This window comes from Vibrio sp. Y29_XK_CS5, from assembly GCF_024181835.1.
In the GTDB taxonomy this organism is placed as follows: domain Bacteria; phylum Pseudomonadota; class Gammaproteobacteria; order Enterobacterales; family Vibrionaceae; genus Vibrio; species Vibrio harveyi.
The window spans coordinates 1-57,671 of sequence record NZ_JAMZAM010000007.1 but is presented as its reverse complement, the minus strand read 5'-3'; the positions used below and the strand labels follow the sequence as shown (position 1 = coordinate 57,671).

Annotated in this window: 50 protein-coding genes and 23 tRNA genes; 32 read left to right on the top strand and 41 right to left on the bottom strand. The window is 45.3% G+C overall.

All coding sequences use genetic code 11. The features are described from left to right. Nucleotides 1-51: 51 nt before the first annotated feature. Nucleotides 52-1,476, bottom strand: coding sequence for a tRNA (N6-isopentenyl adenosine(37)-C2)-methylthiotransferase MiaB (miaB, locus tag NL647_RS22855; protein WP_005438595.1), 1,425 nt, complete (start codon nt 1,474-1,476; stop codon nt 52-54). Nucleotides 1,477-1,734: 258 nt separating this feature from the next. On the opposite strand from miaB, the gene NL647_RS22850 reads away from it, so the two are divergent. Then, entirely contained in the window at nt 1,735-2,910 is a 1,176-nt protein-coding gene (locus tag NL647_RS22850) for a 2-octaprenyl-3-methyl-6-methoxy-1,4-benzoquinol hydroxylase (protein WP_199479900.1), read from the top strand. 160 nt (nt 2,911-3,070) lie between these two features. Here the strand turns inward: NL647_RS22850 and NL647_RS22845 are convergent. The 26 genes from NL647_RS22845 to lolB form a co-directional block, all read right to left on the bottom strand. Continuing rightward, nucleotides 3,071-3,155: transfer RNA gene (locus tag NL647_RS22845), tRNA-Leu, on the bottom strand. 54 nt (nt 3,156-3,209) lie between these two features. Further along, nucleotides 3,210-3,284, bottom strand: a tRNA-Gln gene (locus NL647_RS22840). Nucleotides 3,285-3,330: 46 nt separating this feature from the next. Beyond that, nucleotides 3,331-3,415, bottom strand: a tRNA-Leu gene (locus NL647_RS22835). A gap of 21 nt (nt 3,416-3,436) precedes the next feature. Further along, nucleotides 3,437-3,521: transfer RNA gene (locus NL647_RS22830), tRNA-Leu, on the bottom strand. Between the two features lie 18 nt (nt 3,522-3,539). After that, nucleotides 3,540-3,616, bottom strand: a tRNA-Met gene (locus tag NL647_RS22825). Between the two features lie 23 nt (nt 3,617-3,639). After that, nucleotides 3,640-3,724 (bottom strand) — tRNA-Leu (locus tag NL647_RS22820). Nucleotides 3,725-3,777: 53 nt separating this feature from the next. After that, nucleotides 3,778-3,852: transfer RNA gene (locus NL647_RS22815), tRNA-Gln, on the bottom strand. 31 nt (nt 3,853-3,883) lie between these two features. Next, a tRNA-Leu gene (locus NL647_RS22810) sits at nt 3,884-3,968 on the bottom strand. 33 nt (nt 3,969-4,001) lie between these two features. Then, nucleotides 4,002-4,076: transfer RNA gene (locus tag NL647_RS22805), tRNA-Gln, on the bottom strand. Between the two features lie 40 nt (nt 4,077-4,116). After that, nucleotides 4,117-4,201 (bottom strand) — tRNA-Leu (locus tag NL647_RS22800). Nucleotides 4,202-4,253: 52 nt separating this feature from the next. Then, nucleotides 4,254-4,330, bottom strand: a tRNA-Met gene (locus NL647_RS22795). Between the two features lie 24 nt (nt 4,331-4,354). After that, nucleotides 4,355-4,439, bottom strand: a tRNA-Leu gene (locus tag NL647_RS22790). A gap of 70 nt (nt 4,440-4,509) precedes the next feature. Beyond that, nucleotides 4,510-4,584: transfer RNA gene (locus NL647_RS22785), tRNA-Gln, on the bottom strand. Nucleotides 4,585-4,614: 30 nt separating this feature from the next. Next, nucleotides 4,615-4,699, bottom strand: a tRNA-Leu gene (locus NL647_RS22780). 33 nt (nt 4,700-4,732) lie between these two features. Beyond that, nucleotides 4,733-4,807, bottom strand: a tRNA-Gln gene (locus NL647_RS22775). Between the two features lie 31 nt (nt 4,808-4,838). After that, nucleotides 4,839-4,923 (bottom strand) — tRNA-Leu (locus tag NL647_RS22770). Between the two features lie 25 nt (nt 4,924-4,948). After that, nucleotides 4,949-5,033, bottom strand: a tRNA-Leu gene (locus NL647_RS22765). A 72-nt stretch (nt 5,034-5,105) separates the two neighbouring features. Next, nucleotides 5,106-5,182: transfer RNA gene (locus NL647_RS22760), tRNA-Met, on the bottom strand. A 79-nt stretch (nt 5,183-5,261) separates the two neighbouring features. Further along, a tRNA-Gln gene (locus NL647_RS22755) sits at nt 5,262-5,336 on the bottom strand. Nucleotides 5,337-5,367: 31 nt separating this feature from the next. Then, nucleotides 5,368-5,452: transfer RNA gene (locus NL647_RS22750), tRNA-Leu, on the bottom strand. A gap of 39 nt (nt 5,453-5,491) precedes the next feature. Continuing rightward, nucleotides 5,492-5,568: transfer RNA gene (locus tag NL647_RS22745), tRNA-Met, on the bottom strand. A 285-nt stretch (nt 5,569-5,853) separates the two neighbouring features. Beyond that, entirely contained in the window at nt 5,854-6,945 is a 1,092-nt protein-coding gene (gene ychF, locus NL647_RS22740) for a redox-regulated ATPase YchF (RefSeq protein WP_005449255.1), read from the bottom strand. A gap of 10 nt (nt 6,946-6,955) precedes the next feature. Then, nucleotides 6,956-7,546, bottom strand: a complete 591-nt coding sequence (gene pth, locus NL647_RS22735; RefSeq protein ID WP_005438598.1) for an aminoacyl-tRNA hydrolase — start codon at nt 7,544-7,546, stop codon at nt 6,956-6,958. A gap of 151 nt (nt 7,547-7,697) precedes the next feature. After that, nucleotides 7,698-8,642, bottom strand: a complete 945-nt coding sequence (locus tag NL647_RS22730; protein WP_005449254.1) for a ribose-phosphate pyrophosphokinase — start codon at nt 8,640-8,642, stop codon at nt 7,698-7,700. 27 nt (nt 8,643-8,669) lie between these two features. Beyond that, nucleotides 8,670-9,542, bottom strand: coding sequence for a 4-(cytidine 5'-diphospho)-2-C-methyl-D-erythritol kinase (ispE, locus tag NL647_RS22725; protein ID WP_253650695.1), 873 nt, complete (start codon nt 9,540-9,542; stop codon nt 8,670-8,672). Beyond that, on the bottom strand, nt 9,539-10,177 hold the full coding sequence (lolB, locus tag NL647_RS22720; RefSeq protein ID WP_005449252.1) for a lipoprotein insertase outer membrane protein LolB: 639 nt from the start codon (nt 10,175-10,177) through the stop codon (nt 9,539-9,541). The genes ispE and lolB overlap by 4 nt, the downstream gene beginning before the upstream one ends. A 134-nt stretch (nt 10,178-10,311) precedes the next feature. Here lolB and hemA point away from each other — a divergent pair, with 134 nt between their 5' ends. From hemA to ybaK, 8 genes are all read left to right on the top strand, one after another. Then, nucleotides 10,312-11,568 carry a glutamyl-tRNA reductase gene (gene hemA, locus NL647_RS22715; protein WP_005449251.1) on the top strand — a complete coding sequence of 419 codons (1,257 nt, stop codon included), beginning with the start codon at nt 10,312-10,314 and terminating at the stop codon, nt 11,566-11,568. 29 nt (nt 11,569-11,597) lie between these two features. After that, nucleotides 11,598-12,686, top strand: coding sequence for a peptide chain release factor 1 (gene prfA, locus NL647_RS22710; protein WP_005449249.1), 1,089 nt, complete (start codon nt 11,598-11,600; stop codon nt 12,684-12,686). A gap of 3 nt (nt 12,687-12,689) precedes the next feature. Then, nucleotides 12,690-13,547, top strand: a complete 858-nt coding sequence (prmC, locus tag NL647_RS22705) for a peptide chain release factor N(5)-glutamine methyltransferase (protein WP_074051127.1) — start codon at nt 12,690-12,692, stop codon at nt 13,545-13,547. Nucleotides 13,548-13,587: 40 nt separating this feature from the next. Further along, complete coding sequence (locus NL647_RS22700; protein ID WP_005449241.1) at nt 13,588-13,971, top strand: SirB2 family protein; 384 nt, start codon at nt 13,588-13,590, stop codon at nt 13,969-13,971. A gap of 5 nt (nt 13,972-13,976) precedes the next feature. Continuing rightward, complete coding sequence (locus NL647_RS22695) at nt 13,977-14,786, top strand: SirB1 family protein (protein WP_005449240.1); 810 nt, start codon at nt 13,977-13,979, stop codon at nt 14,784-14,786. Nucleotides 14,787-14,840: 54 nt separating this feature from the next. Continuing rightward, entirely contained in the window at nt 14,841-15,692 is an 852-nt protein-coding gene (kdsA, locus tag NL647_RS22690) for a 3-deoxy-8-phosphooctulonate synthase (RefSeq protein ID WP_005449239.1), read from the top strand. A 417-nt stretch (nt 15,693-16,109) separates the two neighbouring features. Beyond that, nucleotides 16,110-17,771 carry a bifunctional UDP-sugar hydrolase/5'-nucleotidase UshA gene (ushA, locus tag NL647_RS22685; protein ID WP_009696822.1) on the top strand — a complete coding sequence of 554 codons (1,662 nt, stop codon included), beginning with the start codon at nt 16,110-16,112 and terminating at the stop codon, nt 17,769-17,771. Nucleotides 17,772-17,862: 91 nt separating this feature from the next. Continuing rightward, nucleotides 17,863-18,336, top strand: a complete 474-nt coding sequence (ybaK, locus tag NL647_RS22680) for a Cys-tRNA(Pro) deacylase (RefSeq protein ID WP_005449237.1) — start codon at nt 17,863-17,865, stop codon at nt 18,334-18,336. 64 nt (nt 18,337-18,400) lie between these two features. Here ybaK and rluF read toward each other — a convergent pair whose 3' ends face one another. From rluF to NL647_RS22665, 3 genes are all read right to left on the bottom strand, one after another. Further along, the gene (rluF, locus tag NL647_RS22675) at nt 18,401-19,510 is read right to left on the bottom strand and encodes a 23S rRNA pseudouridine(2604) synthase RluF (protein ID WP_038898458.1); all 1,110 of its coding nucleotides are present in this window, start codon (nt 19,508-19,510) and stop codon (nt 18,401-18,403) included. Nucleotides 19,511-19,615: 105 nt separating this feature from the next. Beyond that, nucleotides 19,616-20,197: a DNA endonuclease SmrA gene (gene smrA, locus NL647_RS22670; protein ID WP_005449235.1), complete on the bottom strand. Its 582-nt coding sequence runs from the start codon at nt 20,195-20,197 to the stop codon at nt 19,616-19,618. A 133-nt stretch (nt 20,198-20,330) separates the two neighbouring features. After that, a complete protein-coding gene (locus NL647_RS22665) occupies nt 20,331-20,471 on the bottom strand; it encodes a DUF3149 domain-containing protein (protein WP_005382236.1) in 141 nt (46 codons plus the stop codon). A 260-nt stretch (nt 20,472-20,731) separates the two neighbouring features. On the opposite strand from NL647_RS22665, the gene NL647_RS22660 reads away from it, so the two are divergent. After that, nucleotides 20,732-20,808, top strand: a tRNA-Pro gene (locus NL647_RS22660). 428 nt (nt 20,809-21,236) lie between these two features. Here the strand turns inward: NL647_RS22660 and NL647_RS22655 are convergent. Both NL647_RS22655 and NL647_RS22650 read right to left on the bottom strand, forming a co-directional pair. After that, nucleotides 21,237-21,659, bottom strand: coding sequence for a hypothetical protein (locus NL647_RS22655; RefSeq protein ID WP_005449234.1), 423 nt, complete (start codon nt 21,657-21,659; stop codon nt 21,237-21,239). 151 nt (nt 21,660-21,810) lie between these two features. Further along, complete coding sequence (locus NL647_RS22650) at nt 21,811-22,686, bottom strand: TraB/GumN family protein (RefSeq protein ID WP_253650694.1); 876 nt, start codon at nt 22,684-22,686, stop codon at nt 21,811-21,813. 458 nt (nt 22,687-23,144) lie between these two features. Between NL647_RS22650 and NL647_RS22645 the strand changes: the two genes are divergently transcribed. After that, a complete protein-coding gene (locus NL647_RS22645) occupies nt 23,145-25,796 on the top strand; it encodes a beta-N-acetylhexosaminidase (protein WP_005449232.1) in 2,652 nt (883 codons plus the stop codon). Nucleotides 25,797-26,246: 450 nt separating this feature from the next. Beyond that, the gene (locus NL647_RS22640; protein WP_005449231.1) at nt 26,247-26,939 is read left to right on the top strand and encodes an oligogalacturonate-specific porin KdgM family protein; all 693 of its coding nucleotides are present in this window, start codon (nt 26,247-26,249) and stop codon (nt 26,937-26,939) included. Between the two features lie 67 nt (nt 26,940-27,006). Here NL647_RS22640 and NL647_RS22635 read toward each other — a convergent pair whose 3' ends face one another. Together NL647_RS22635 and NL647_RS22630 are read right to left on the bottom strand one after the other, a co-directional pair. Further along, nucleotides 27,007-27,456 carry a DUF411 domain-containing protein gene (locus NL647_RS22635; protein ID WP_005449230.1) on the bottom strand — a complete coding sequence of 150 codons (450 nt, stop codon included), beginning with the start codon at nt 27,454-27,456 and terminating at the stop codon, nt 27,007-27,009. A 24-nt stretch (nt 27,457-27,480) separates the two neighbouring features. Then, the gene (locus NL647_RS22630; protein WP_253650693.1) at nt 27,481-30,177 is read right to left on the bottom strand and encodes a heavy metal translocating P-type ATPase; all 2,697 of its coding nucleotides are present in this window, start codon (nt 30,175-30,177) and stop codon (nt 27,481-27,483) included. Nucleotides 30,178-30,651: 474 nt separating this feature from the next. Between NL647_RS22630 and chiP the strand changes: the two genes are divergently transcribed. The 4 genes from chiP (at nt 30,652) to NL647_RS22610 (ending at nt 35,725) form a co-directional block, all read left to right on the top strand. Further along, nucleotides 30,652-31,776 (top strand): chitoporin, encoded by a 1,125-nt coding sequence (chiP, locus tag NL647_RS22625; RefSeq protein WP_005449228.1) that lies wholly within the window; start codon nt 30,652-30,654, stop codon nt 31,774-31,776. A 123-nt stretch (nt 31,777-31,899) separates the two neighbouring features. Then, complete coding sequence (locus NL647_RS22620) at nt 31,900-32,496, top strand: DUF2057 domain-containing protein (protein WP_017818936.1); 597 nt, start codon at nt 31,900-31,902, stop codon at nt 32,494-32,496. 237 nt (nt 32,497-32,733) lie between these two features. Continuing rightward, nucleotides 32,734-34,161, top strand: a complete 1,428-nt coding sequence (gltX, locus tag NL647_RS22615; protein WP_005449225.1) for a glutamate--tRNA ligase — start codon at nt 32,734-32,736, stop codon at nt 34,159-34,161. A gap of 604 nt (nt 34,162-34,765) precedes the next feature. Continuing rightward, nucleotides 34,766-35,725 carry an OmpA family protein gene (locus NL647_RS22610; protein ID WP_005449221.1) on the top strand — a complete coding sequence of 320 codons (960 nt, stop codon included), beginning with the start codon at nt 34,766-34,768 and terminating at the stop codon, nt 35,723-35,725. Between the two features lie 430 nt (nt 35,726-36,155). Here NL647_RS22610 and NL647_RS22605 read toward each other — a convergent pair whose 3' ends face one another. The 4 genes from NL647_RS22605 to NL647_RS22590 all read right to left on the bottom strand — a co-directional run bounded on the left by NL647_RS22605 (nt 36,156) and on the right by NL647_RS22590 (nt 39,310). Beyond that, nucleotides 36,156-36,662, bottom strand: a complete 507-nt coding sequence (locus tag NL647_RS22605; RefSeq protein WP_005449220.1) for a hypothetical protein — start codon at nt 36,660-36,662, stop codon at nt 36,156-36,158. Between the two features lie 680 nt (nt 36,663-37,342). Continuing rightward, a complete protein-coding gene (locus NL647_RS22600; protein WP_038898465.1) occupies nt 37,343-37,573 on the bottom strand; it encodes a hypothetical protein in 231 nt (76 codons plus the stop codon). A gap of 458 nt (nt 37,574-38,031) precedes the next feature. Next, nucleotides 38,032-38,108: transfer RNA gene (locus NL647_RS22595), tRNA-Arg, on the bottom strand. 68 nt (nt 38,109-38,176) lie between these two features. Then, complete coding sequence (locus tag NL647_RS22590) at nt 38,177-39,310, bottom strand: flagellar assembly protein FlgT (protein ID WP_017188417.1); 1,134 nt, start codon at nt 39,308-39,310, stop codon at nt 38,177-38,179. 171 nt (nt 39,311-39,481) lie between these two features. Here NL647_RS22590 and NL647_RS22585 point away from each other — a divergent pair, with 171 nt between their 5' ends. Then, complete coding sequence (locus NL647_RS22585) at nt 39,482-40,120, top strand: FlgO family outer membrane protein (RefSeq protein WP_005449216.1); 639 nt, start codon at nt 39,482-39,484, stop codon at nt 40,118-40,120. A 9-nt stretch (nt 40,121-40,129) separates the two neighbouring features. Next, nucleotides 40,130-40,561, top strand: a complete 432-nt coding sequence (gene flgP / locus NL647_RS22580) for a flagellar assembly lipoprotein FlgP (protein WP_005449214.1) — start codon at nt 40,130-40,132, stop codon at nt 40,559-40,561. Nucleotides 40,562-40,714: 153 nt separating this feature from the next. Here the strand turns inward: flgP and NL647_RS22575 are convergent, their stop codons facing one another. The 3 genes from NL647_RS22575 to flgA form a co-directional block, all read right to left on the bottom strand. Continuing rightward, entirely contained in the window at nt 40,715-41,140 is a 426-nt protein-coding gene (locus tag NL647_RS22575) for a flagella synthesis protein FlgN (RefSeq protein WP_005449212.1), read from the bottom strand. Between the two features lie 26 nt (nt 41,141-41,166). Beyond that, nucleotides 41,167-41,481 carry a flagellar biosynthesis anti-sigma factor FlgM gene (gene flgM, locus NL647_RS22570; RefSeq protein ID WP_005425628.1) on the bottom strand — a complete coding sequence of 105 codons (315 nt, stop codon included), beginning with the start codon at nt 41,479-41,481 and terminating at the stop codon, nt 41,167-41,169. 115 nt (nt 41,482-41,596) lie between these two features. Continuing rightward, nucleotides 41,597-42,343, bottom strand: coding sequence for a flagellar basal body P-ring formation chaperone FlgA (gene flgA, locus NL647_RS22565; RefSeq protein WP_061065661.1), 747 nt, complete (start codon nt 42,341-42,343; stop codon nt 41,597-41,599). A gap of 76 nt (nt 42,344-42,419) precedes the next feature. On the opposite strand from flgA, the gene NL647_RS22560 reads away from it, so the two are divergent. The 14 genes from NL647_RS22560 (at nt 42,420) to NL647_RS22495 (ending at nt 57,112) form a co-directional block, all read left to right on the top strand. After that, nucleotides 42,420-43,346 (top strand): chemotaxis protein CheV, encoded by a 927-nt coding sequence (locus NL647_RS22560; protein WP_005449208.1) that lies wholly within the window; start codon nt 42,420-42,422, stop codon nt 43,344-43,346. 11 nt (nt 43,347-43,357) lie between these two features. Then, the gene (locus NL647_RS22555; RefSeq protein WP_009696835.1) at nt 43,358-44,185 is read left to right on the top strand and encodes a protein-glutamate O-methyltransferase; all 828 of its coding nucleotides are present in this window, start codon (nt 43,358-43,360) and stop codon (nt 44,183-44,185) included. 346 nt (nt 44,186-44,531) lie between these two features. Continuing rightward, the gene (gene flgB, locus NL647_RS22550; protein ID WP_005449205.1) at nt 44,532-44,927 is read left to right on the top strand and encodes a flagellar basal body rod protein FlgB; all 396 of its coding nucleotides are present in this window, start codon (nt 44,532-44,534) and stop codon (nt 44,925-44,927) included. Nucleotides 44,928-44,932: 5 nt separating this feature from the next. Further along, nucleotides 44,933-45,346 carry a flagellar basal body rod protein FlgC gene (gene flgC, locus NL647_RS22545; protein WP_005393132.1) on the top strand — a complete coding sequence of 138 codons (414 nt, stop codon included), beginning with the start codon at nt 44,933-44,935 and terminating at the stop codon, nt 45,344-45,346. A 17-nt stretch (nt 45,347-45,363) separates the two neighbouring features. Continuing rightward, on the top strand, nt 45,364-46,071 hold the full coding sequence (flgD, locus tag NL647_RS22540; protein ID WP_005449203.1) for a flagellar hook assembly protein FlgD: 708 nt from the start codon (nt 45,364-45,366) through the stop codon (nt 46,069-46,071). A gap of 31 nt (nt 46,072-46,102) precedes the next feature. Further along, nucleotides 46,103-47,416 carry a flagellar hook protein FlgE gene (flgE, locus tag NL647_RS22535; RefSeq protein WP_005449201.1) on the top strand — a complete coding sequence of 438 codons (1,314 nt, stop codon included), beginning with the start codon at nt 46,103-46,105 and terminating at the stop codon, nt 47,414-47,416. Between the two features lie 318 nt (nt 47,417-47,734). Then, entirely contained in the window at nt 47,735-48,484 is a 750-nt protein-coding gene (locus NL647_RS22530; RefSeq protein WP_005449199.1) for a flagellar basal body rod protein FlgF, read from the top strand. An 18-nt stretch (nt 48,485-48,502) separates the two neighbouring features. Continuing rightward, nucleotides 48,503-49,291, top strand: coding sequence for a flagellar basal-body rod protein FlgG (flgG, locus tag NL647_RS22525; protein ID WP_005449197.1), 789 nt, complete (start codon nt 48,503-48,505; stop codon nt 49,289-49,291). 29 nt (nt 49,292-49,320) lie between these two features. After that, complete coding sequence (gene flgH, locus NL647_RS22520; protein ID WP_005449195.1) at nt 49,321-50,100, top strand: flagellar basal body L-ring protein FlgH; 780 nt, start codon at nt 49,321-49,323, stop codon at nt 50,098-50,100. Nucleotides 50,101-50,144: 44 nt separating this feature from the next. Then, nucleotides 50,145-51,236 (top strand): flagellar basal body P-ring protein FlgI, encoded by a 1,092-nt coding sequence (locus NL647_RS22515; protein WP_253650692.1) that lies wholly within the window; start codon nt 50,145-50,147, stop codon nt 51,234-51,236. Nucleotides 51,237-51,254: 18 nt separating this feature from the next. Continuing rightward, complete coding sequence (gene flgJ, locus NL647_RS22510) at nt 51,255-52,181, top strand: flagellar assembly peptidoglycan hydrolase FlgJ (protein ID WP_187992463.1); 927 nt, start codon at nt 51,255-51,257, stop codon at nt 52,179-52,181. 167 nt (nt 52,182-52,348) lie between these two features. Further along, nucleotides 52,349-54,262: a flagellar hook-associated protein FlgK gene (flgK, locus tag NL647_RS22505; protein WP_187992462.1), complete on the top strand. Its 1,914-nt coding sequence runs from the start codon at nt 52,349-52,351 to the stop codon at nt 54,260-54,262. A gap of 13 nt (nt 54,263-54,275) precedes the next feature. After that, a complete protein-coding gene (flgL, locus tag NL647_RS22500; protein WP_005449187.1) occupies nt 54,276-55,466 on the top strand; it encodes a flagellar hook-associated protein FlgL in 1,191 nt (396 codons plus the stop codon). A 491-nt stretch (nt 55,467-55,957) separates the two neighbouring features. Next, nucleotides 55,958-57,112, top strand: a complete 1,155-nt coding sequence (locus NL647_RS22495; RefSeq protein ID WP_005449185.1) for a flagellin — start codon at nt 55,958-55,960, stop codon at nt 57,110-57,112. Nucleotides 57,113-57,671 lie beyond the last annotated feature (559 nt).

The following is a 57,671-nucleotide window of genomic DNA, read 5'->3' as shown; positions in this document are numbered from 1 at the left end:
TTTAACGAGAGCCTGATAACGACCAGGCTCTCAATGGCTATTTGTACGAGCTTATGGCGTAAAAGTAGCTACACCTAGCTCATCTTCGCGACGCGTTTTCGCCATCATTTGCGTTGGTGAAATCACGCTACGAAGGTCCATGTCTTTTTCTGTACGTACTAGCTCACCACGTAGTGAGTTAGCAAATACATCCGTAATCTTCACGTCAACGAACTGACCGATCAGGTCTGCGCTACCTTCAAAGTTTACTACACGGTTGTTTTCTGTACGAGCACGAAGCTCCATTAGGTTCTTCTTAGAAGGACCTTCAACCAGAACGCGTTGCTCAGTGCCTAGCATTAGACGAGAGTAGCGCATTGCTTGTGCGTTTACGGTTTGTTGTAGCTCGTATAGACGCTCTTTCTTCACTTGCTCTGATAGGTCACAAGGGTAGTCTGCCGCTGGCGTACCTGGACGTGGAGAGAAGATGAAGCTGAAGCTCATGTCAAAGTCTACGTCTTTGATTAGCTTCATTGTGTCTTGGAAATCTTTGTCTGTTTCACCAGGGAAACCAACGATAAAGTCTGAACTGATTTGGATATCAGGACGTGCTTTACGCAGTTTACGGATAATCGACTTGTACTCAATCCCAGTGTGAGGACGTTTCATCATAGTCAGCACTCGGTCACTACCACTTTGTACCGGTAGGTGAAGGAAGCTTACTAGCTCAGGTGTGTCTTCGTATACTGCGATGATGTCATCAGTAAACTCTAATGGGTGGCTTGTTGTAAAGCGGATACGATCAATACCATCGATAGATGCAACCAAACGAAGCAGTTCTGCAAATGAACAGATTTCGCCGTCGTGCATAGGACCACGGTATGCGTTTACGTTTTGACCCAGTAGGTTTACTTCACGTACGCCTTGATCTGCTAGCTGTGCGATTTCGAACAGTACGTCATCCATTGGACGGCTTACTTCTTCACCACGAGTGTACGGTACTACACAGTAAGTACAGTACTTAGAACAGCCTTCCATAATAGAAACGAATGCCGTTGCACCTTCAGCACGAGGCTCTGGTAGACGGTCAAACTTTTCGATTTCTGGGAATGAAATGTCCATTACTGGTGCTTCATCCGATTGAGATTGTTTAATCATCTCAGGAAGACGGTGAAGAGTTTGTGGACCAAAAATTACGTCAACGTATGGAGCACGCTGACGGATGTGATCACCTTCTTGAGTTGCTACACAACCACCTACGCCGATAACTACGCCAGGTTTTTTATCTTTTAGTGTCTTCCAACGACCAAGCTGGTGGAAAACTTTCTCTTGCGCTTTTTCACGGATCGAACAGGTGTTAAGTAGAAGTACGTCTGCTTCCTCTGGCTCTTCGGTCAGCTCATAGCCGTTTGCAGCATTAAGCAGGTCGGCCATTTTTGATGAATCGTATTCGTTCATCTGGCAGCCCCAGGTTTTAATTAGCAGTTTCTTACTCATCTCACTTTCGCTCGTTCAGTTGTACTTAAATCGGAGAGCTATTGCTCAAATTATAGCCGCCATCTCGGCGGTAAGCGGCGTATTGTACTGCTTTAAAAAGCACCTGACTAGTGATCTGACGAATTCTCTGCAAACCCTGATGAAATCTAGTTTTTTGCCCTATATACAGCAAGGTTTTTTGTTAAACAATTTTGTAAAAATAGCCATGGAACGTACAATTAAAAAACGCCAATTAATCAATATGATGAAGAGCAAAAAATGAACAAGTATGACATCGCCGTAATCGGTGGCGGCATGGTCGGGGCAGCGGTGGCTGTTGGGTTTGCCAAGCAAGGCAGAAGCGTTGTAATGGTAGAAGGCGCAGAGCCAAAGGCGTTTGAGGCTTCTCAAGCGTTGGATATTCGCGTTTCCGCGATTTCTCATCAGTCGGTGAAGCTACTTGATTCATTAGGTGCATGGTCCGCGATTGAAAGCATGCGTGTGTGCCCTTATCGTCGTTTGGAAACGTGGGAACATCCTGAGTGCCGTACTCGTTTTCACTCTGATGAACTGTCATTGGAGCAGTTAGGATACATTGTTGAAAACCGTCTAATCCAACTGGGGCTTTGGCAAACTTTCGCACAATACGACAACTTAACGGTGATGTGCCCAGAGCGATTGAAAGATATTCAATTTGCCGAAGTAAACTGTGTAACGCTAGAAAGCGGCGAGCAGTTTGAAGCTAATTGGGTGATTGGTGCCGATGGCGCGAACTCAAAAGTTCGTCAATTGGCGGGTATTGGTGTAACCGCATGGGATTACCGTCAACACTGCATGTTGATCAACGTAAAAACCGAACTCCCTCAACAAGACATCACTTGGCAGCAATTTACTCCCTCAGGTCCACGTTCGTTCTTGCCGTTATGTTCACTAACTGAGGATGGTAAAGAAGTCGGGCAGGGGTCGCTGGTGTGGTATGACTCGCCAAAACGCATTAAACAATTGTGTGCGATGACGAAACCTCAGTTAAAAGAGGAGATCCTACGTCATTTCCCTGCTGAGTTAGGCGATATTGAAGTTTTACAATTTGGCTCATTCCCACTCACTCGTCGCCATGCCCAAAGCTATTCAAACAAGAATTGCGTGTTAGTGGGGGATTCTGCCCATACAATCAACCCACTTGCTGGGCAAGGTGTGAATCTCGGCTTCAAAGATGTTGATGTTCTGCTTTCGGTTACCAATCAGCAAGAGCAACTTAATGATGCTTTGCTCGCCAAGTATGAGCGCGCCCGTCGACCAGATAACTTATTAATGCAAACGGGCATGGATGTGTTCTACAAAGGCTTTAGTAATGATTTAGGTCCATTGAAGTTCGCTCGTAATGCAGCATTGAAGCTGGCGGAAAACTCAGGACCGATCAAAGCGCAAGTATTGAAGTATGCGCTAGGTATGTAAAAGACTTCTGATCACATAGAAAGCGGTCGATAGGAAAGCAATAGATAGAAAAAAAGCGAGCCATGAGCTCGCTTTTTTAATTCGATAAATCAGAGATCTACCGAGTCCAGAATCAGAAAAAAGAAAAAACCCAGCAAACTAATGCTGGGTTTCTTAAGAATGGTGCGGAAGGAGAGACTTGAACTCTCACACCTTGCGGCGCCAGAACCTAAATCTGGTGCGTCTACCAATTCCGCCACTTCCGCAACTTATTCTGTAGTTATCAAGGTAATTGGTAAAACCTCAACAACATTGTGTAATGGCAGGGCTACCTGGATTCGAACCAGGGAATGGCGGCATCAAAAGCCGCTGCCTTACCGCTTGGCGATAGCCCTACTAGTCTTAGCCTTTCAACTAAGTGCTTTCCGATAAAGGAAAGTATGGTGCGGAAAGAGAGACTTGAACTCTCACACCTTGCGGCGCCAGAACCTAAATCTGGTGCGTCTACCAATTCCGCCATTTCCGCAAAGTATAGATTATTTTTAGATGGTGCGGAAGGAGAGACTTGAACTCTCACACCTTGCGGCGCCAGAACCTAAATCTGGTGCGTCTACCAATTCCGCCACTTCCGCATCTAAAATCTATATTAATGGTGGCTACGACGGGATTCGAACCTGTGACCCCATCATTATGAGTGATGTGCTCTAACCAGCTGAGCTACGTAGCCATTCTATATTCTTTAATCAAGTATGGTGCGGAAGGAGAGACTTGAACTCTCACACCTTGCGGCGCCAGAACCTAAATCTGGTGCGTCTACCAATTCCGCCACTTCCGCAACTTGATCTGTAGTTATTGATGTAATTGGTAAAACATCAATAGCATTGAATATGGCAGGTCTACCTGGATTCGAACCAGGGAATGGCGGCATCAAAAGCCGCTGCCTTACCGCTTGGCGATAGACCTACGGGCGATAGTCCTAAGACATATCAAATAATGGTGCGGAAGGAGAGACTTGAACTCTCACACCTTGCGGCGCCAGAACCTAAATCTGGTGCGTCTACCAATTCCGCCACTTCCGCATAATTACTGAGTAAACTCAACAATCAAAATAGTGGCAGGTCTACCTGGATTCGAACCAGGGAATGGCGGCATCAAAAGCCGCTGCCTTACCGCTTGGCGATAGACCTGCAGGCGATAGTCATAAAGACTAATCAAGTTAGAAAAGTATGGTGCGGAAGGAGAGACTTGAACTCTCACACCTTGCGGCGCCAGAACCTAAATCTGGTGCGTCTACCAATTCCGCCACTTCCGCAACTTTTCTGTCGTCATAAAGGTAATTGGTAAAACCTAAACAACGAAATAAATGGTGGCTACGACGGGATTCGAACCTGTGACCCCATCATTATGAGTGATGTGCTCTAACCAGCTGAGCTACGTAGCCAACACAATATTCTTTAAATCAAGATGGTGCGGAAGGAGAGACTTGAACTCTCACACCTTGCGGCGCCAGAACCTAAATCTGGTGCGTCTACCAATTCCGCCACTTCCGCAACTTGATTTGTCGTTACTGATATAATTGGTAAAACATCAATAACATTCCTATGTTTCAAGGAAGAATAATGGCAGGTCTACCTGGATTCGAACCAGGGAATGGCGGCATCAAAAGCCGCTGCCTTACCGCTTGGCGATAGACCTACAGCGCTCTAATAAAAGAGACTTTAATAATGGTGCGGAAGGAGAGACTTGAACTCTCACACCTTGCGGCGCCAGAACCTAAATCTGGTGCGTCTACCAATTCCGCCACTTCCGCATAATTACTGAGTAAACTCAATAATCAAAATAGTGGCAGGTCTACCTGGATTCGAACCAGGGAATGGCGGCATCAAAAGCCGCTGCCTTACCGCTTGGCGATAGACCTGCAGGCAATAGTCAAAAGACTATTCAATATATGGTGCGGAAAGAGAGACTTGAACTCTCACACCTTGCGGCGCCAGAACCTAAATCTGGTGCGTCTACCAATTCCGCCATTTCCGCATATATTGTTTATAGCATTTCAAGATGGTGCGGAAGGAGAGACTTGAACTCTCACACCTTGCGGCGCCAGAACCTAAATCTGGTGCGTCTACCAATTCCGCCACTTCCGCATCTTGAACTCTATAAGCTATCAGTTAATTGGTAAAAACTAACAACTAAATTTTGTCTTTCAAAAGAAAGAATGGTGGCTACGACGGGATTCGAACCTGTGACCCCATCATTATGAGTGATGTGCTCTAACCAGCTGAGCTACGTAGCCATCTTTTTGAGCGAGACAATATAAACCTTCACGCTCTAAGTGACAACCCTTTTTGTCAAAGGAATTCCACTTTAAATAATGGCAGGTCTACCTGGATTCGAACCAGGGAATGGCGGCATCAAAAGCCGCTGCCTTACCGCTTGGCGATAGACCTGCAGACAGTAGTCGTAAAACTACTTAAAACATGGTGCGGAAGGAGAGACTTGAACTCTCACACCTTGCGGCGCCAGAACCTAAATCTGGTGCGTCTACCAATTCCGCCACTTCCGCATCTATTCCTAATTGCTCTTAAAAAAGAACCTTTAGGAATGGTGGCTACGACGGGATTCGAACCTGTGACCCCATCATTATGAGTGATGTGCTCTAACCAGCTGAGCTACGTAGCCAAAACCATGTTTTCTCGTTCTCGTCGCTAAGTTGCCTTGTCGTCGGGAACGGCGCGCATTATGCGAAGTTGAGTGAGATCCGTCAACAGTTTTTTTCAATAAATCCTGCAAAATCCATCGTTCGCTTCCTTTTTAAACAAAGAGGCGCGTTTATGATCTAAAACTGGAAATAAAATGGCTTGCATTAAGGGACTTAATTTCTTGTTGTTTTAGAAAGGTATAAAAAAAGCCAGCGCTATGGCCGGCTTTTTATGTAAATGAAGTGTTTAGAATTCATTCACTTAATTATACGTTGAAGCGGAAGTGTACAACATCACCATCTTTAACGATGTATTCTTTACCTTCTAGACGCCATTTACCTGCGTCTTTCGCGCCGCTTTCACCGTTGAATTGGATGAAATCGTCGTAACCAACAACTTCAGCACGGATAAAGCCTTTTTCGAAGTCTGTGTGGATCTTCGCTGCCGCTTTTGGTGCCGTAGCGCCAACAGGGATAGTCCATGCACGAACTTCTTTCACGCCAGCTGTGAAGTAAGTTTGTAGGTTCAGTAGTTCGTAACCTGCGCGGATAACGCGGTTTAGACCTGGTTCTTCGATACCTAGGTCTGCTAGGAACTCTTCACGCTCGTCGTCTTCTAGTTCAGCCATTTCTGATTCGATAGCTGCACATACAGGAACAACAACGTTGTTTTCTTTCGCTGCAAACTCACGTACTGCATCTAGGTATGCGTTGTCTTCAAAACCATCTTCGTTCACGTTAGCGATGTACATTGTTGGTTTTAGCGTTAGGAAGTTTAGGTAACCAATTGCTGCTAGCTCTTCTTTTGCAAGATCAACAGTACGCGCCATGCCACCTTCTGTTAGTACAGGAAGCAGTTTTTCTAGAACCGTCAGTTCGAATTTCGCGTCCTTGTCACCGCCTTTTGCTTTCTTAGCGTTACGCTGGATAGCGCGTTCACAAGAATCAAGGTCAGCCATTGCTAGTTCAAGGTTGATAACTTCAATATCTTCGATTGGAGATACTTTACCTGCAACGTGAACGATGTTGTCGTTTTCGAAACAACGTACAACGTGGCCGATTGCGTCAGTTTCACGGATGTTCGCTAGGAATTTGTTACCTAGACCTTCACCACGAGATGCGCCCGCAACTAGACCAGCGATGTCTACGAATTCCATTGTGGTAGGTAGAACTTTCTGTGGGTTAACGATCTTTGCTAGAGCATCTAGACGTAGATCTGGCACAGGAACCACACCAGTGTTTGGTTCAATGGTACAGAACGGGAAGTTTGCTGCTTCAATACCCGCTTTAGTTAGTGCGTTAAACAGAGTTGATTTACCAACGTTAGGTAGACCAACGATGCCACATTTAAAACCCATGATAGTAACCTTATTCAGCTTTGAACGTGTGGAGGCGATTTTGTGCTTTTGATAGACCATCCTTAATTAGGATATCTAGACAGCGCACTGATTCGTCAGCTGCGGCGTCTAGTAGCTCTTGCTCTTTCGCTGGAGCTTTGCCTAGTACAAAACCCGCCACTTTATCTTTGTGTCCCGGATGGCCAATGCCGATACGAAGACGATAAAAATCTTTGTTATTGCCCAGTTTGCTAATGGTGTCACGCAGACCATTGTGACCACCGTGACCACCACCTTTCTTAAACTTAGCGACACCTGGCGGTAAGTCTAGCTCGTCATGAGCAACCATGATCTCTTCTGGCTTAATTTGGTAAAACTTCGCAAGTGCTGCGATTGCTTTGCCAGAGAGGTTCATGAAAGTGGTTGGGATTAGCAAACGGAGATCCTGGCCATTGACCATAATGCGTCCTGTTAGGCCAAAGAATTTTGGTTCATTCTTCAGGGTAACGTTGTGAACGCGTGCTAATTCTTCTACAACCCAAGCGCCCGCATTGTGGCGAGTTTTGGCGTATTCTGGTCCCGGGTTAGCAAGACCAACAAGAAGTTTGATTGGTTGAGTCAAGGTTAGGATCTCTCTGGAATCTCAAAAAGCGCAGTATGATAGCACAGAATTCTCGCAGTGGGCGACCAAGGGATTTTCTGCCTATCGATACAAATAAAAAAACACCCCAAAGAGGGGTGCTTTTGAAATCAGTTTAACTGAAATGTTCGTATTAGTTGAACATTGCAGAGATTGACTCTTCGTTGCTGATACGACGAATCGCTTCAGCTAGCATGCGAGATAGGCTTAGTGTGGTTACTTTGCCAGTTGCAGCCATCTCTTTAGATAGAGAGATAGAGTCAGTCACGATAACTTGGTCAAGAACAGAGTTCTTAATGTTGTCCGCAGCGTTACCAGAGAATACAGCGTGAGTTGCGTAAGCGAATACACGCTTAGCACCGCGCTCTTTTAGCGCTTCAGCTGCTTTACATAGAGTGCCACCTGTATCGATCATGTCATCAACGATCACACAGTCACGACCTTCAACGTCACCGATTAGGTTCATTACTTCAGAAACGTTTGCACGTGGACGACGCTTATCAACGATAGCGATGTCGATGTCGCCTAGCGCTTTTGCAGTTGCACGAGCACGAACAACGCCACCTAGATCAGGAGAAACCACTACTGGGTTTTCTAGACCACGAGATTGCATGTCTTCTAGAAGTACTGGTGTACCGAAGATGTTATCAACTGGTACATCGAAGAAGCCTTGAATTTGCTCAGCATGTAGGTCGATAGTTAGAACGCGGTCTACGCCAACGTTAGATAGGAAATCAGCAACAACTTTTGCAGTGATTGGTACACGCGCAGAACGTACACGACGGTCTTGGCGAGCGTAGCCGAAGTAAGGAATTACTGCAGTGATACGACCTGCTGAAGCGCGGCGCATTGCATCAATCATAACAACCAATTCCATTAGGTTGTCGTTAGTCGGTGCACAAGTGGATTGAATGATGAAAACATCACTACCACGAACGTTCTCATTGATTTGAACTGCAACTTCGCCATCAGAAAAGCGAGAAACAGATGCATCACCAAGAGAGATGTAAAGACGATCAGCAATACGTTGGGCTAGTTCAGGTGTTGCGTTACCAGCAAATAGCTTCATATCAGGCACGGTGGAAACCTCGGGTTTGCGTCCAGTTTAAATAGGTCGGTGTGAGGCTGATTGGTATTCAGCCAAAGTCTCTTTTAGTGGCGAAATATTTCGCCCTTGAGCGACAAATGCCGAGACTTTATCAGAGAGTTGTGCAAGGATAGTTTCTGCTTCGGATTTGCTCGAAAATTCAGCAAAAACGCAAGATCCTGTCCCCGTCAATCTTGACGGCGCGTATTGTAGCAGCCATGAAAGTTGCTTATCAACCTCTGGGTAGAGCATTCGTACAATTTTTTCGCAATCGTTTACGCTTGGCGTGTTCAAAAGCGTTTCTAAATCGCGTTTTGGCGTGTTTCGAGTCAAGTCCGGATGTCCGAATATGTCGGCGGTTGCAATAGAAACATTTGGACGAACAACTAAATACCATTTCTCATCTGGATGAGCAGGAGAAAGTTTCTCACCAACGCCTTCAGCAAATGCGGCAAAACCACGCACAAATACAGGCACATCTGCACCAAGTGCAAGACCAATTTCGGCTAATTCATCATCACTAAGATGGGTTTGCCATAGGTAATTGAGCGCAACCAAAGTAGTTGCTGCGTTGGATGAGCCGCCGCCAATGCCACCGCCCATAGGTAAGATCTTATGAAGATCGATATGTGCTCCATAAGAGTATTTCGCATAACGTTGAAGTGCGGTCGCCGCTTTCCAGATCAAATTGTCTTGCAGAGGAACACCTTCGATCTCTGGCGAAATCGTGATCTCACCTGAATCGTTCGCTTGAATGGTTAGTTCATCGCCGTGATCGACGAACTGGAATAGAGTTTGTAACTCGTGGTAACCGTTTTCGGTCCGACCATTGATATAAAGAAAGAGATTCAATTTCGCTGGTGATGGCCAACGGGTTGAAAGATCGATCATTGGGTGATGTTCCATTTTGTGATCACTAAATTAATTTTTACGTCAGACGTACTTAGTTTTAGCTTGTTTGGGAGAGGTAACGTCTGGTTATGCCACTCAATATCACCGTAACGCTGGTAAGCAATATTCCAGTCGTTCAAACCGATCTGTTTGTCCAGTGCTTGGAGAGTATTGGTCGGTGATAGTTGGAAAGAGTCGGCATCTGTTGGTAAGCCAAGTAGCCAATCAGGTAAATGGTCAACTGGCATCATTAAGCCGGTTAATCGGTAAATCAGTTGGTTAGCATCACGAGCGGAGAGTACTTGGTCATCATAGGTTTCGACGGTTGCGCCTTGTGGCGTAATAGTGAGCTTTAATGCGGTTTGACCAAGTAAGGTCGTTAAGCGTAACTGGCTTAATGACGAAGAGTGCTTCCAGAAGAAATTCAGGCTTTGTCTTTGATCGGGACCAATGTAGCCAAGTTTACCTGTGGCTTGAAAATTTTTAATGGTTTCAAGTCGCTGCTCGTGTGCCTGCCACTCTACGCTGGTGACACTTTCAGGAACAGAACTACAACCTGCGAGAACAATGCTCGACATGAGCAAGATGAGAAAGGAGCGTAAGGTCATGTTTGATGGCTTATTAATCAGTTTCATCGGTAATCGCTCACAACTATAGCATTGAAAAGCCGAGTGAAGGAAAACAAATCCGGCTTACCCTTTCAATAAATGCGTGCTTACAGTAAAATTCTGAACCTATTTTATAACCGATCTCAGAGATACCACGTTAGATGTCCTTGCTTGCTATTGGAATCAATCACAATACAGCGTCTGTTGACTTGCGAGAGAAAGTGGCGTTCGGACCCGATAAATTGGGACCAGCACTTGAGCAACTCAGAGACCATGAAGCCGTCAATGGCAGTGTGATTGTTTCTACCTGTAACCGTACCGAAGTGTACTGCGACGTGAAGCAAGGAGCGCGAAATAAGCTTATCGACTGGTTAGCCCAGTTCCATCAAGTTAGTCAAGAAGACTTGATGCCGAGCCTTTATGTCCATGAAGAGCAAGCGGCGATTAAGCACTTGATGCGTGTTTCTTGCGGCCTTGATTCACTGGTACTAGGTGAGCCTCAGATTTTGGGTCAGGTAAAACAAGCGTTTTCTGATTCCCGAGATCATCAGGCGGTGGATGCGTCGATTGATAAGTTGTTCCAAAAGACTTTCTCAGTCGCAAAACGTGTTCGAACAGAAACTGATATTGGTGGTAACGCCGTGTCGGTGGCTTATGCTGCCTGTACATTGGCGAAACACATCTTTGAATCACTGTCTGACTCAACGGTACTGTTGGTTGGTGCAGGTGAAACCATCGAATTGGTGGCAAAACACTTAGCGTCGAACGGCTGTACTAAGATGATTGTTGCAAACCGAACTCGAGAGCGAGCTCTTGGTCTAGCAGAACAATTTGGAGCAGAAGTGATCAGCTTGAATGAAATTCCTGACCATTTACCAAGAGCAGACATCGTCATCAGCTCAACGGCGAGTCCTCTACCTATCATTGGTAAAGGTATGGTTGAGACCGCGTTGAAGAAACGTCGTCATCAACCGATGTTATTGGTCGATATCGCAGTACCTCGCGATGTGGAAGCTCAGGTTGGGGAATTGAGTGACGCTTACTTGTACTCGGTGGATGACTTACAGTCGATCATTGATAGCAACATCGAACAACGTAAAGTAGAAGCCATTCAAGCAGAAGCGATCGTTAGCGAAGAAAGCGCGGCATTTATGACGTGGCTGCGTTCACTTCAAGCAGTGGATAGCATTCGTGATTATCGCAAATCGGCCAACGAAATTCGTGAAGACTTACTAAGTAAAAGCCTGCAATCATTGGCAACCGGTGCAGACCCAGAGAAAGTGCTGCGCGAACTTAGTAATAAACTCACCAACAAACTGATTCACGCTCCAACTCGCGCGCTGCAAAGTGCGGCAGAGCAGGGCGAACCAGCAAAATTAACGGTTATCCGCCAGACCCTTGGTTTGGATGATCTGTAACTCACGCTTTTTATTAAGAAAACGACACTATGAAAGCCTCTATTCTGACTAAGCTAGAAACGCTAGTAGAACGTTACGAAGAAGTTCAACATCTTCTTGGTGATCCTGATGTAATTGGAAATCAGGATAAATTCCGCGCTCTATCAAAAGAGTACTCTCAGCTAGAAGAAGTTACTAAGTGCTTCCAAGCGTATCAACAAGCGCAAGACGATCTTGTCGCTGCTGAAGATATGGCGAACGAAGACGACGAAGAAATGCGTGAAATGGCGCAGGAAGAAATCAAAGAAGCAAAAGAAACGATTGAGCGTCTAACTGATGAGCTACAAATTCTTCTTCTTCCAAAAGATCCAAACGATGACCGTAACTGTTTCCTAGAAATCCGTGCAGGTGCGGGTGGTGACGAAGCGGGTATCTTCGCTGGTGACCTGTTCCGTATGTACAGCAAATACGCAGAAAAGCGTGGTTGGCGTATCGAGGTGATGTCTTCAAACGAAGCTGAACACGGTGGTTACAAAGAGATGATCGCAAAAGTGAGCGGTGACGGCGCATACGGCGTGCTGAAGTTTGAGTCAGGCGGTCACCGTGTCCAACGTGTACCAGCGACAGAATCTCAAGGTCGTGTTCATACTTCTGCGTGTACCGTAGCGGTTATGGCGGAAATCCCAGAAGCGGATCTGCCAGAAATCAAGGCAGCAGACCTAAAAATCGATACATTCCGTGCATCTGGCGCGGGTGGTCAGCACGTTAACACCACGGATTCTGCAATCCGTATTACCCACTTACCAACTGGTACAGTAGTAGAGTGTCAAGACGAGCGTTCACAGCATAAGAACAAAGCAAAAGCGATGGCAGTGCTTGCTGCTCGCATCGTTCAAGCAGAAGAAGAACGTCGTGCAGCAGAAGTTTCTGATACACGTCGTAACTTATTAGGTTCTGGTGACCGTAGTGACCGTATCCGTACTTACAACTACCCACAAGGTCGTGTTTCTGACCACCGCATCAACCTAACCATCTACCGTTTGAACGAAGTGATGGAAGGTGACCTGCAAAGTTTGATTGATCCTGTGGTTCAAGAGCACCAAGCAGACCAACTTGCGGCGCTCGCAGAGAACAACTAATCGATGAGCCAAGTTCAATCTATTGAGCAAGCGCTGAAAAGTGCGACGGCAATATTGACTGAAGGCGGCAAAGAGTCGCCTTCTCTCGATGCAGCCGTACTTCTTTGCCATGTCCTTGGCAAACCAAGAACCTATCTTCTGACTTGGCCTGAAAAAGCATTGGACCCCGAGCAACAAGCTCAGTTTGATGCGTTATTGGCTCGTCGTATCACGGGTGAGCCTGTGGCTTACATTATCGGTGAACGCGAGTTTTGGTCTTTACCTCTTAAAGTCTCTCCATCCACATTAATTCCAAGACCGGACACGGAACGTTTGGTTGAAGTTGCATTGGATAAAACTTACGAGCAGACAGGACCAATCCTTGATTTAGGCACTGGCACTGGGGCGATTGCATTGGCATTGGCGTCTGAGTTACCCAAGCGCCAAGTGATGGGAGTTGACCTTAAACATGAAGCGAAAGACCTCGCAGAGTACAACGCATCGCAGTTAAACATCAAAAATGTGACGTTTGATCAAGGTAGTTGGTTCGAACCTATTGCCAGCGGAACAAAGTTTGCTTTAATTGTCTCCAACCCACCGTATATCGACGAAAAAGATCCACATCTTGCGGAAGGTGATGTGCGTTTTGAGCCAAAATCGGCACTCGTTGCGGATGAGAATGGCTTGGCGGATATTCGCCATATCTCTGATCTCGCTCGTCAATATTTGGAAGAAGATGGGTGGCTCGCGTTTGAACATGGTTATGACCAAGGCGAAGCTGTTCGTGAGATCATGACTCATTTTGGTTTTGAACAAGTAGTCACGGAAAAAGACTACGGCGGTAACGACCGAGTGACACTTGGTTGTTACAAGCCTTCATAATAACGAGCAAGTCAGCAGTAACTTATAAAAGAGAAATGAAATGTACGTAGCTCTAAAACACATTCACTTAGTAACGATCGCATTGAGCGCGACGCTACTATCGATCCGATTCGTATTGTTGATGATGGATTCTCCAAAGCGCAACAACCGATTCCTAAAAGTTTTCCCACATATTGTTGATACCGCGTTACTCCTTTCCGGTATTGGTTTGATCATGGTGACAGGCTTTATTCCATTTACGGATGCAGCGCCTTGGTTAACCAACAAGATCACTTGTGTGCTTGCGTACATTGCTCTTGGTTTCTTTGCTTTAAAGATGGCAAAGAACAAGCTGCTGAGAATTTTCGCCTTCTTTGGTGCTCTAGGCTGGCTAGTGATGGCCGCTAATATTGCCGTATCTAAAAATCCAAACTTATTTGGGTAATCTTCATGCTTGAGTTTTTTGACGAAGATTTTGACAACATGGCGTTGGTGGAAGGCGCGTTAGAACTGAACCACTCCATCAATCCAGACACTAATGTGCATTGGGCAAAGCAAGAATTAGAACGTCTTTATAAAGAAGCGGAAGCTATTCTGGTTCACGAGACGGACGAAGAACAACGTTTTGATTCGTTTCTCCGTTTGTTCTTTTATGAATGGGGCTTTAAAGGCGACGATCAAGAGTACTTTATCTCTGACAATAGTTTCATTGATAAAGTGTTGGAGCGTAAAAAAGGCATTCCCGTTAGTTTGGGGGCGGTCCTACTTTACTTGGGGAACCGACTTGGTTTTCCGATGAAAGGCGTGACCTTTCCGACGCAATTTTTGATCAAAGTAGATTGGATGCACAAAACGCCGGACTACATTAATCCATTTAACGGTGAATACGTCGGTGAGAAAATCCTTCAAGCTTGGCTGATTGGTCAAGAAGGTCCACTTGCAACCTTGAAGCCTGAGCACTTTGAAGAAGCGGATAACCCAACAGTAATAGGTCGTTGGTTGGCATTAATTAAAAGTGCGATGTTGCGTGAAGAGCGTTATACGTTAGCACTACGGTGCACCAACCTTGCGCTGACTTTCGTACCGGACGACCCATACGAGATTCGTGACCGAGGCTTTATCTTCCAACAATTGGAGTGCCATCAGGTAGCGGTTTCAGATTTTCAGTACTTTATTGACCAATGCCCAGACGATCCGGCATCAGAGCTACTAAAATCACAAGTTAACGCGATGAGCGAAAAGCACGTTACGCTTCACTAAATTTTATCGGCATGCTGAAAGCGGCGTGTTGAAGACAGACAAAAGAGAATCAAAATGGAACAGAAAATCGTTAATATTGGCGACATTCAGGTTGCTAACGACAAGCCATTCACCCTATTTGCAGGTATGAACGTTCTTGAGTCTCGTGATCTTGCTATGCAGATCTGTGAGCACTACGTAAAAGTAACCGACAAACTTGGCATCCCATACGTGTTCAAGGCATCGTTCGATAAAGCAAACCGCAGTTCTGTTCATTCATACCGTGGTCCTGGTCTGGAAGAAGGCATGAAAATCTTCCAAGAGCTGAAAGACACGTTTGGCGTGAAGATCATCACTGATGTTCACACTGAGGAACAAGCTCAACCTGTCGCTGATGTGGTTGATGTTATCCAACTTCCTGCATTCCTAGCTCGTCAAACTGACCTTGTAGAAGCAATGGCGAAAACAGGCGCGGTGATCAACGTTAAAAAACCTCAGTTCATGAGCCCTGGTCAAGTAGGTAACATCGTTGAGAAGTTTGCTGAGTGTGGTAACGAAAACATCATTTTATGTGAGCGCGGCTCTTGCCATGGTTACGACAACCTAGTGGTTGATATGCTTGGTTTTGGTGTCATGAAGAACGCATCAAAAGGCAGCCCAATCATTTTTGACGTAACGCACTCGCTACAAATGCGCGATCCGTCGGGCGCGGCATCTGGTGGTCGTCGTGAGCAAACCGTTGAACTTGCGAAAGCGGGTCTAGCAACAGGCATCGCAGGTCTGTTTATTGAAGCGCACCCGAACCCAGATCAAGCTCGCTGTGATGGTCCGTCTGCACTGCCTCTAGATAAACTTGAGCCATTCCTAGCGCAAATGAAGTCACTAGATGACCTAATTAAGAGCTTCGACAGCATCGATATCAAATAATCAGTTTACTGAATGTTTGTGGGAAATGGTCAGCCAATGTGCTGACCATTTTTGTATTGGCATATTCATTCTGCCAAATTATTCGCTTCTCGCTTCTCGCTTCTCGCTTCTCGCTTCTCGCTTCTCGCTTCTCGCTTCTCGCTTCTCGCTTACCAATTGCATTGAAATGCCTGCCAATGTCACAGCAAAACGATTGCCTGTGAATGGGTCTATAATCTGTTGAAACGTAGCGTCAGAGTTGCAGTTGTTAAAATAGTCATTAGTGATCCATGCATCATAATTATGAAATCAATATGTTAGCGTGCAATTCTTCCTATAAACTACGTCAAGTTTTAGCGCTCTTAATTATATGGACGGAGCTCCTTTAAAGGGTTAAGAGCGTCTGCAGTGGACCCCAGACGATAAAAAGGTAAAACAATGAAGCAACGCCTGATTGTAAAAACCGCTTTGAGCGCGGCGATTCTGGCAACTCTTGCCGGATGTGCAACGCAACCAGCACATGAATGGAATGAAGATACAACATACAAACTGACTGTACTGCACACGAACGACCACCACGGTCGCTTCTGGCAAAACAAATACGGTGAGTATGGTATGGCAGCTCGCAAGACATTGATCGACGAGCTACGTACAGAAATTCAAGCAGAGGGTGGCAGCGTTCTTCTACTGTCAGGCGGCGATATCAATACAGGTGTTCCTGAATCAGATCTGCAAGATGCGGAACCAGATTTCAAAGGCATGAGCAAAATTGGTTACGACGCGATGGCGTTGGGTAACCATGAGTTCGATAATCCACTTGACGTGCTATTCAAGCAGCAAGAGTGGGCTAACTTCCCAATGCTGTCTGCGAACATTTACGATAAGGAAACCGGTGAGCGCTTGTTCCAACCTTACGCAATGTTCAATAAGCAAGGCATCAAGATTGCCGTGATCGGTCTAACGACAGAAGACACAGCAAAACTAGGTAACCCAGAGTACATTGGTCAAGTTGACTTCCGTGATCCGAAAGAAGAAGCGAAGAAGCTGATCGCTGAGCTAAAAGAAACTGAGAAGCCAGACCTTATCTTTGCAGTGACACATATGGGTCACTACGAAAACGGCAACCGTGGTGTGAACGCTCCGGGTGATGTTGCGTTGGCTCGCTACCTAAATGAAGGTGATTTGGACATGATTGTGGGTGGTCACTCACAAGAGCCTGTATGTATGGAAGGTCCAAACGTTATTAAGAAGAACTTCAAGCCGGGTGAAGAGTGTAAACCAGATGAGCAAAACGGCACTTACATCGTACAAGCGTACGAGTGGGGTAAGTACGTTGGTCGAGCTGATTACGAATTCCGCAACGGCGAATTGTCTATGGTGAGCTACGATCTGATCCCTGTGAACCTGAAGAAGAAGATCAAAGTTGATGGTAAATCTCAACGCGTGCTTATCCAAGATGAGATCGCGCAAGATGAAGCTATGCTTGATTTCCTACGTCCTTACCAAGAAAAAGGTCAAGGCAAGCTAAACGTTAAGATTGCAGAATCCAATGGCAAACTGGAAGGTGATCGCAATGTGGTACGTTTCCAACAAACGAACCTTGGTCGTCTGATCGCAACAGCACACATGGAGCGTGCGAAAGCAGACTTCGCTGTAATGAACTCAGGTGGTGTTCGTGATTCAATTGAAGCGGGTGACATCACGTACAAAGATGTGCTGACCGTTCAACCATTTGGCAACATGGTTTCTTACGTAGATATGTCTGGTAAAGAAGTACTAGACTACCTAAATGTTGTTGCAACGAAACCTGTTGATTCTGGCGCTTACGCTCAGTTCGCTGGTATTTCAATGACTGTTGAGAATGGCAAAGTAGCAAATGTATTTATCGGTGGCAAACAGCTTCGACTTGATGGTGAGTACCGCTTTACTGTACCAAGTTACAACGCTTCAGGCGGTGACGGCTACCCGAAAGTTAACACTCACCCAGGTTACGTAAATACAGGCTTTACGGATGCTGAAGTACTGAAAGAGTACCTAGAGTCACACAGCCCAATTGACGTAAACGAATACGCGCCTTCAGGTGAGATGGTTTATAAGTAAAAAGCGATTGACTCAAAGTCGCTGATACCATTAACTTAAAGCGCTGCTCCTCACTAGGGGCAGCGTTTTTTGTTTTATAAGGAGAATCTTGATGACTCCGGCCATTAATCTTGCGAAAAAGAAAAAAGTTTCACACACCATTCACCAATATGAGCATGATCCAAGAGCAGACAGCTACGGATTAGAAGCAGCAGAAGTATTGGGACAAGATCCAAAGAAAGTATTTAAGACTTTGCTGTTTTGCTTAAACGGCGAGCCTAAGAACCTTGCCGTTGCGATCATTCCTGTCGATCAAAAATTGAACCTAAAATTGGCGGCGAAAGCTGCGAAAGGTAAGAAAGCGGACATGGCAGATCCTGAAATCGCTCAAAAGACCACAGGTTATGTTGTGGGTGGAATCAGCCCATTGGGGCAGAAGAAAGCGCTGCCTACTTTTCTGCATGAAAGTGCAACACAGCAAGAGACGATCTGTGTGAGCGCAGGTAAGCGTGGTTTAGAAATTGAATTGGCACCCAAAGATTTGTTGAGTCTAACACGTGGTCAATTTGCTCCTCTTTGTCTGTAAATACATGACCAATAAAAAGGACGCTGATGAGCGTCCTTTTTTGATCTTGTGATGGAGCGAATGGTTATTTCTTCAGGCTCAACGTGCCGCCTGTGCGTTTCGTTGGTTTGCTTGGCTTCGCTGCATTTGGATTCATGTAATGCTGCTTAGGCTTGCTCGGTGATTGAGGTTTATTGTGATCACCTTGAGGCTTACTGCGTTCACCTTGTGGTTTCGCTTTGTAGTGCTCTTTTGCAGGGCGTGCATTCTCATCATCACGTTGGCGACGTTTTTGCTGACCTTTTTTAGAATTTGGCGCATGGCGGAATTCATCCGCGTTGTTACCACGGAAGGTACGTGTTTTTTGGTTACGGCGTGCCGTTGAACCTTGGTTTTCTTCGCGGCTATCAAATAGTTTGGCATCGGTCGCTTTACGAATGTTACGACCTTTAGAATCTGTCTTTGACGCTTCCTCTGTGCCCACTGAGCCTTCACACATTGCTAGGATCTCTGCCACTTCATCGTCACTCAGGTAACGCCATTTACCATTTGGAATGCCATCAAGTGAGATGTTCATGATACGTACGCGACGCAGTTTAAATACTTCGTAGCCGAGCGCTTCACACATACGACGGATTTGACGGTTCAAACCTTGCGTTAACACGATGCGGAAAGAGAATTTGGTTTCTTTTGTTACCTTACAAGGTAGCGTGACTGTATCGAGGATCTTCACACCGCTCGACATCTGTTTTAGGAATTCGCCAGTAATAGGCTTATCAACACGTACCACGTATTCTTTTTCGTGGTTGTTACCTGCACGCAGAATCTTATTTACGATATCACCATCGTTAGTCAGAAAGATCAAACCATCTGAGGGCTTATCCAGACGACCGATAGGGAAGATACGCTTTTTATGACCGATGAAATCAACGATATTGCCCGGGATGTCGCGTTCAGTTGTACAGGTGATGCCCGTTGGTTTGTTCAACGCGATATAAATCGGTTTTTCTTTTGCTGCAACAGGGTTTCCATCGACACAAACGTCATCGCCTGGAAGTACTTTTGTTCCCATTTCTGGTTGTTGACCATTAATGGTGACACGACCTTGCTCGATAAGACGGTCGGCTTCACGACGTGAGCAGAAGCCCGTTTCGCTGATGTATTTGTTTAAGCGTTTTGCGTTGTCTTGTGACATGTTGGTCTCCTAACGTTTCACAACGGCGGTTAATAAAGGTTGTCTTGCCGCAGTTAATTGCAGCAAGACAAGATAAGGTCGGGCATTCTAGCACCGAGATTCGAGTTAGCCTAAACGTTTTTGATGACGTTCACGCGTCTCCATTTTCTTTTCAGCACTCTTTCTTAATAGAACGTAAACGGCGCCGCTGCCACCGTGGAATCGTTGTGCACTATGCACGCATTGCACTTCACGGATCTGTTGTAACCAACTGCTGACGAAACTTTTCATTAATGCTGGTGGATTAGAGCGCTCGCCACGACCATGTACGATCACGACGGTACGGATATCCATCTCAATACATTGCTTGAGGAATTTGACTACTTCGTCACGTGCTTCTTTCAGTGTCTTACGGTGCAGATCAAGTCGAGCTTGAATTGGGTATTTACCAAGGCGTAGTTTGCGGTATACACCATCTTGTACACCATCCCGTTTGAACTCGATAAAGTCATCGGGTTTGAGCATTTCTGCATGGTCAATCGACAGGTACTCTGGGTCGTCTTCAGTAAGCCAAATTGCGGCTTCGCGTTTCGCCATCTGAGCGTCCGTCACTTGGTGCACTTTTTTGTGCTCTGCAGTATCGTGGTCGATAGGCTTTACGTCGCCCATCATCTGTTGAAACAGATCAAAATCGTCGTCTTGAGACATAACGGCAATCTCATAAAGAACAGGGTAGGAATAGTAAGATTATATCAATGAGTAGTGCATTGAGATCAAATAAAAAACCGGAGCAGGCAAGTAACCAACTCCGGTGCAAAGCGTTTCTAGAGCTAAGCGAGATCTAGTGAGGAGATTTGTCGTTCATAATCTTGTAAATGAAGAAACCGCCGTAAAACAACATCAGACCAATTGCCCCAAAGATTACTATCATTGACGATAGTCCCACCGCATTACCAAATAGGAGATCAAGCCAAAAGTCCATACGTTTCCTCCAAGATATTTCCGACATGGATAACGTTAATGGGTGGTGTTTTTTTGCACACTGATCTGGATCAATTATGTTGCCAAGGTTAATAAACTGTGTTTTATTGTGGGTTCTTAGTCACATTTCACGTGCTAGTGTTCAGTAAATCGTCAAACGAATTAAGACATTACGTTTTTTTGTAAAAAGCGCTTGCGTCTAACTAAAGAATCCGTAATATACGCATCCGTTGACGGGGATAAGTCCTCAGTTAAACATCTCGGTGAATAGCGCAGCTTGGTAGCGCATCTGGTTTGGGACCAGAGGGTCGGGGGTTCGAATCCCTCTTCACCGACCACTTTCAGAAAGCCTGCTCAATGAGCAGGCTTTCGTCGTTTCAGCGGTCGCAAATTTGGCTTTGATAGTAGCGAACCAAATGGGGTTCGCCTGAAGTTAGAATATGGCTCTTCACCGACCGTATTAGAGAAAGCCGTAGCAGAAATGCTACGGCTTTTTTGTGTTTTACGGCTTTTTGAATCGAGAACGCTTCGCTTCGGGAACAGACTCTGCTCTTCGAGATGCGAGAGAAGGAACGCTTTGAGGCAAATCAGCTTTCATCAACTGGTAAATGAAAACGTAAGAGATCCCCAACTCGCTCGTCCCTCGCTCTTGAGGATGACGAATAAAAAGCACTGAATTCAAAGGCGTCATTCCCGAAAGCGACGAAGGAGCGCAGTCGGGAATCTCTCTATTGTTCTGAGTGATATGATAAAACTGCGCTTCTCGCTAGTTCACATCACAACTAATGTCTTTAATCGGAGTTTCGGACGTCGTGAAACAAACGTAAGCCGTTTTTGGATGGTTTGGACCGATTTTAATGTACCCAGCTTTTAGCTCATCTTCATCAAAAGTAGCGGAATGAGACTGACCAGTTTTGCCATCAAAGTAAGTAGCTTCAAAGTTCTGGTTCATCATATGAGCGACGCGGTTACGAGTATGGGCGGTTGAAAAAGTGATGTTTGCACAACGCATCATAGGCTTTTGGTTAATGAGAAACTGCCCACTTTCTTTATCCAAAACACCGCCTTTTGTATCCGGCGTAATATCAATAGGTTGGAAGTCTTCAATCGTACAAGACGATTTTGCATGGGCAAGCGATGGCAATAGTAGCGCGCTAGCAAGGCATAATAATGAGGCTTTGAACGTCATAAAGGCTCTTATCAAATTTGAAGTTGTTTAAGGATTGACTCGATAGTATCCAATAGGTGACCGCATTTGTCAGCGTGACGTAAGCGTCATTTGCCTACAAATACAACACGATAAGTAGATGTAAGCATACCAGCAAATGGAGCTATCTTCTTTATCCAATATCGCAGTCTGCTTTGTGAGTTTTTGCTAGTGGTTTGACATTGAAACCGCGTTTTTCTAATAGTTCGATTACATTGTCTTTACCTACTAGATGTAAGCTGCCTACCACCACGGTGTATTTACCGGATTTTTTCGGTAGTACACTACCTGTATCGAGTTTCTGAGCCCAGTCGCGGTTACGGGAATAGAGAAAGGCTTCATTGAACTCATCACTTGATTGTTCACTCGCCGATGCTGCTTCAAGTGAGCTACCATCGCCGCTCTTCCAACTGTCGATTAAGCATTGTACCAGTTTGTCGCCACCGTCATATTCTTCAATAGAAGAGAGCAGAAACTCTTTACCGCCATCTTTTTGTCCTGTGATTAAGTCCAATTGGAATTGCACACTCTCCAAAGCAAGTACTGGTACTTTTTGTTGGTCAGCTAAGTTAATTAGGTGCATGTCGACACCTTGATCAGACGCGTAACCAAGTTTGTTCACCAACATTAATTGGATTGTCAAAGCCGCAGACCATGGCGGTGCATTGAGTAACTGTGCTTCTTGTAGACCTAGGTCATTGGCTATTTCAGCAAGATGTTTGCGCTGTGTTTTATCTAAAACATCTCTAGCGTGAAGCGAGGTTTCCGGGTAAGTCACCCCTTCTGTATTTCGAATGTCTGCTTCGATGATTAAACCATTACTGTTTGTCAGGAACCGAGTCACAGCTTCTGGTAATGGATACATGCTTTTATCGCCGACATGTACAGACCCGATAATCATGTATTCCGTCTCGCCCTTCTTTGCCAGCCAGTGTTGTGGTTCGGCTTGAACAGAATAAGAAGTAAAAAAGACGATCAGAGATGACATCACGGACAAGAGTCGAAACATATTTTGCTCCTCGAATTCAATAAGCACTTTATCTATAACATGGTTCGGCAAAATCGTCATTTTTTAAAAAATTGACGAGTTTTAACGGCTAGGAAATGAGAGGTAATTCACGAAAGTGTTTCAATTGAGTTTGTTGTTAATGGTTCACTTAATAACCAATAGTGATCAGAATCCTACAAAATCAGTCGAAACCCATCGATATTCGTGATTGAGATCGCAACAAACTCGTCAAAAAAAGTTAGCCGCTTTTAACGTCAAGTTTAACTTGTTGAAATTATTATGTTTATATTTTTGAATGCTTGGCTTAATTTGAGCCAGATCACTTCTTAGTTTTATTAATTTTACGCTTAGAAATAACTGCTTGTATGTTGAATGCAACTGTTAAGCGCCTCGCATTTAGGTGCTCACCATTTTTAATAAATGTCGTTTTGAACCACTGACTTTTTGGGGAAAGTAAGATGTTGAAACATAGTCTGATTGCTGCTTCTGTTATCGCTACATTGGCAGGCTGCTCTTCACTACAGAGCTCTGAGCAACAAGTTGTAAACTCACTGGCTGATAACCTTGATATCCAATATGAAGTGTTAACTAACCATGGTGCTAACGAAGGTCTTGCGTGCCAAGATATGGGCGCAGAATGGGCTTCTTGTAACAAAGTAAACATGACGCTTGTTAACCAAGGTGAAGCTGTTGACTCAAAAGATTGGGCTATTTACTTCCACAGCATTCGTCTGATTCTGGATGTTGACAACGAGCAGTTCAAAATCTCTCGTGTAACGGGTGACCTACATAAGCTAGAACCAACAGATAAGTTTGACGGCTTCGCTGCCGGTGAAGAGGTTGTTCTTCCATTGGTTGGTGAATACTGGCAACTATTTGAAACTGACTTCATGCCGGGTGCATTCGTTTCTGCTCCAAACGCAGAACCTAAGATGATTGCTTCTCTGAATACTGAAGATGTTGCGTCTTTTGTGACGGGTCTTGAAGGTAATAACCTAAAACGTACACCAGACGACAACAATGTATTTGCAAACGCTGTGTCTCGTTTTGAGAAAAACGAAGACCTAGCAACACAAGACGTATCAACCACGTTACTACCAACACCAATGCACGTTGAAGCGGGTAAAGGCAAAGTAGATATCGCGGATGGTATTGCGTTGCCTAAAGACGCATTCGATGCGACTCAGTTCGCAGCGATTCAAGATCGTGCAGAAGTGGTAGGTGTGGACGTTCGTGGTGATCTTCCTGTAAGCATCACTGTTGTTCCTGCAGACTTCACCGGTGAATTAGCAAAATCTGGTGCTTACGAAATGAGCATCAAAGGCGACGGTATTGTGATTAAAGCGTTCGACCAAGCAGGCGCTTTCTACGCAGTACAATCTATCTTTGGCCTGGTAGATAGCCAAAATGCTGATTCTCTACCACAACTGTCTATTAAAGATGCGCCTCGTTTTGATTACCGTGGTGTGATGGTGGATGTGGCTCGTAACTTCCACTCTAAGGACGCAATCCTTGCAACGCTAGACCAAATGGCAGCGTACAAGATGAACAAACTTCACCTTCACCTAACCGATGATGAAGGCTGGCGTTTAGAAATCCCGGGTCTGCCTGAGCTGACAGAAGTGGGTGCTAACCGTTGTTTCGATACACAAGAGAAAAGCTGTTTACTGCCTCAGCTTGGCTCTGGTCCAACGACAGACAACTTTGGCTCTGGCTATTTCAGCAAAGCAGACTACGTGGAAATCTTGAAATACGCGAAAGCACGTAACATTGAAGTGATTCCAGAAATCGATATGCCAGCTCACGCTCGTGCAGCAGTAGTATCAATGGAAGCTCGTTACGACCGCCTAATGGAAGAAGGTAAAGAAGCTGAAGCGAACGAATACCGTCTGATGGATCCTCAAGATACATCAAACGTAACGACGGTTCAGTTCTACAATAAGCAAAGCTTCATCAACCCATGTATGGAATCTTCAACTCGCTTTGTTGATAAGGTGATTTCAGAAGTGGCAGCAATGCACCAAGAAGCTGGCGCTCCACTAACAACTTGGCACTTCGGTGGTGACGAAGCGAAGAACATCAAGCTAGGTGCTGGTTTCCAAGACGTTAACGCAGAAGATAAAGTAAGCTGGAAAGGCACGATTGACCTGTCTAAACAAGACAAGCCGTTTGCACAGTCTCCACAATGTCAGACGCTAATCACAGATGGCACAGTCAGTGACTTTGCTCACCTACCAAGCCACTTCGCGGAAGAAGTGTCGAAGATTGTTGCTGAGAAAGGCATTCCAAACTTCCAAGCTTGGCAAGATGGTTTGAAATACAGTGACGGCGAAAAAGCGTTCGCTACAGAAAATACTCGCGTAAACTTCTGGGACGTTCTTTACTGGGGCGGTACTTCGTCAGTGTACGAGTGGTCTAAGAAAGGTTACGACGTGATTGTTTCTAACCCAGATTACGTGTACATGGATATGCCATACGAAGTTGACCCGAAAGAGCGTGGTTACTACTGGGCAACACGTGCAACGGATACTCGTAAGATGTTTGGCTTTGCACCAGAGAACATGCCTCAAAACGCAGAAACTTCTGTAGATCGCGATGGCAATGGCTTTACTGGTAAAGGTGAAATCGAAGCGAAACCTTTCTACGGTCTATCTGCACAACTTTGGTCTGAGACAGTACGTAACGATGAGCAATACGAGTACATGGTATTCCCTCGCGTCCTCGCTGCTGCTGAGCGTGCATGGCACCGTGCTGACTGGGAAAACGACTACAAAGTTGGTGTTGAGTACTCGCAAAACTCTAATCTAGTTGATAAAGCATCGCTAAACCAAGACTACAACCGCTTTGCGAACGTACTTGGTCAACGTGAACTGGCTAAGCTAGAAAAATCAGGTATTGACTACCGCCTACCAGTACCAGGTGCAAAAGTAGAAGATGGTAAGCTAGCAATGAACGTTCAGTTCCCTGGCGTAACGCTTCAATACTCTCTGGATGGTGAGAACTGGTTGACTTATGCAGACAACGCTCGTCCAAATGTAACTGGTGAAGTCTTCATCCGCTCGGTATCTGCGACAGGTGAGAAGGTAAGCCGTATCACTAGCGTGAAATAATAGCGCTCAGTATTCACTAAAATCATAGTTCCTTACTCAAAGCCCTCAACTTATGTTGGGGGCTTTGTTTATTTTTCTTCGGAAAATAAGCGTGATCAATGTCTAATTATTTTTTATTGATAATTAAGTTTCTAATTTAGGGTGTCTGTCATAGTGTGATCTGGATGTGTATTTAACTGTCAAATAAAAGGGGAGATATGCCTTACTTCACACTTTATTTTTTTGACGAATTTTTAGTTTTTATATCAAACCACTGTATTTAATAAACTTTTTTTAATTTCGAAAATCACGATTTGAATTTGATCACTGTTTTAAACGATTTATTTTTCAATGCGAATTAAATTGCGCAGTATTGCCGTCGCCAGGGAGGCACATCCCAAAGTATGTGATGAGAGGCAAGTGATAGCCAAAAAACTCGTCGCATAACGTGAACAAATAAAGGCAGTAATTATGAAAAACGTTTTAGCACTAAGTGCACTTTCTCTTGTTTTCGCTTCAAGCGCTTTCGCGGGTTCATCTTATGTAACTGGTAACATCCAATTCCACGATGACGGTCGAATTCACGGCTCAGACATGACATCTACGCTAGAAGCGGGTCATACGTTTGATAACCAATTCGGCGGTCTTACGGTTTACACTGAGTTTGATGGTATTCAGCTAGGCAAACTAGAAACTGAAAATGGCGGCGCAGGCAACACAACGCCAGCCATCACTGTAGGTGGTGAGCAATCTTTCAACATCACTGATCATCTATGGGTTGCTGCGGGCTACCAACACCTATTCTCTGCTGGTGAGAGCATCCAGTACCGTCCACTTGTAAAGATCGGTTACAACTTTGATAACGGCATCTCATTGAGCAACCGTACTCGCGCGCACATCGATGCAACGTCTGCAGACGCGAAAACAGACTACCGTATGGATAACCGCATTGGTTACGTAATGAACGAAGATGTGACTTTGAGCTACAACAACGTTTACATGATTGAAGCAGAAACGATGGACCACGAGCTACGTGCAACATGGACTCGTAAGGGCGTTCAGCCTTACTTCGAGTTCCGTAGCCAAGCACACGGTGCGGAAAATGCGGCGGGTGATAGCCTAGTGAACAACGCATTCGTATTTGGTGCGTCTTACGGCTTCTAATTAAAGAGTTTTGTCTTAACTGTCCATTAAGAAAAAGCCCAGCGGTATGTCTCGCTGGGCTTTGTTTTTACTGGTCGTTGCCTTTGTGGAAGCGGTATTCGTAAACCTGACCTTTGTCGTTATAGGCGTAGACGGCGTAACTGTCTTTTTTATCGCCATACTCCATACCCGGTGATCCCATAGGCATGCCGGGTACCGCAAGACCTTTTGCGTTGCGAGGTGGGTTTTCTAAAAAGGCTTTAATGTCGTCAGCAGGAATATGACCTTCAAATACGTAGCCATTAATTTCTGCGGTGTGGCACGAGTAAAGCTGTTCATTCTTGATGCCCAAGTCGCGTTTAACCGCGTTCATGTCATCGTGCAGCTTTTCTTCGACGGTAAAGCCGTTCTCTTCCATGTGTTTCGTCCATTCTCCACAGCAGCCACAGTATGGCGATTTGTGGTTGATGACATCAGCGGCTAATACGTTCGCCGATGTGACAGCAAGCATTGTAAAGGTCAATAGTTTCAACTTCATAATATCCTCTATAAGAAGTGTCGCTTACTTAATGGTAAACAGTCGTAGTCGATTTGCATTACTCACGACTGTGATTGAAGACAGTGCCATTGCTGCGCCAGCAACAACAGGACTGAGTAGGAATCCGAATGCTGGGTAGAGCACGCCAGCGGCGATTGGAATACCCAACGAGTTATAAACAAAGGCACCAAACAGGTTTTGTTTCATGTTCTTCAATGTTGCACGAGACAGTTCGATGGCATGAACAATTGCCATTGGTGATGTATTAAGAATCGTCATTTGTGAACTTTCGATCGCCACATCACTGCCGCTGCCCATTGCAACGCCGAGATCGGCGAGGGCGAGAGCGGGTGCGTCATTAATACCATCACCAATCATGGCGACGGTTTGTCCCTGTGATTGTAGTTGTTTTATATGTTGCGCTTTCTCATCTGGCATCACCTGAGCAATGACTTCATCAATGCCTAATTCGTTGCCGATGGCTGTCGCTACGTGTTGATTATCACCAGTGAGCATCACTGTGTTGATACCCTGTAATTTTAGTGCAGTGACTGCTTGTTTGGCATCAGATTTAATTGGATCAGCGATGGCAATTAAACCAATCAGTTCGTTGTTGAGGGAAATGGCAACCGGTGTCCATGCGTTGTTGGCACAATCTTGAATGGCTTGCTCCATCGCGGAAGTATCTACCTGCTCTGTTTGCATAAACTGCAATGAACCAATCAGCAGTGGTTGTGCTTGGTAAGTTGCAAGAATGCCGCGACCGCGAATGTTTTCAAAAGCGTCCAACTCGATATCTTCAGCCGCATTTTCCTTAGCGTAATCACACACGGCTTTTGCTAATGGGTGCTCAGATTGACGCTCTGCTGCGTATGCTAATGCTAACAAGTGTTCTTGGCTGGTGGCGTGAGTAAATACTTGCTGCACACTGGGTTTGCCCTGAGTTAACGTACCGGTTTTGTCGAATACGACGGTGTCGACTTTGCTCGCCAATTGCAGTGCGTCTGCGTCTTTGATCAAGATACCCAGTTCTGCGGCTTTGCCCACGCCTACGGTGACCGACAATGGTGTTGCTAAGCCCAGCGCACAAGGACAGGCAATAATCAGTACAGTCGTCGTTACCACAAGCATGTAGCTGGCTTTAGGTTCTGGACCTACTGCGAACCAAACCAAAGCAGCAAGGATTGCGATACCGACAACCACAGGGACGAATACAGCAGAAATCTGATCCGCTAATTTGGCAATTGCTGGCTTACTGCTTTGTGCGGTGCGCACCATACGGATAATACGCGCTAGCATGGTATTTGCACCGATGCCGGTGGCTTCAATAATCAGAGCGCCATCGGTATTTAGTGTGCCCGCAGAGACTTGAGCCTCTTGCGCTTTTAACACGGGTACGGGTTCACCAGTTAGCATAGATTCATCAATGTACGATTCCCCCTGAATCACGATACCATCAACGGGCACTTTCTCACCCGGTTTGATGCGTAGCTTCATGCCCAACGTGATTTGCTCAACCGCAATTTGCTGATCGCCATTTTCAGTAATGACGGTGGCTTGCTGAGGTTGTAGGTTAATCAGAGCTTGCAATGAGCGTGTTGTATTTGCCTTTGCTTTCGCTTCTATATAGTGACCAAGAGAAATCAGACCGACGATCATCGCACTTGCTTCAAAGTAAACATGGCGAGAGGCGAGTGGGAACCAATCAGGAAAAATCACCACAAGCATTGAATAGAACCACGCGGCACCAGTACCTAGGGCAACTAAAGTGTCCATGGTGGCACGTTTGTGAGTGGCTGCTAACCATGCGTTAGTAAAGAAGTGCTTACCTGCTGTCGCCAGCAATAATAGACAGAGAATACCTATCGCACCCCAAACCATTTGATCATTGGCATCTCGGATAACCATGTTGCCACCAAATACCCCCCAGAGCATCAATGGTGCACCAACGACTAAGCCTGCGATAGCATCAAGTTTAAAGCGCTTTTGTTGAGCAAGTTGCTGTGCTGCTTGTTTTTCTTGTTGCGTTGCTGCGTCTTGAAGGATTTCTGCTTGATAGCCCGCTTGTTTTACCGACTCGATGATGGCTTGATGAAGCATTTCACTATCTTGGTTTGCAAATACTAACGCGCTCTGCTCTGCAAGATTGACCTGTGCTTTCTCTATGCCTTCGACATTAGTGAGTGCTTTCTCGACCGAAGATACACAGCTGGCACATGTCATGCCTTGAATCAGCATCTGTAGCTGAACATTGGCAGATTCGGGTTGGTTACGATCGAGATGCGCTTCTTTTATTGCGGGCGTTATTTGCTCTGTGACTTCTTCTTTAGCCTCGATAGTCTCGATGCTAGCGGTATAGCCCAATGTCGCAACGAGATCGATCACTTGCTGCTCAGAGAGTAGGGTTGTGATGTCAAGTTGTGTTGTAGCGGCTTGGAATGTAATGACGTCTTGATTTGATTCTAATAAAGAAGAGAGCTTTTTCACGCAGCCACCACAGCTCAAACCCGTTAAATGGAATTGATATTGGTGACCGGCGTGGTAGCCCAGCGATTCGATGGATTCAATAATAGAAGAGAGTGAAGATTCGGTTTTCACCTCTACCATCGTCGGGGACAAATTAATGATCTCAACACTGTGATTGGCATGTAAAGCTTTCTCAACTTTTCTCGCACAGCCCATGCAGTTGAGTCCCGACATAGGTACAACAAACTGATACATAATTTGTCCTCAATAATAGTAATGTGCAGAGCATAAACCTTCCTGCAAGGGGAAGGTCAAGCTTTTCGACGCGAAACAAATTCGTCAAAATCCACTTTATTGAGCCGACCTTACGCCCCTATTGTTGCGAGTTATCTCAAAGTTTTTTCTCTCTGAATATAAAGTTCCGTTAAAACGCCTAAAACCTGAGTGAAGTCGCTCACGATTTTTGAGCTTTTTATATAAAAACGAAGTTGATTAGAACGATTTTGACGTTTTTATATTTTTATTTGTCACTATAAGTGGCTGTTATTTAAATGTTTATATTCTTTTTGATCTTCTCATTTTGAACTTGCTCAGATTGCCGCTGGGAAAGTTTTTTACTGCGAAAAAAGTTTGTCATATTTGCCCCGTCCACACATTGTTTCAAGTTCCTGCAATGTCCTAGTTAGCGAATTTGAAAATGGAAAAAACTAAAAAATATAGGGGTTTAAAATGTCTTACCTAAAGAAAAGCCTACTTGCTACTGCAATCACAGGCATGATGTTCAGTGGTTCAGCTTTTGCTGATGGTGCAAACAGTGATGCAGCGAAAGAGTACCTAACTAAAGACTCTTTCTCTTACGAAGTTTACGGCATTATCGCGATGCAGGCCGCGTACCGCGATTACGATTCTGGTGATGCAAAACAAGATGATAACCTTGGTGGTATGCAGCTAAACAACGAATCACGTATCGGCTTCCGTGGTAAAAAGCAATTCGCTAACTTTGAGCCAACGTTCATTTGGCAAATCGAAGGTGGTTACGTAGACCCAAGCTTCGGTGGTGAAGGTGCAGGTCTTGGTGAACGTGACACATTCGTCGGTTTTGAAAGTGCTTCTTGGGGTCAAGTTCGTCTAGGTCGTGTTCTTACTCCAATGTACGAGTTGGTTGACTGGCCAGCATCGAACCCAGGTCTAGGCGATGTTTACGACTGGGGTGGTGCGATCGGTGGTGCTAAATACCAAGACCGTCAATCAAATACTATTCGTTGGGACTCTCCAATGTACGCTGACAAATTCTCTATCGACGCAGCAGTTGGTGCTGGTGATAAAGCTGGTCTAGGTGCGGGTGATGACTACTGGGGCGGCATCGCGGCTCACTACAAGTTAGGTCCACTACAATTGGATGCAGCTTACGAAGGTAACCGCAACATTGAAGCTGAAGGTCAAACTTGGGAAAACAACACATACCTAGTAGGTGTTCAAGGTTGGTTTGAAAACGGTATCTCTTTCTTCGCTCAATACAAATACATGGAAGCTGACGCAAGCAACGGTGTAAACGAGAAGCAAGATGCAATGTCAGCAGGTCTGATGTACACAACAGGTGACTGGCAGTACAAACTGGGTTACGCAGCTAACTTCGATCTAGAACGTGACGGTAAGACACTATCTAACACATCTGATGATGTTGTTTCAGCACAGATCATGTACTTTGTTGACCCATCTGCAGTGCTATACGCTCGTGCACGTATGAACGATTTCAACGAAGGTCTAGATGGTCTAGATGATGCAGCTCGCTGGACATCAGGTACTAACGGTGACTACAACGAATACTCTGTAGGTGTTGAATACTACTTCTAATAAAGAAGCAGCTAAAAGGGCGGAAACGCCCTTTTTGTCTTGATACTTATTCACATAAGCCATTGGAATGACTGGCCTGTTAGTTTCAGTGGCTTATCTAAATTGGTATAAAACGAGAAAACCATGATGAAAAAAACAACCACACTATTAGGACTTTGCGCAATCCTTTCTGCGCCTGCATTTGCTGCTCAACTGACTCTGCAAGCGGAATTGGTTCCTCGCGTTCTCAACAGTGAGTTCGTCTACCCTGAGTGGATCTCTGACAACAACAGCATCAAAGTTGAAGATGGTGCAAACCAACTTGCTGTAAATGTTGGTCAAATTGTGTTTGAAGATGGCAAGCGTCGTAAGTTTGATTCACAGCCGCTTTTACTTGAATTTGATGCACCGAAAGATGCTGAGCTTACGCTGACATACAACAAGTTCCGCACTATTGAAGAAGCCAAGGCTTTTGAAATGGACCCTAAACTGACGCTAAAAGATGCGAACGGCAAAGACGTTGAGTTCTCAATGGTTCAACTTCGCAAAGGTGGTTTACAAGGTTTCCGTGACTACGAACGTGAAGTCGCTGACTACAACCAAGCAATGAACAAGCAAACGACGAAAGCGAGCATTGCAGCTTCTCCAGCGGTAACAAAAACACTGAAAGAGTCGTTCAACGATCTAAGCCGTGAAGAGCAGCAAGAGTTCATGCAATGGGCAATGCGTAACCTAAAGTAATCTGGTTTTCTTCTTTTATATAGGCTTTCTATAGCGATAGTAGTTATCTAGCAACAATTGTACTTAAGAGATAAATCAAAGGGCAGCATCGTGTTCGGTGGCTGCCCGTTTTTATTTCTGGCGTTAAACCACAAGGAAGGATTGTAGTATTGACTTACGGTGGTAAAATGTCGCCACTTTTATCCTTGACATTACAACGAGAGCCTTCTCGTTGCTCATTATCCCTAAGGAACTCAAATGACGGTTAAAACTCGTTTTGCTCCTAGCCCAACTGGCTACCTACACGTTGGTGGTGCTCGTACTGCACTTTACTCTTGGCTATACGCTAAAAACCAAGGTGGTGAATTCGTTCTACGTATCGAAGATACTGACCTTGAGCGTAACTCTCAGGAAGCGGTTGATGCGATCCTAGAAGGCATGGAATGGCTAGGTCTTGAGTGGAACGAAGGTCCTTATTTCCAAACTCAACGTTTTGATCGTTACAACGAGATGGTTGATAAGCTTCTAGAAGAAGACAAAGCATACAAATGTTACGCGTCTAAAGAACTGCTAGACGAAGTTCGTGCAGAGCAAGAAGCAAACAAAGAAATGCCTCGCTACGATGCTAACCATCCAAAAATCAAAGCGGCAAACGAAGCGGCAAAAGATGGCGATCCATGTGTTATCCGTTTCCGTAACCCGAAAGAAGGCAGCGTAGTATTTGATGACCAAATTCGTGGTCGCATTGAAATCCGCAACGACCAAATGGATGATCTGATCATTCGTCGTACTGACGGCTCTCCAACGTACAACTTCTGTGTTGTGGTTGACGACTGGGATATGGGTATCACTCACGTTGTTCGTGGTGAAGACCACATCAACAACACGCCTCGTCAGATCAACATCTACGAAGCGCTAGGTGCGCCAGTACCAACATTTGCGCACTGTGCAATGATCCTAGGTGATGACGGCGCGAAACTGTCTAAGCGTCACGGTGCAGTATCTGTAATGCAGTACCGCGATATGGGTTACCTACCTGCTGCGCTAAACAACTACCTAGTGCGTCTTGGTTGGTCTCATGGTGATCAAGAAATCTTCACTCAAGAAGAGATGATCAACCTATTTAGCCTAAACGCAGTATCTAAGTCAGCGTCTGCATTCAACACTGACAAACTGCAATGGTTGAACAACCACTACATCAAAAACTCAGATCCAGCGTACGTTGCACAGCACCTACAATGGCACCTAGATCAACAAAAACTAGACGTAACTAATGGTCCAGCTATCACGGAAGTGATCAAGCTTGTTGGTGAGCGTTGCAACACGCTTGTTGAGCTAGCTGAGCAGATTCGTTACTTCTACGAAGATTTCTCTGAGTTTGAAGCGGGCGCAGCGAAGAAGCATCTACGCGGCGTAGCTAAAGAGCCTCTAGAGCTTGCTCTAGCGAAAGCTGAAGCACTGACTGAGTGGACGACAGCGAACATCAAAGATGGTGTTATCGCAGCTGTGTGCGAAGAGCTAGAAATCGGCATGGGCAAAATCGGTATGCCACTGCGTGTTGCAGTAACAGGTGGCGGTCAGTCTCCTTCTGTAGACGCAGTAATGGAACTGATTGGCAAAGAGCGTTGTGTTGCACGCATCAAAATGGCTCTTGAGTTCATCGCTGAGCGCGAAGCAAACGCATAATTACTTGAATAAATAATCAGAAAGCCGCGATATATTTCGCGGCTTTTTTGTGCCTGACGTTAAGAAAACATCTTAACTCAACATAAATGACGTCGAAATCTGTATGTTTTCCCAACAATAGTTCGAAAGGTTAATAAGTTTTACTTATCCAAATATATCCTCGACGAATGTTTTTTTGACCTTTTAATACAAAATATCTCTCTGACTTAGCACCAAAATCCATAAAGTTCCTTAAATATCGTCTCATTAATGAGAAGTTAATTTGCTTTACTTATTTTATTTTGAAATGACACGCAAACGTTTGCGTCATTGCTATTACTCGTATTTGAGTGCTCTAGATCACATAAAGTCATGCTTTTCGATGACATTAAATTGACAGTTTTGGGATTTGTCTTGGGATTTCTTGGAGTTATAGTGCTCGCCGTCAGTGAAGCAGCAATATGCATCACTGGTCAGGATCCATACCCAAGTAACTTTTATGCAAAATTGCGGAAGTTACTTCGGTATCAAAATCAAAGGATTTGAATAAAAGAATTGAAATACAACGTCAGTCAGGCGGCGCATTTCGTTACGAACAAGAGAACTTCTTTTAGAGGAATCAATAATGAAAAAACTAGCAGCGGTAATTTCAGCTTCTTTACTTATGGCTTCAGCAGCACACGCAGAAGTGTACGTGGGCGGTAAGATGGGTAAGTCTTGGATGGAAGACGCTTGTGTAGCTGGTCAAGCTTGTGACAAAGATGGCTCTACTCTAGGTGCTTTTGTTGGTTACGAAATGAATGACTACTTCTCAGTAGAAGCAGGCTTCGACAACCTTGGTGATTTTGACCAAACTTCTTTCGGCGGTCACGTAGAAGCAATCACTCTTGCTCCTAAATTCAGCCTACCAATCACTGAAGACATCGCTCTTTACGGTAAAGTTGGTGGCGCATACCTAATGATGAACGACGGTAAAGACGATTACTCTTACCTAGGTGCGGCTGGTCTTGAGTTCAACGTTAGCCAAAACGTAACAGCACGTGCGGAATACCAAACAATCACTGACATCAACAACGATTCAGTAAAAGCAATGGGTAACACAGCAACTCTAGGTGTGTCATTCAAGTTTGGCGGTCAAGACGAAGTGGTTGTTGAAGAAGAGCCAGTAGTTGAAGAAGTAGTAGTAGAAGAAGTTGTTGCACCAGTTGTTGTAACGAAAACTTTCGAAACTCAAACAATCGGTACAGGTAGCTTTGCGCTAAACAGCACAACGCTTAAACCTGCGAGCGCAGCAAAACTAGACGACCTAGTAGCGTTCTTAAACGAGTACCCACAAGCAAACGTTGATGTAATTGGCTACACAGATACTTCTGGTCCAGCGGCATACAACCTAAAAGTTTCTGAGAAGCGTGCTGAATCTGTAGCAAATGCTCTTGTAGAGAAAGGTATCGATGCTTCTCGCATTCACGCTCGTGGTGAAGGTGAAAACAACCCAATCGCTTCAAACGACACTCGTGAAGGTCGTGAGCAAAACCGTCGCGTAGAAATCGTTGTTCCTGAGTTTGAATACCAAGTTCAACAATAATCGCGAAATCTAACACTAACCGTTAGAAAGCTAGATACGAAAAGCCCCAAAGAGTTCGCTCTTTTGGGGTTTTTTTATATACCCAAGTGATTTTAAGATTCCGGATTCAGAGCGTTGTCATTGATTCCCTATTTACCGAAAGCAAGCAAGGAAAACAACGTAGCGTACCTGCTCATTCCAAGTTGTTTGACGCAGCCATTGGTTTAATAAAAAAGCGAGTCAATGACACACTCCCAAAGGGGACTCTTTGCAAATAGCAAGAACCTTGGCTTGTATACTTTGTTGTCGATTCTTGATTTAGGTCCACTAGACCTTTAAATCGTCGCCGCGTCTACAAAACAAGTCATTCTCGCTGAACCCTGCATCTCGAGGTTACTTGGGTATATCTGTTTATCAGCGAAGAACACTCAATGAAAGGAAGGAATAAAGGTCACTTGAGGTCAATGCTGTTGAGACGCCCCATAAACGTCAGGATTTCCAGGTTATCTTTGTGTGCATCCAGCAACGCTTTCTTTGTTTGCATATAGGCGGCCAGTTTGCCGTACTTGTTAATAGAGCGCACGACCGTTTTATATTTGTACTCGCCAGCATCGTTAAACTCACGCCATTTCGCAATGTAGCAGGTGTCTCTATTATCAGGATCCTCCAGGGTAGGGTTAGGCTTATGGACAATCTTTGGTTCGACGCTATGCGGCAGTCTGGTCATTAAATAAGGGTCTTTCAGCAGACGACGCCAAAATTTACCCCACATCTCCCGTCCAAGCTCGTTACGCAGCTTGATAGCCTTTTTAAGCCCTTTCTTTTCTCCAATGCGAACGAAACCTACGGAGCGGTGTAAAACCGTGTCATCCGGTGTGTGGATATGAATCTTGAAGGCCGTTTTGCCCTTCGAGATGAAGCGGTGTCCAGTGTTTGTAATTAAATTGCTCTTAGACATAGTGCTAACTAATAGTTTTGTTAATAGCTAAAAGGGTAAGCAAAACTCATAGATAATTAAAGTAATAAAATACAAAACTGTAAATAGCATGAGTATTGAATCTTTTCTGATACATCTAAATCAAGACAGAATTCTTGAGTTAGGCACTCCCTCAAAGCCGGCAAAAAGTTTGTCTGCTAAGAGTAGTCGATAAAGGCAAGGCGTCATCATACAATCGTTATCCTGATAACCTTAGAAGTGGTGAAGAGTTATGGAGTCGGATGGCTCAGTCGACGTAGACGTTACGTTTAACACTGATTTGAAGTGGCTGCGATTGATGATGGAGAAAATGGATGAGCGGCTTACTAGACTAGAGAATCAATCAAAGTAATGAAGAAGAGCCCGCATTAAACAAGTGGGCTCTATCTTTGTTATGTCGGGATTTATCAGGCATGGTTATTTTTCTAGGCTTTTTAAAACTGATTCAACATATGAATCTAATCTTGCCAAGTGTTCTTGAAGCTGTGAGCTACTGTCACCTTGTGGGGATATAGCAGTTTCGATCAATTTCAGTACGGCAGTCGTTACGATTACTCGCTTTTCGCTTTCGCCCATTTTTAGATAAGGAACATACCATTCGTTATTTTGAGTACAGCGCGGGGTGGTCATTGACAGACAGCTAAGACATGTATTGTGCATCGTTATATCTCTCTTTCTAGTTTGATTAAAATCTCACATTCTCGCAGCGCTTTTTCAGATGTATTCTCTTGAAAAATTGTCCACCAACGTTCAAGAACCAAACAAATCTTATTGCCATACATCAAGCGATCACCAACAGATGGGATATTTACCATTTCAATATCAAAGTCAGGGGAACCGATAAGTTCTTCAAATGAAACATCAGTACCTTCAAAGTAAAAGTTTACGTGCATAAGAAACTACTCCTCCGTTTTATTTTCAGTTACACAATATATCTTTTTTCTTACCTGTCAACCTAAAAAATTCATTTAAATCAACGCTTTAGTGTCAGTATTACATCTGCATGGATACAAAGGTTCATTTGTGTTCTGCTCTAATTTTTTAATTGCCAACCAAATCGTTTTTTGTGGATAGTTGGGTATAGAGTCACGACTTGCTAAAGAATATTTGAGGGACTTTTTTTGTTCAGTTACTTGGATGATACTTCCTGTCGAGTAGTCATTTTTAAACAACATGTTAGTTCTCACTGTTCGGGGGGGCTTGATTTGCTCGTTTTTCAAACAAGAGAAATTTTGTAAGACTAGTTGTTAACTCAGTTAGAAAGTTTGATTAAGAGTCGGAAGGTGTAGCCATTTTGTGGATACAAACAAAAACGCCTTAGCTAAAGTTATAGCTAAGGCGTTGATCTATGTGGCGCCCCCAGTAGGATTCGAACCTACGACCTGTCCCTTAGGAGGGGACTGCGCTATCCAGCTGTGCCATGGGGGCGTAATCAAATAAGATGCGTTGCCTATGATATTCAAAAGTAGGCATATGGCAATGCTTTATATGTGCATCTACAACATCTTGTTCATTACGTCGCCAATTTGCACGCTAGACGCAAGGTTTGGCTGGTCAATCGTGAGCTCCGCTTCGTGTTCGTAAACACGAGAAACCGTTAGGGTAATTTCACTCTGAGACACCTTGTTACGCGGCAAGCCATTTTGATCGATGAACGACGCCGTGTGCCAAAGTTGTAGCTGGTCGCCTTCTTTTACGCCGTGCATACGACCAAGATCCATGGTTACGGTATTGCCAAATACTGCAACGACTTCAGGAAGCGTGATCTTACAAGACAGCTCTGATTCTAGGTCTAGCATGATATTGCGGCTCACACGCAGCATCATCTCACCGTAAGTCGATGCCCAGAAACGTGCGCTACGAGTATCTACTTGACTGGTTTTTGCAAAAGGCCAGTGTGCCACTTCACGATAGTTTTTGTGGTAGACCTCGTGACCTGTTTTGCCATCAAAGACTTTCATCTCTAGTGCAAACTGACGGTTGATCACATCATCTTGGAGTAGTTTGGCATCAATGGTTGCCGTTAAGTCTGTAATCACACCACCGATGATGTACTGAGCGCCATTATCTTGAGCAATCATCTGGGTGCGTTCTGGTGACTTCGCTGAGATCGAATAGTCTGTGGTGCCGACAGAAACAAAGCTGCGCGATGTTTGATCTAACTGGCGGTTGACGACGTGACTAAAATCATTGCCCACGTTGTAGATCTGTCCCATCACCGCTTGCTGCGGAGAGGCAACATCAATATTGCCGACTAATACCGTCTTCTTGTATTGATTCACGTGGCAACCCGTTGCCGACGGATAGATGTCCACTCGGATCCTCATTTCCATCTTGCCGCCACGTTTACGTTCAGATTCTACCAAGATGTAACGTACTTCATGGTTCGTGAATTGGTACTCTTTACGGCTTTCTTCTAGCAGTGGCATCAAGTTACTGATGCTACCGATATCCGCACCCGAAAAGTTGACGGCTTTAAAGAGTGCGTCCTCTAACGCATGTAGCCTTGCCGCTTCATCTGAAGAAACGATCGTGGCAACGCCTGTCACTTCATACCAAGATGCCACCGCACGAAATGGTAGGATCAATATGAAAGTGATTGATATAAGGCTAAAAAATATTTTTTTCATTGTTTGTAACCGTTCGGGTATAAATATTGCTTTACCAATTTCAGTGAAGTTTGGTGAGCTTTCTTTCGTTCGACAAACAGAAGAAAAGCAAAGACTGTTCCAAGATTGCACTTTATAGAAATGAAGTCAGTAAAGAGCAGTAACACCTAAGATTATCTGGAGAATCAAACCATGAAAAGATGGCTTGTTGCCGCATCGATGATGACGCTTTTAACATCGTGCGCATACTCACCAATTTATAATGGTAAAGAACCGTACTCTGGCAGTCAGTTCATGTTAATGGACAGTCCACGCCATACGATGGATTTCTTTATTGAAAGCATGACTGAAGAGTTGATGGTTTCAAACGTTGCAGTGTCGTCACGTACGCCCGTTGCGATTACTTCTTTTGTCGACCTGCAAAACATGGATTCAACCAATTGGTTGGGTAACTCAGTATCGGAAGGGTTTATCCACCAGTTCCAACGTCGCGGTTTTAAAGTTGTCGACTTTAAAACGACAGGTTCAATCCAAGTAACCCAACAGGGTGATTTCGCTCTGAGCCGAGATTGGCAAGATCTGGCACAAGAGCAAGAGATCCAGTACGTATTGACGGGCACAATGCTACGTCAAGAAGGCGGTGTCCTCGTCAACGCACGCATTGTCGGTATGCAGAGCCGCATTGTTGTTGCTACGGCGCAAGGCTTCTTACCTGCGGACCGTATCGGTCGTGATCTGGATACGCTTAATAGCATCCGTACTCAAGATGGTGTGTTAATTCGTTCTGACCCAACTATCCGTCAGCCATACACAGTGATTCTCCGCCCGTAGGAAACAGACATGAAGAAGTTATTATTTATTATCGCGACCTTAGTGCTGGTGGGTTGTCAGCCTCTGCAGCAGATGCGTCAAGACGAAATTTTAGTGGCGGTGGGTTATGCAAGCGTTAGTGAGCAAACCGGTCGCACAATGGAAGAGAAGCGCGTTCGTGCAATGCGTGCATCTAAGATCGATGCGTACCGCGAACTTGCCGAGCAAGTATATGGCATGCGTGTAAGTGGTCGTGCGCAGTTGGAAGACCAACGTTTAGGCATTGAAAGCACAAGCGGTGCTGTAGACGGTGTGATTCGTGGTGCAGAAGTGGTACGTAGTTACTTAGTTGAAGACAGCTATGTGACAGAGTTGCGTTTGGATATCCGTAAGATGGATAAATTGCGCGACTACGGTGAAGTGCAGCAGGTGCCTGAGAAGCGTCAGCAGACCTTGTTCTAATTCAATCTTCACTAAACAGATGATCTTTTTGAGCGGCTGATTGGCAACAATTGGTCGCTTTTTTATGCGTGATACTTTTTGGGAATGAGTGAAGCTAATAAGCTTGCTGTATTAGACGGCAGTTTAAATAGACTGAGGGACAGAAGAAAAGAGCTAGGCTTTGATGTTGGTGCCTAGTGTGGAGATGGTGTGAGTTTTACCGCCGGAGTTGTAAGTCATGCCGACCTTTCCATGCGTGCGTTGAAGCATGTTGTTGAGTTTATTGAAACTCGATTGGGCACGATTGAGCGATTCACCATTCATTTGGTTTACTTGCTGACAATCGAGAACGATAGATTGGATTTGAGCGACAACCTGACTCAGGTTTTCATCTTCGGTAAGTTGATTGACGTGCGGGTGAGAGGCGATTCGCTGGTCGGTGGTTCTTAGTTGACCAATGAGTGTCATCTTTTCCTTGGCGAGTTTTTCGATCTCAGTAGACACACGAGCGCTGATCGCCTGTGTTTCTTGACGTAACACACCAGAAAGTGCTTTTGCATTTTCTAGTTGGAAGTTTACAAGATCGACTAATGCTGCCATGAATACTTACCTTGGGCCTAAGTCAGTTAGCTTTTGCCTTGCAATTCATTTTCAAACTTAATCATATTGTCAGCCAGCTTTTCTGGGTCAACTTTGTATGAACCGTTTGCAATTGCTTCTTTAATTGCCGCCACTTTCGCGCTGTCATAAGCCGGAGAAGCTGCCATATCCTTTTGGAGTTTGCTGACTGCTTTGCCTTGTTGGCTTAATGATACCGCGTCTTGTTGTGCTGGCGCTTTCTTTGATTCTGTTGTGCTGGTCGCACTAGAATCAGTACGTGCAGGAGCGCGACTTGTCGTCGTCATCATCTGACCTGAACGTATATTATCTATACCTGCCATATCTCAACCTTAAACTCGTATCGTAATACTGGTATCCAGACTATCGACCAAGCGCAAAATAACTTTAGAGATTTTTTGCATTTTTATTGATCGATTTGCCGTACACCAGCCTACCTTAGAAGGTGATGGTGATTTCCGCAATACCTGTCACAATTCCTTCTATTATACGTTGGGACTTATCATTTTTCACTCTTACTTGATCACCAGATGATCCATCTTGTAATGCCGTACCCTGTGTGGTGATGGTCATGCCGCCTTTTACGGCTCGAATCGTCACTTTTTCATTTCGGCAAACTACGCACACATCGTTACGTTCGACCACGTCACCCAAGCGAACATTGCGTTTTAACTTTGCGCCAACTACTTGCTCAAAGCTAGTAAAGCCATCTTTGCGAAAACGCTGAAGCTCGATCATTGATGTGGTGACATCTGAAGCGCTAATGATCTCGCCGCGACCCAATTGGCGGGTAGAAACGATCATTGGCACTGACGCTGAGATCCTAACTGGGACATAAACTTTCCAGTTGTCAGCCAGACATTCGACTAAGACGTTGATGTTGCTACGTGTGCTACTGGTTGATGATGCAGACGTTTCCAGTGGCTCTGGGCAATCCGTGGCTTTGATACGTGGATCAATATTTGCCGCATTGACTGTTAATTTCCCTCCCGCTGGCTGCTCTACCGTGCTAAGAATGTGCTGTTCAGCGGCGGTTCTGATTTGCTCAATTTGACTTTCCGTTGCTGAATGAACAAAAAAGCTAAACATACTGAGCAAAATGCCGATAAACTTAGCGTACTTTGTAAATAACGCTCTACATATTGTCATAGTAAATGGTGTCGAATTCATATTATGATACGCCATACTGTTTCTCTGGTATTATGCCTGCCAGTGGTAGAGTATCATTTAAAAACAAAAAGTTTGAGATGGAGATGAGCATATGACGGGGATTCTTGACTCGGTGAATCAGCGTACGCAACTCGTCGGCCAAAACCGATTGGAGCTACTTACTTTCCGATTGATGGGTCGACAGCGCTACGGCATTAACGTATTCAAAGTAAAAGAAGTACTTCAGTGCCCTAAGCTGACTTCGATGCCAAATCTACACCCGCTGGTTAAAGGTGTCGCTCATATCCGTGGCCATACCGTGTCAGTGATCGATTTAAGCTTGGCTATTGGTGGTCGTCCGACGACTGATATCGACAAGTGTTTTGTTGTGATCGCTGAGTTCAACCGAACAATCCAGGCGTTCTTGGTATCTTCTGTTGAGCGTATCATTAACATGCACTGGGAAGCGATTTTGCCGCCGCCAGATGGCGCAGGTAAAGCACACTACCTAACGGCAGTCACTAACATCGACAACGAGCTAGTTGAAATTCTGGACGTTGAGAAGATCTTGGCTGAGATCGCACCAGTAGATGAAACCATGGATTCAACCATCGGTGAAGAAATTGCAGTCGCAGAACAAGAAAAGCCAATCGTACGTCGTATTTTGATTGCGGATGACTCTACGGTTGCGCGTAAACAGGTTGAACGAGCAATTACTTCTATCGGATTTGAAGTTGTCTCTGTGAAAGATGGTAAAGAAGCGTACAATAAGCTGATCGAAATGGCACAAGAGGGTAGTATCTACGATCAGATCTCCTTGGTGATTTCGGATATCGAGATGCCAGAGATGGACGGCTATACCTTAACAGCTGAAATTCGCAGAAATGCAGATTTGAAGAACCTTTATGTTATCCTTCACTCCTCATTGAGTGGCGTCTTCAACCAAGCCATGGTTGAGCGTGTAGGTGCGAACACCTTCATTGCGAAATTTAACCCAGACGAATTGGGTAACGCGGTTAAATCTGCTTTAACACAATAAAAGAGACATTAATGACTGCTATTACAATCAGTGATCAAGAGTATCGTGACTTTAGCCGTTTTCTAGAATCACAATGTGGCATCGTATTAGGTGACAGCAAACAGTACCTAGTGCGCAGTCGACTGAGCCCGCTTGTGACTAAGTTCAAGCTTGCTTCTTTGTCGGATCTGCTGCGTGATGTCGTGACAGGTCGCAATCGTGAGCTGCGTATTGCTGCTGTTGATGCAATGACGACTAACGAAACATTGTGGTTCCGAGATACTTATCCGTTCACGGTATTAGCTGATAAACTATTGCCGGAGATGGCGGCAAACAAACGACCAATCAAAATTTGGTCTGCAGCCAGCTCGTCAGGTCAAGAACCTTACTCAATGGCGATGACTGTTCTGGAAACACAACAACGTAAACCAGGACTGCTTCCGAACGTATCGATTACGGCTACGGACATCTCATCGAGCATGTTGGATATGTGTCGTGCGGGTTTGTACGACAACCTAGCATTGGGACGTGGTCTTTCTCCTGAGCGTCGCCGCACCTTCTTTGAAGATGCGGGAGACGGTCGCATGAAAGTGAAAGACAACGTAAAACGCCTAGTGAACTTCCGTCCTCAGAACTTGATGGACAGTTATGCACTTATGGGCAAATTCGACATCATCTTCTGTCGCAATGTACTGATTTACTTCTCGCCAGAGATGAAGTCTAAAGTACTAAACCAAATGGCAAACAGCCTTAACCCCGGTGGTTACTTATTGCTTGGTGCGTCAGAATCGCTAACAGGTTTGACTGACCGATTTGAAATGGTGCGCTGCAACCCTGGCATTATTTACAAGTTAAAATAGCGGACTCTTTAACCCATTCTAAAGCCTGACCTTGTGTCAGGCTTTTCTTTTTTATTCGATTTTCTTTTTCCTTGTCTTTTTTCACGTCTCTTATTCTTACATCGCTTTTTCGCGCCCTTGTCCTAAAAGCTCACGCCATTTTTGCCTGCTCCCGACCATAGGGTGTATATTTTTTAAAGAGTCGAGCTCATTACTCGATTCGTATGACACTCCATCAATAACATTGGCTTGCTTATTGCAAACCACTACGTCGATAACTGAAGCGGCAAAATGGCATGTTCTATTTTTGGCACGCTAATTGCTTTTTAGTTATTAATTACGGTCAGTTCTTAATGTAGAGGCAAACATGGCTATATCTTTTGACAACGCACTAGGCATCCACCAGTACACGGTGGGCGTACGTGAGCGCAACGCGGAGGTGATTTCCACCAACATCGCGCAAGCAAACACGCCTGGTTATAAAGCAAGAGGTTTAGACTTTGCCAAGGAATTGCAGGCGGCAACATCTGGGGCAAGCATTGGTCTTAGCCGCACAGATGGTCGGCACATTCCTGCCACTACAACGTTGGTCGGGGACAAGCTATATCGTCTACCTACGCAACCAGATACGGGCGATGGCAACACGGTTGATTTGGATTTAGAGCGTAACTTGTTTATGCAAAACCAAATTAGACACCAAGCATCACTCGACTTTCTAGGCAGCAAATTCAAGAACTTAACCAAAGCAATCAAAGGGGAATAATTTAGATGAGCTTATTTAACGTTTTCAATGTGACAGGTTCCGCAATGAGCGCTGAGTCCGTTCGTCTGAATACTACCTCAAGCAACTTGGCGAATGCCGACAGTGTCAGCAGTTCTGCGAAAGACACTTATAAGGCTCGTCATGCTGTGTTTGGTGCTGAGTTAAGTAACGCCATGCGTGGCGGTGATACTGTGCCAGTGAAAGTGATGGGTATTGTAGAAAGCGATAAACCGCTTAGTGCGGAGTACAACCCTGACCATCCCCTTGCAAACGAGGAAGGCTACATCTACAAGCCTAACGTGAATGTAATGGAAGAAATGGCAAACATGATTTCAGCTTCTCGCGCATACCAAACTAATGTGCAAGTAGCTGATTCTAGTAAACAAATGCTGCTGCGTACGCTGCAGATGGGTCAATAAGGATAAGGGGGTAGCGTATGGCCGGAATTAACAACGTTGGTCAAAGCGGCTTGTCCTATATCGACCAGCTTAAAAGCCTACAAGAGAACAAGAAGACTGAAGAGAGTACAGGTAAGCAGGACCTGAAACAGGAAGACTTCCTATCTTTGCTCACTAAGCAATTGTCTCAACAGGACCCTTTTAAGCCGGTAAGTAATGACCAGATGATTGCGCAAATGGCGTCATTTGCGACCGTAGATGGTATTGGCAAGATGAACTCTCAGTTCGAGAGCTTAAACTCGTCAATGACATCAAACCAAGCGTTACAAGCTTCCTCTTTGGTTGGTCGTGACGTATTGGTCCCAGGTGCGGCGGGTGTGAAGCAAGACAATGCGGCAATGGCGGCAATGGTTAAGCTAGCACAACCGATCGACAACTTATTTGTCCGAGTAGAAAACGAAGCGGGCCAACTGGTGCGTACTTTTGAGGTAGGTGCGAAACCAGCCGGTGATACTCGTGTACTTTGGGACGGTAATGATGAAAACGGTAATCCGATGCCTGCTGGCAAATACAATGTGAAAGCGTCTGGCTTGGTAGAAGGGGAGTCTCAAGAGTTCCCAGTATCTACTTACGCGAACGTGAACAGTGTGTTGCTAGGCAAGGGTGACGGTAACGTATTACTCAATCTGGCAGGCTTTGAATCGCCAGTTCGACTTGCAGAAGTTTTGGAAGTTGGCAAAGCGTAATCAATAGCACGTCAGGTTAGGAGATTTTGGAATGTCATATGTATCTTTAAGCGGTTTGTCCTCCGCTCAACTGGATTTGAACACCACCAGTAACAACATTGCGAACGCCAACACGTACGGCTTTAAAGAGTCTCGTGCGGAATTCAGCGATGTGTACTCAAACTCTTTGTTCACTAACGCAAAAACCACTCCGGGTGGCGGTGCACAAGCGAACCAAGTGGCGCAACAGTTCCACGAAGGTTCAAGCATTTACACCAATAACCCAATGGATTTGCGTGTATCGGGTACGGGCTTCTTCGCGGTAGCGAAAGATCGTCTTATCCCACAGCAAAATGAAATGACACGTAACGGTGCATTCCATTTGAACAAAGACAACTACATGGTAACAGCGAACGATGAGTTCCTACTTGGTTACCAAGTAAACCCAGAGTCTGGTGAGGTTTCATCTTACGAGCCACAACCAATCAATATTCCTGCAGAATTTGGTAAGCCAAAGCAAACAGCGAACATTGAAGTGGGTGTGAACTTACCTGCTAACGGTGATTTGAAAGATCCAACTCAGTTTGATTTTTCTGACCCGGATACATATAACCGCTCTACGTCTTCGACGATTTATGACTCAATGGGTCAGTCTTACAAGTTAACAACGTACTACTTGAAAGACCAAACTCAACCGAACACGTGGCAAACCTACTACACCGTGACAGATAAAGGCGGTGAGAAGCCATTGAACATCGCAAACGGTGATGCGGCAACGCCAACGGGTCATGTTGGTCACACAATGAAGTTCAACAACGACGGTACATTGGCGAGCCTAAACAATGGTCAGCCAATCACATCGGTAGCGTTGGGCGATCCTGCGACAAACACGACACCACTTGATCTGAACGGTGCGGACATTGCGCAAACACTTAACTTTGGTCTAGGTTCAGCAACACAGTTTGCCGCTCCATTTGAGCTAACTAAGTTCGATGAAGATGGTGCGACAACAGGCTTCCTAACCAAAGTCGACTTTGATGAGAACGGTAGCGTGTTGGGTACTTACTCAAACGGTGAAAACGTAACATTGGGTCGTGTAGCGCTGGTTCGTGTTCCTAACGAGCAAGGTTTGGATAAAAAAGGCGGTACTCAATGGGATTCAACACAGTTCTCTGGTGACAAGATCTGGGGTGAATCTAACAAGGGCTCTTTCGGTACTATTAACAACGGTATGCTAGAGCAATCAAACATTGATATGACTCAGGAGCTGGTGGATCTGATCTCTGCTCAGCGTAACTTCCAAGCGAACTCTCGTGCGCTAGAAGTACATAACCAGCTACAACAAAATATCCTGCAGATTCGCTAGAGCGCTAGTTGATAGCTCACTAGGTAATCTGTTTAATCAAACGCTGCGTGCGCTTGCCGCTTCGTTTGATAACATCATGACATTCATCTGATGCTCAACCTGAAATTACCTCAATTCAGGTTGGGCATGCTTTGATCTCCAGCTTGCCGCTATTGCCGCTAAGCGGATCAAAACATTGCCTCTCTTTTGGTTGATTCTCATTGAATTGCCATCTTAAAGACTACATTTCATATTCAAGCTTTTGATTAATAACATTATTTTAATGTTGGCATAACTATTGCTTTTACTCCTTCGTACAGAGAATTTTTGGAGTAATTTATGGATCGCGCACTGTTTCTCGCAATGAGCGGCGCCAAGCAAAATATGCAGGCCCTGCAATTGCGTGCCAACAACTTGGCAAACGTGAGTACAACGGGTTTCCGTGCTGACTTGGCACAAGCTCGTTCTATGCAAGCTTATGGTGAAGGTTTACCTTCACGTGTATTCAGCATGACGGAACGTCCAGGGCACAACTTTGCGCAAGGTAGTGTGATCACTACAGGTCGCGATCTTGATATTACAGTGGAAGGCAGCGGTTGGATTGCGGTTATGGACCAAACTGGTAAAGAAGGTTTGACGCGTAACGGTAACCTAAAAGTTGATCAAAATGGCTTGCTGACAAACGCTAGTGGTCATGTGGTACTAGGCGAAAACGACGCGCCAATTACGTTGCCCATTCCAGTCTCCAAAATCGAAATCGGTCGTGATGGCACCATCTCTGTACTGCCTCAAGGTGCGCCGGCCGAAGAATTAGAAGTGGTTGATCGTATTAAGCTTGTACGCACAGACGATCAAAGCTTGTTTAAAGATACCAATGGCTTATTCCGCCATAAAACTCCAAACCAGCCTTACGAAGCAGACGGCACTATCAGCATCCAAACTGGTGCAATTGAAGGTAGTAACGTAAATGCCGTGGGTGAAATGACTGCTCTGATTGACCTTCAGCGTCAGTTTGAAATGCAAGTCAAGATGATGAGCACCGCTGAAGAGATGGATAAATCTTCAGATTCATTGCTTCGTATGAGTTAACAGAGTTAGAGGTTCACAATGCATCCAGCACTATGGGTAAGTAAAACGGGTCTAGATGCCCAGCAGACCAACATCGCAACGATTTCGAACAACTTGGCGAACGCCTCTACCGTGGGCTACAAAAAAAGCCGCGCGGTATTCGAAGATCTTTTCTACCAAAACATTAACCAGCCTGGCGGTCAATCGTCTCAAAACACTGAACTGCCAAGTGGTTTGATGCTGGGTGCCGGCTCTAAAGTGGTTGCGACACAAAAAGTGCACACGCACGGTAACGCGCAAACTACAACTAACGCTCTCGATATGATGGTAGAGGGTGATGGCTTTTTCCAAGTGACACTGCCAGACGGCAACATTGGTTACACTCGTAACGGTCAGTTCACGCTAAACGGCGAAGGTACGCTAGTGACCTCTGGCTCCGGTTACCCAGTTGAGCCAGAGATCGTGATTCCTGAAGATGCTATCTCGATTACTGTCGGTACTGACGGTGAAGTCTCTGTACGTATCCGTGGTGAGCAAAACAACGTTGTTGTTGGTCAGTTAACCATTACCGATTTCGTAAACCCTGGTGGTCTAGAGCCAATCGGTCAAAACCTTTACCTACCAACAGGCGCAAGCGGTGACCCACAAGAAGGTGTCCCAGGTCTTGATGGTTTGGGCGAAATTCGTCAATCCATGCTTGAAGCATCAAACGTGAACGTGACTGAAGAGTTGGTCAACATGATCGAAGCGCAGCGTGTGTATGAAATGAACTCAAAAGTGATCTCATCTGTCGACAAGATGATGAGCTTCGTTAACCAGCAGCTTTAATCGCTAGAATCGGGATTTAGGAGCCAATGATGAAACGTATTTGTCTACTTGCACTTATCGCTACGATGTCTGGCTGTACGATGCTAGAGCCTATCGAAACAGATGAAGTCAGCCAAGCAACAACAGTGGTTGATGCGGTTGAAGGCGATAAGTCGAAAGACGAGAGTAGCGGCATCATTGATACTCTGCGTGGCAGAAGCGATCCAGTAGCAGGCGATCCGGCATGGGCCCCGATTCATCCTAAGCAAAAGCCAGAGCATTACGCGGCGGCAACGGGCTCTTTGTTTAGCGCAGAACACATTACTGACCTGTACGATGACTCTAAACCTCGTGGCATTGGTGACATCATTACCGTGACACTCGATGAGACGACTCGTGCGACTAAGAGTGCAAATGCGGATCTATCGAAAACCAACGACGCGAAGATGGAACCGCTGTCGGTGGGTGGTCAAGAGCTGCAAGTGGGCGGTAAGTACAACTTCTCTTACGATTTGAACAACACCAACACGTTTGCTGGCGATTCTTCGGCGAAACAGAGTAACAGCATCAGCGGTTACATTACGGTGGAAGTGATTGAGGTGCTGGCAAACGGCAACCTAGTGATCCGTGGCGAAAAGTGGATGACGCTAAACACGGGTGACGAGTACATTCGCCTGAGCGGCACAATTCGTCCTGATGACATCAACTTCGACAATACTATTGCGTCAAATCGCGTATCTAACGCAAGAATTCAATACTCTGGCACGGGTCTACCACAAGATATGCAAGAGCCTGGTTTCTTGGCACGATTCTTTAATGTAGCCCTATAAAACGCCGCATTGACGGCAATTTGACTGCAAGAGATTAAGTAAGCATGAAAAGAATCCTATTAGCACTGATGAGCGTTGCACTGTTCGCAACCACAGCCCATGCTGCACGTATCAAAGACGTCGCGCAGGTGGCTGGTGTGCGTAGTAACCAACTCGTGGGTTATGGCTTGGTTTCGGGCTTACCAGGAACGGGTGAATCCAATCCGTTTACAGAACAAAGCTTCGCGGCAATGCTGCAAAACTTCGGCATTCAGATGCCGCCGGGCACAAAGCCAAAGATCAAAAACGTTGCCGCAGTAATGGTAACGGCTGAACTACCTGCGTTTTCGAAACCGGGTCAGCAAGTTGACGTGACGGTTTCTTCAATCGGTAGCGCGAAAAGTTTACGTGGCGGTACCTTGTTACAAACTTTCCTAAAAGGTCTAGATGGACAAGTTTATGCCGTTGCTCAAGGTAATCTTGTTGTCAGTGGTTTCAGTGCAGAAGGTGCCGACGGCTCAAAAATCGTTGGTAACAACCCGACGGTCGGTCTTATCTCTAGCGGTGCAACAGTAGAGCGTGAAATCCCAAACCCATTTGGGCGTGGCGACTACATCACATTTAACCTACTGGATTCTGATTTCACGACTGCGCAGCGTATGGCTGATGCGGTAAACAACTTCCTTGGTCCTCAGATGGCAAGTGCTGTCGATGCCACGTCTGTGCGTGTTCGTGCTCCACGAGACATCAGCCAACGCGTTGCATTCCTATCGGCAATTGAGAACCTAGAGTTTGACCCGGCAGATGGCGCAGCAAAGATCATTGTTAACTCTCGCACTGGCACTATCGTGGTCGGTAAGCATGTCCGTCTTAAACCAGCGGCCGTAACGCATGGTGGTATGACAGTCGCAATCAAAGAAAACCTTAACGTTAGTCAGCCGAACAGCTTCTCTGGTGGTCAAACGGTTGTCGTGCCGGATTCTGATATCGAAGTGAGTGAAGAAAAAGGCAAGATGTTCAAGTTTGAACCGGGTTTGACACTGGATGATCTCGTTCGTGCGGTTAATGAAGTTGGTGCAGCACCTTCTGATTTAATGGCGATTCTGCAAGCATTAAAACAAGCTGGTGCCATTGAAGGCCAGTTGATCATCATCTAATCGATTAGGAGGCAAACCATGGTGAACAATCCTAACGATATCGGCTTTATTCACGACATCAGCTCCCTTGATACGCTGCGTCAGAAAGCCGTAAAAGAAGGCAAAGACGGCGAGCATGAAGCACTGCGTGCGGCCGCTCGTCAGTTTGAATCTATCTTTACGTCGATGATGCTGAAATCAATGCGTGAGGCGAATGAAGGCTTCGAATCGAACTTCATGAATAGTCAGAACGAAAAGTTCTACCGCCAAATGCTTGATGAACAAATGGCAAGTGAACTGAGTGCTTCAGGTTCAATGGGGCTAGCTGACATGATTGTTAAGCAGTTGACGGTAGGCCAGGGCGATGACAAGAGTGAAACAGCAATGCGCGATGCGGCAAACAATGCTGTGGAATATCGTCGTATAGACCCTAAAAAAGCGCGCGAGATTGAGCAGCGCTTGATTGAATCGGGTCAGCTGTCTCGTCCTGGTTCAGAGCCGTCACGTTTTGATACACCAGAATCCTTCGTTAACTCGATGAAGCCTTACGCTGATCGCGCAGCAAAAGCACTGGGTGTCGAGCCGTCATTACTGCTTGCTCAAGCCGCGCTAGAAACAGGCTGGGGGCAAAAGGTGGTGAAGAATGCGCGTGGTAGCAGCAACAACTTATTCAACATCAAAGCGGACAGAAGCTGGCAGGGCGATAAGGTAACGACTCAAACCTTGGAATTCCATGACAATACGCCAGTGAAAGAGACTGCAGCATTCCGCTCTTACTCTAACTACCAAGACAGCTTTAATGATTATGTGCGTTTCTTGAATGAAAATCCGCGCTACGAAACCGCTCTTCAACAGAAAGGTGATTCGGAATCATTTATTCGTGGTATCCATAGTGCAGGTTACGCAACCGATCCAAATTACGCAGACAAAGTACTGCAGGTGAAGCAGAAAATCGAGAGCATGTAATTCATAACGATTTTGAATGCTTAAGACACTTCTTGATAAGGCTTGCTATGGTGCAAGCCTTTCTTTTTTCCTAGGTTTCTCTTTCTTTTCTAAACTGGCACATCTTTTGCTAAATGCTAACTAGGTGATCGGTCAATACCGATTTTATTTCGTTTTTGGGGGCATGTATGGCGTCAGATCTGTTGAATGTGGGTACACAAAGTGTGCTTACTGCTCAGCGACAGTTGAATACGACTGGTCATAACATTTCTAATGCTAATACAGAGGGTTACAGCCGTCAGTCTGTTATCCAAGGCACCAATGACCCACGCCAATTTGGCGGCTCTACCTACGGCATGGGCGTGCATGTGGAAAATGTTCGCCGCTCATGGGATGAATTTGCCGTTAAAGAGCTTAATTTGTCCACCACCAACTACGCCAATAAGCTAGATAACGAAAAGAACCTCGATTTGCTGTCTGGCATGTTGTCTTCTGTGGCATCGAAAAAGATCCCAGAGAACATGAACGAATGGTTTGATGCTGTGAAAACCATGGCGGACACTCCCAATGACATGGGGGCGCGTAAAGTCGTGTTGGAAAAAGCCAAACTGCTTAGCGATACCTTAAACGAATTCCACGAAACCGTACGTCAGCAATCCGATGTGACGAATAAGTCACTGGATATGGGCATTGAACGCGTGAACCAACTTGCCGTTGAGATCCGCGATGTTCATCGATTGATGATGCGAACCCCAGGTCCTCATAACGATTTGATGGACCAACATGAAAAGCTGATTAAAGAGCTGTCTGAATACACCAAAGTTACCGTGACCCCGCGAAAAAACGCTGAAGGTTTCAATGTGCATATTGGTAACGGACATACGCTTGTTTCAGGCACGGAAGCTAGCCAGCTGAAGATGATTGATGGCTTTCCTGACGTCCATGAACGTCGTCTTGCTATGGTTGAAGGTGGCGGCATTAAAGCGATCAAATCGGACGATATTGACGGCAAAATTGGGGCTCTATTGAAAATGCGCGACGAGCACATCCCTCAAGTGATGGATGAACTTGGTCGCCTATCGGTTGCTTTTTCAAGTGAAGTGAACCACTTGCAATCACAAGGTTTGGACCACTACGGCAATGTCGGTGACCCTTTGTTTACCGATGTGAACTCAGAGCCGTTAGCGAAATCTCGTGTGATAGCCGGACCTCAATCTACGGCTGATATGGCGGTATACATCAACGACATTAGTGCGCTGAAAGGCGGTGAGTATTCGCTTCGTTACGATGGCGACAGCTACAGTGTGACGAAGCCGAATGGTGAAACCGTTAAGCTGAACACCGATTCAGGGAATGCGTTCTATCTTGATGGTATGCGAGTGGAAGTGCGCAATGAACCTAAAGTCGGTGAGCACATTTTACTTCGCCCAACGCGCAGCAGTGCGGCACAAATAAAAGTTGAAACCAACGATCCAAAAGCCATTGCAGCGCAAAGCTATGAAGCGTCAACCACATTCGCTCAAGGCAACGCGAAGTTTGAAATCGTTGACGCAGGTGACCTACGAGAGTTTGAGGTAGTGGTTTCTCCTACCGGCGATCAATTTGCTGTTACGGACACCAAAGGCAATGTGCTTATGGCTCCGCAGCCATACCCACCAACTGGACCTGTGTCGGTAAGCCTACCAAGTAACCATCCTGGTTATAAAAACGGTGGCGCGACGGTATTTGAGCTCACGAGTGGTGCACTACCTAACGATAAGTTTACGGCTAACCTTGTGCCTTCTGAAGGTGATAACGGCAACTTACGTAAGATGCTGAACATTCAAACCGACAAGAAGATGAACGGCAATGAGTCGACTCTGGTTAGTCTTTACTACAACTTGAACACAGATGTGGGCTTGAAGACATCCACTGCAAGTCGCTTAGCCGATGTTGCTCAATTAGAAAGTGAAGCAGCGCAAGAGCGAGTGGCGTCGATCTCGGGGGTAAACCTCGATGAAGAAGCGGCAAACATGATGAAGTTCCAACAGGCGTATATGGCCTCTTCTCGTGTGATGCAGGCGGCAAATGACACCTTCAACACCATCTTGCAATTGCGATAACAGGAGGCCGTAGATGTTAACTCGAATTTCCAGCTTCCATAACTACCAGTCGGTGCAAAACGATTTGCGCCGTCAGGAAAACAAAGTTCACCACAATCAGGAGCAACTTGCTTCTGGTAAGCAGTTGACCAAGCCGAGCGATAACCCGTTGGCGACGCACTATATACAGAGTATTGGTCAACAAGAAGAACAGCTAAAGCAGTACCTTGATGCAATCGTTCTGGTTCGTAACCGACTAGAAAACCAAGAGGTCGTGATTGCCAATGCTGAGGAGTTCACCGATGAATCGAAGCGTATTTCGATGGAAATGATCAACGGTGCTTACTCTCCAGAAGACCGTGCCGCGAAAAAGCGCGAGCTTGAAGAGATTGCCAATAACTTCTTGGCGCTAGTGAACACTCAAGATGAATCAGGTAACTACGTTTTTGCCGGTACTAAGCCGAAAACTCAGCCGTTTTTTAGAGATAACGATGGCAGCGTTGTGTACACCGGCGATGATTACCAACGCAAGATGAAGATTGCGAGCAATATTGAGCTAGGCATCAACTACCCGGGTAACCACTTGTTTTCAGAGATCCCGAATCCGTTTGGTGATTTCGAACCACAATACGATTTACAAGAAGGCTCTGAGTTGTTGCTTGGTCAAGCAACGAGTGCGTCAGAAGATAACTCAAACTACAAAGTGACCTTTGTGGATATGAGTAACGGCAAGTTTGGTTATCAGTTAGAAAAAGATGGCAGCATCGTGCAGGTTGATGATTATTCACCTGTTGATGGCATCAAATACGAAGGCGTGAATATTCAGCTTAAAGGTCAAGTATCGGCTGGCGACAGCATTACGTTAGAGCCACGCCAAACCTTTAGTATTTTTGATGCGTTTAGAGAAACCATGCAATGGTCGGAGAGCTCAGTATCAGACGCTTCGGCGACCGCGAAGCTGCATCAAATGACAGAAGAATTCCAAGCGGCATTTGTTCACATGAACAAAGTAAGAACCGATTTGGGTGCTAAGTTGAGCACGCTCGATATTCAAGAGCAAAACCACGAAGATTTTAATTTGTCTCTGGCGAAAGCGAAGAGCAATTTTGAGGATTTGGATTATTCCAAGGCGGTCATCGAGTTCAGCGAGAACTCACGTGCACTGCAAGCCTCGCAACAGGCTTTTGGTAAAACCAAAGACCTAACGCTATTTAACTATATTTAGCGACACTTAATTCGATCTAGCGCTGCTGAAACCTAGCGAGATGCCCATAGCATCTGAATGGAAGAGTAACGCCTTTAATCCGTAATTTTAATGCCTTATGTGCAAAGCCTTAAGCGCGAGAAATCAACGGAAAATGCCGAGTAATGCGAGCCAAGCGGCACGATTTTACCGAAAGCGGCAATGAGGTTCGCGGCAAATCAAGCGGCAATAGATCAACAACTGGCTGATAACGTAACTCAGCAGAAGGAAAAGGCGAATACGCCCTTTCATTGCTGAACTAACTTGTTGTTTATTTGCTCGTTTTTAAAAGAGTGAGTTATTAAACTCAAGTTGGCACACAAATTGTATTGATGTTGTCAGAACAGACTTACGAGATTCTAAACCCTGCCATATAGGCAGATTTAGCAAGTAATTTTTACGGTCAGTGCTTATCCAAATGAGAGTAAAGCTGGCCGCTTCGCAAAAGCTTGCGAACTCAAAAGGAGAGCAAAATGGCTGTAACAGTTAGTACTAACGTCTCCGCGATGACCGCGCAGCGTTATTTAAACAAGGCGACCAACGAACTTAATACTTCGATGGAACGTCTTTCATCTGGTCACAAGATTAACAGTGCAAAAGACGACGCAGCAGGTCTACAGATCTCTAACCGTCTAACGGCTCAGTCTCGTGGTCTAGATGTGGCAATGCGTAACGCAAACGACGGTATCTCGATTGCCCAAACGGCGGAAGGTGCGATGAACGAAGCGACGTCAGTAATGCAACGTATGCGTGACTTGGCGATCCAATCTTCAAACGGTACTAACTCTCCGGCTGAGCGTCAGGCGATCAACGAAGAGTCATCAGCGTTGACGGATGAACTAAACCGTATCGCAGAAACGACATCATTTGGTGGTCGTCGTCTATTGAACGGTTCGTTTGGTGAAGCAGCATTCCAAATTGGTTCAAGCTCTGGTGAAGCAATGATCATGGCCCTAACAAGCATCCGTGCGGATGACCAACGTATGGGCGGTGTGACTTTCTTCTCTGAGAATGGCAAAGACAAAGACTGGGGTGTTGATCCTGCTAAAGCAGATCTAAAAATCACACTACCAGGTATGGGTGAAGATGAAGATGGCAACCCAGATGATCTAGAAATCAGCATCAATGCGAAAGCAGGCGATGATATTGAAGAGTTGGCAACGTACATCAACGGTCAATCTGATATGATTAACGCATCGGTGAGTGAAGACGGCAAGCTGCAAGTATTTGTAGCGCACCCGAACGTTCAAGGTGAGATTTCAATCTCTGGTGGTCTAGCTTCTGATTTGGGTTTAAGTGACGAGCCAGTACGTACATCAGTACAAGACATCGATATGACAACCGTGCAAGGTTCTCAAAACGCGATTTCAGTATTGGATTCAGCACTTAAGTATGTTGATTCACAACGTGCAGACCTAGGTGCGAAGCAAAACCGTCTAAGCCACAGCATCAACAACTTGGCAAACATCCAAGAAAACGTCGATGCGTCTAACAGCCGAATTAAAGATACGGACTTTGCGAAAGAAACAACGCAAATGACCAAAGCGCAAATTTTGCAACAAGCAGGTACTTCGATTCTTGCTCAAGCGAAACAATTGCCAAACTCTGCGATGTCACTATTGCAGTAGTTTACCTAGCCTGTACTCAATACATTCAGACGTGGATGGGAATGCAGGCTTTTGGCAAGCAACTTTATAATAGAATGTGCGGCTCTCTCATCTCTCACCTGCCAATCATTTTCAATGTAAGGTTGCACCCGGTGTGTCGGATATGTGTTCATTTCTCTTGATCTCCACATAGGCTCTGGCTACCAACCTAGCCCCGGTTCTCTCAAAGGAAAAGGGGCTTTTTCTTTTCTATCTTCCAGCAAACCTCCTTACTGATACCGCTCTAACTGACTGCTTTTATTCGCTTTTGGTTGTTTTATGTACAAAACATTCCGCTCGGCGTGAATCTAAGAAACTTGAGCGCTTTTTTCTACTTTTCTCCAATTTTTCTAGCCAAATCTCGCTAATTCACTTTTTTTTATTTTTTCCTAAAGCTTCTGAAATCCGAGTCGTTAATAGAAGTAACTTTGAGAGAACTACTTGGTTTTCCGAGACGTCGGAAACCGCTACATCGGAAAATCAATTGGAGAAATCACCATGGCAGTGAATGTAAACACTAACGTATCAGCGATGACCGCTC

Bases quoted from the DNA above. Each gene is read 5' to 3' on its own strand.
- miaB (WP_005438595.1), bottom strand. From the start codon at position 1,476: ATGAGTAAGAAACTGCTAATTAAAACCTGGGGCTGCCAGATGAACGAA.
- NL647_RS22850 (WP_199479900.1), top strand. From the start codon at position 1,735: ATGAACAAGTATGACATCGCCGTAATCGGTGGCGGCATGGTCGGGGCA.
- ychF (WP_005449255.1), bottom strand. From the start codon at position 6,945: ATGGGTTTTAAATGTGGCATCGTTGGTCTACCTAACGTTGGTAAATCA.
- ispE (WP_253650695.1), bottom strand. From the start codon at position 9,542: ATGATCGATCTTTCAACCCGTTGGCCATCACCAGCGAAATTGAATCTC.
- lolB (WP_005449252.1), bottom strand. From the start codon at position 10,177: ATGAAACTGATTAATAAGCCATCAAACATGACCTTACGCTCCTTTCTC.
- hemA (WP_005449251.1), top strand. From the start codon at position 10,312: ATGTCCTTGCTTGCTATTGGAATCAATCACAATACAGCGTCTGTTGAC.
- prfA (WP_005449249.1), top strand. From the start codon at position 11,598: ATGAAAGCCTCTATTCTGACTAAGCTAGAAACGCTAGTAGAACGTTAC.
- prmC (WP_074051127.1), top strand. From the start codon at position 12,690: ATGAGCCAAGTTCAATCTATTGAGCAAGCGCTGAAAAGTGCGACGGCA.
- NL647_RS22700 (WP_005449241.1), top strand. From the start codon at position 13,588: ATGTACGTAGCTCTAAAACACATTCACTTAGTAACGATCGCATTGAGC.
- NL647_RS22695 (WP_005449240.1), top strand. From the start codon at position 13,977: ATGCTTGAGTTTTTTGACGAAGATTTTGACAACATGGCGTTGGTGGAA.
- kdsA (WP_005449239.1), top strand. From the start codon at position 14,841: ATGGAACAGAAAATCGTTAATATTGGCGACATTCAGGTTGCTAACGAC.
- ushA (WP_009696822.1), top strand. From the start codon at position 16,110: ATGAAGCAACGCCTGATTGTAAAAACCGCTTTGAGCGCGGCGATTCTG.
- ybaK (WP_005449237.1), top strand. From the start codon at position 17,863: ATGACTCCGGCCATTAATCTTGCGAAAAAGAAAAAAGTTTCACACACC.
- rluF (WP_038898458.1), bottom strand. From the start codon at position 19,510: ATGTCACAAGACAACGCAAAACGCTTAAACAAATACATCAGCGAAACG.
- smrA (WP_005449235.1), bottom strand. From the start codon at position 20,197: ATGTCTCAAGACGACGATTTTGATCTGTTTCAACAGATGATGGGCGAC.
- NL647_RS22665 (WP_005382236.1), bottom strand. From the start codon at position 20,471: ATGGACTTTTGGCTTGATCTCCTATTTGGTAATGCGGTGGGACTATCG.
- NL647_RS22655 (WP_005449234.1), bottom strand. From the start codon at position 21,659: ATGACGTTCAAAGCCTCATTATTATGCCTTGCTAGCGCGCTACTATTG.
- NL647_RS22650 (WP_253650694.1), bottom strand. From the start codon at position 22,686: ATGTTTCGACTCTTGTCCGTGATGTCATCTCTGATCGTCTTTTTTACT.
- NL647_RS22645 (WP_005449232.1), top strand. From the start codon at position 23,145: ATGTTGAAACATAGTCTGATTGCTGCTTCTGTTATCGCTACATTGGCA.
- NL647_RS22640 (WP_005449231.1), top strand. From the start codon at position 26,247: ATGAAAAACGTTTTAGCACTAAGTGCACTTTCTCTTGTTTTCGCTTCA.
- NL647_RS22635 (WP_005449230.1), bottom strand. From the start codon at position 27,456: ATGAAGTTGAAACTATTGACCTTTACAATGCTTGCTGTCACATCGGCG.
- NL647_RS22630 (WP_253650693.1), bottom strand. From the start codon at position 30,177: ATGTATCAGTTTGTTGTACCTATGTCGGGACTCAACTGCATGGGCTGT.
- chiP (WP_005449228.1), top strand. From the start codon at position 30,652: ATGTCTTACCTAAAGAAAAGCCTACTTGCTACTGCAATCACAGGCATG.
- NL647_RS22620 (WP_017818936.1), top strand. From the start codon at position 31,900: ATGATGAAAAAAACAACCACACTATTAGGACTTTGCGCAATCCTTTCT.
- gltX (WP_005449225.1), top strand. From the start codon at position 32,734: ATGACGGTTAAAACTCGTTTTGCTCCTAGCCCAACTGGCTACCTACAC.
- NL647_RS22610 (WP_005449221.1), top strand. From the start codon at position 34,766: ATGAAAAAACTAGCAGCGGTAATTTCAGCTTCTTTACTTATGGCTTCA.
- NL647_RS22605 (WP_005449220.1), bottom strand. From the start codon at position 36,662: ATGTCTAAGAGCAATTTAATTACAAACACTGGACACCGCTTCATCTCG.
- NL647_RS22600 (WP_038898465.1), bottom strand. From the start codon at position 37,573: ATGCACGTAAACTTTTACTTTGAAGGTACTGATGTTTCATTTGAAGAA.
- NL647_RS22590 (WP_017188417.1), bottom strand. From the start codon at position 39,310: ATGAAAAAAATATTTTTTAGCCTTATATCAATCACTTTCATATTGATC.
- NL647_RS22585 (WP_005449216.1), top strand. From the start codon at position 39,482: ATGAAAAGATGGCTTGTTGCCGCATCGATGATGACGCTTTTAACATCG.
- flgP (WP_005449214.1), top strand. From the start codon at position 40,130: ATGAAGAAGTTATTATTTATTATCGCGACCTTAGTGCTGGTGGGTTGT.
- NL647_RS22575 (WP_005449212.1), bottom strand. From the start codon at position 41,140: ATGGCAGCATTAGTCGATCTTGTAAACTTCCAACTAGAAAATGCAAAA.
- flgM (WP_005425628.1), bottom strand. From the start codon at position 41,481: ATGGCAGGTATAGATAATATACGTTCAGGTCAGATGATGACGACGACA.
- flgA (WP_061065661.1), bottom strand. From the start codon at position 42,343: ATGGCGTATCATAATATGAATTCGACACCATTTACTATGACAATATGT.
- NL647_RS22560 (WP_005449208.1), top strand. From the start codon at position 42,420: ATGACGGGGATTCTTGACTCGGTGAATCAGCGTACGCAACTCGTCGGC.
- NL647_RS22555 (WP_009696835.1), top strand. From the start codon at position 43,358: ATGACTGCTATTACAATCAGTGATCAAGAGTATCGTGACTTTAGCCGT.
- flgB (WP_005449205.1), top strand. From the start codon at position 44,532: ATGGCTATATCTTTTGACAACGCACTAGGCATCCACCAGTACACGGTG.
- flgC (WP_005393132.1), top strand. From the start codon at position 44,933: ATGAGCTTATTTAACGTTTTCAATGTGACAGGTTCCGCAATGAGCGCT.
- flgD (WP_005449203.1), top strand. From the start codon at position 45,364: ATGGCCGGAATTAACAACGTTGGTCAAAGCGGCTTGTCCTATATCGAC.
- flgE (WP_005449201.1), top strand. From the start codon at position 46,103: ATGTCATATGTATCTTTAAGCGGTTTGTCCTCCGCTCAACTGGATTTG.
- NL647_RS22530 (WP_005449199.1), top strand. From the start codon at position 47,735: ATGGATCGCGCACTGTTTCTCGCAATGAGCGGCGCCAAGCAAAATATG.
- flgG (WP_005449197.1), top strand. From the start codon at position 48,503: ATGCATCCAGCACTATGGGTAAGTAAAACGGGTCTAGATGCCCAGCAG.
- flgH (WP_005449195.1), top strand. From the start codon at position 49,321: ATGAAACGTATTTGTCTACTTGCACTTATCGCTACGATGTCTGGCTGT.
- NL647_RS22515 (WP_253650692.1), top strand. From the start codon at position 50,145: ATGAAAAGAATCCTATTAGCACTGATGAGCGTTGCACTGTTCGCAACC.
- flgJ (WP_187992463.1), top strand. From the start codon at position 51,255: ATGGTGAACAATCCTAACGATATCGGCTTTATTCACGACATCAGCTCC.
- flgK (WP_187992462.1), top strand. From the start codon at position 52,349: ATGGCGTCAGATCTGTTGAATGTGGGTACACAAAGTGTGCTTACTGCT.
- flgL (WP_005449187.1), top strand. From the start codon at position 54,276: ATGTTAACTCGAATTTCCAGCTTCCATAACTACCAGTCGGTGCAAAAC.
- NL647_RS22495 (WP_005449185.1), top strand. From the start codon at position 55,958: ATGGCTGTAACAGTTAGTACTAACGTCTCCGCGATGACCGCGCAGCGT.